Origin of the sequence: Arthrobacter sp. Rue61a (genome assembly GCF_000294695.2) — a bacterium.
In the GTDB taxonomy this organism is placed as follows: domain Bacteria; phylum Actinomycetota; class Actinomycetes; order Actinomycetales; family Micrococcaceae; genus Arthrobacter; species Arthrobacter aurescens_A.
In genome coordinates this window covers 169,247-226,917 of sequence record NC_018532.1, presented here as the reverse complement: position 1 = coordinate 226,917, position 57,671 = coordinate 169,247, and the positions used below count along the sequence as shown (strand labels likewise).

Annotated in this window: 47 protein-coding genes (2 of these 47 running past the window's edge); 26 read left to right on the top strand and 21 right to left on the bottom strand. The window is 59.8% G+C overall.

All coding sequences use genetic code 11. The annotated features are described in order from the left end of the window. Together ARUE_RS22760 and ARUE_RS24345 are read left to right on the top strand one after the other, a co-directional pair. Nucleotides 1–739 carry the 3' portion of a hypothetical protein gene (locus tag ARUE_RS22760; RefSeq protein WP_014923560.1) on the top strand. Its footprint begins 257 nt before the window's first position, so 739 of the gene's 996 nt are visible here — the last part of the coding sequence; the start codon falls outside the window, past its left edge; it ends in the stop codon at nucleotides 737–739. 537 nt (nucleotides 740–1,276) lie between these two features. Continuing rightward, a complete protein-coding gene (locus ARUE_RS24345; RefSeq protein WP_051025145.1) occupies nucleotides 1,277–1,708 on the top strand; it encodes a hypothetical protein in 432 nt (143 codons plus the stop codon). Between the two features lie 201 nt (nucleotides 1,709–1,909). Here ARUE_RS24345 and ARUE_RS24340 read toward each other — a convergent pair whose 3' ends face one another. Continuing rightward, nucleotides 1,910–2,239 (bottom strand): hypothetical protein, encoded by a 330-nt coding sequence (locus ARUE_RS24340; RefSeq protein ID WP_162486271.1) that lies wholly within the window; start codon nucleotides 2,237–2,239, stop codon nucleotides 1,910–1,912. Nucleotides 2,240–2,597: 358 nt separating this feature from the next. Between ARUE_RS24340 and ARUE_RS22740 the strand changes: the two genes are divergently transcribed. Genes ARUE_RS22740 through ARUE_RS22695 form a run of 10 tightly spaced genes read left to right on the top strand, consistent with a single transcriptional unit; the run spans nucleotide 2,598 to nucleotide 13,994 of the window. Next, nucleotides 2,598–3,668, top strand: a complete 1,071-nt coding sequence (locus tag ARUE_RS22740; RefSeq protein ID WP_162486270.1) for a M23 family metallopeptidase — start codon at nucleotides 2,598–2,600, stop codon at nucleotides 3,666–3,668. After that, nucleotides 3,668–4,201, top strand: a complete 534-nt coding sequence (locus ARUE_RS22735; RefSeq protein WP_014923557.1) for a hypothetical protein — start codon at nucleotides 3,668–3,670, stop codon at nucleotides 4,199–4,201. The genes ARUE_RS22740 and ARUE_RS22735 overlap by 1 nt, the downstream gene beginning before the upstream one ends. 40 nt (nucleotides 4,202–4,241) lie before the next feature. After that, a complete protein-coding gene (locus ARUE_RS22730) occupies nucleotides 4,242–5,423 on the top strand; it encodes a MinD/ParA family ATP-binding protein (protein ID WP_014923556.1) in 1,182 nt (393 codons plus the stop codon). 14 nt (nucleotides 5,424–5,437) lie between these two features. Further along, the gene (locus ARUE_RS22725; protein ID WP_014923555.1) at nucleotides 5,438–5,782 is read left to right on the top strand and encodes a hypothetical protein; all 345 of its coding nucleotides are present in this window, start codon (nucleotides 5,438–5,440) and stop codon (nucleotides 5,780–5,782) included. Nucleotides 5,783–5,785: 3 nt separating this feature from the next. Further along, a complete protein-coding gene (locus tag ARUE_RS22720) occupies nucleotides 5,786–6,568 on the top strand; it encodes a hypothetical protein (protein ID WP_014923554.1) in 783 nt (260 codons plus the stop codon). Nucleotides 6,569–6,602: 34 nt separating this feature from the next. After that, entirely contained in the window at nucleotides 6,603–8,453 is a 1,851-nt protein-coding gene (locus ARUE_RS22715; protein WP_014923553.1) for a hypothetical protein, read from the top strand. 24 nt (nucleotides 8,454–8,477) lie between these two features. After that, on the top strand, nucleotides 8,478–10,040 hold the full coding sequence (locus ARUE_RS22710) for a hypothetical protein (RefSeq protein ID WP_014923552.1): 1,563 nt from the start codon (nucleotides 8,478–8,480) through the stop codon (nucleotides 10,038–10,040). Continuing rightward, complete coding sequence (locus ARUE_RS22705) at nucleotides 10,037–11,677, top strand: putative type IV secretion/conjugal transfer ATPase (protein WP_014923551.1); 1,641 nt, start codon at nucleotides 10,037–10,039, stop codon at nucleotides 11,675–11,677. Before ARUE_RS22710 ends, ARUE_RS22705 begins: the two co-directional genes overlap by 4 nt. Then, nucleotides 11,674–13,365, top strand: coding sequence for a type IV secretory system conjugative DNA transfer family protein (locus tag ARUE_RS22700; protein ID WP_014923550.1), 1,692 nt, complete (start codon nucleotides 11,674–11,676; stop codon nucleotides 13,363–13,365). Before ARUE_RS22705 ends, ARUE_RS22700 begins: the two co-directional genes overlap by 4 nt. Next, entirely contained in the window at nucleotides 13,362–13,994 is a 633-nt protein-coding gene (locus ARUE_RS22695; protein ID WP_014923549.1) for a hypothetical protein, read from the top strand. The genes ARUE_RS22700 and ARUE_RS22695 overlap by 4 nt, the downstream gene beginning before the upstream one ends. A 351-nt stretch (nucleotides 13,995–14,345) precedes the next feature. Here the strand turns inward: ARUE_RS22695 and ARUE_RS23490 are convergent, their stop codons facing one another. The 4 genes from ARUE_RS23490 to ARUE_RS22665 form a co-directional block, all read right to left on the bottom strand. After that, the gene (locus ARUE_RS23490) at nucleotides 14,346–15,560 is read right to left on the bottom strand and encodes a 3'-5' exonuclease (protein WP_051025143.1); all 1,215 of its coding nucleotides are present in this window, start codon (nucleotides 15,558–15,560) and stop codon (nucleotides 14,346–14,348) included. Between the two features lie 750 nt (nucleotides 15,561–16,310). Next, nucleotides 16,311–17,099 (bottom strand): GmrSD restriction endonuclease domain-containing protein, encoded by a 789-nt coding sequence (locus ARUE_RS22675; RefSeq protein ID WP_014923547.1) that lies wholly within the window; start codon nucleotides 17,097–17,099, stop codon nucleotides 16,311–16,313. A gap of 341 nt (nucleotides 17,100–17,440) precedes the next feature. Beyond that, nucleotides 17,441–18,223, bottom strand: coding sequence for a hypothetical protein (locus ARUE_RS23935; RefSeq protein WP_014923546.1), 783 nt, complete (start codon nucleotides 18,221–18,223; stop codon nucleotides 17,441–17,443). Between the two features lie 271 nt (nucleotides 18,224–18,494). Next, nucleotides 18,495–19,268 carry a hypothetical protein gene (locus tag ARUE_RS22665; protein ID WP_162486269.1) on the bottom strand — a complete coding sequence of 258 codons (774 nt, stop codon included), beginning with the start codon at nucleotides 19,266–19,268 and terminating at the stop codon, nucleotides 18,495–18,497. A gap of 488 nt (nucleotides 19,269–19,756) precedes the next feature. Here ARUE_RS22665 and ARUE_RS22660 point away from each other — a divergent pair, with 488 nt between their 5' ends. From ARUE_RS22660 to ARUE_RS22655, 3 genes are all read left to right on the top strand, one after another. Further along, nucleotides 19,757–21,652 carry a hypothetical protein gene (locus ARUE_RS22660; RefSeq protein ID WP_014923544.1) on the top strand — a complete coding sequence of 632 codons (1,896 nt, stop codon included), beginning with the start codon at nucleotides 19,757–19,759 and terminating at the stop codon, nucleotides 21,650–21,652. Nucleotides 21,653–21,962: 310 nt separating this feature from the next. After that, entirely contained in the window at nucleotides 21,963–22,238 is a 276-nt protein-coding gene (locus tag ARUE_RS24335) for a hypothetical protein (protein ID WP_162486268.1), read from the top strand. Between the two features lie 58 nt (nucleotides 22,239–22,296). Beyond that, a complete protein-coding gene (locus tag ARUE_RS22655; RefSeq protein ID WP_014923543.1) occupies nucleotides 22,297–22,962 on the top strand; it encodes a hypothetical protein in 666 nt (221 codons plus the stop codon). Nucleotides 22,963–23,043: 81 nt separating this feature from the next. On the opposite strand, the gene ARUE_RS22650 is transcribed toward ARUE_RS22655, so the two are convergent. Then, the gene (locus ARUE_RS22650) at nucleotides 23,044–23,325 is read right to left on the bottom strand and encodes a hypothetical protein (RefSeq protein WP_043471916.1); all 282 of its coding nucleotides are present in this window, start codon (nucleotides 23,323–23,325) and stop codon (nucleotides 23,044–23,046) included. Between the two features lie 766 nt (nucleotides 23,326–24,091). After that, nucleotides 24,092–24,544 (bottom strand): tyrosine-type recombinase/integrase, encoded by a 453-nt coding sequence (locus ARUE_RS22640; protein ID WP_014923540.1) that lies wholly within the window; start codon nucleotides 24,542–24,544, stop codon nucleotides 24,092–24,094. Between the two features lie 435 nt (nucleotides 24,545–24,979). Here ARUE_RS22640 and ARUE_RS22635 point away from each other — a divergent pair, with 435 nt between their 5' ends. Beyond that, complete coding sequence (locus ARUE_RS22635; protein ID WP_014923539.1) at nucleotides 24,980–26,056, top strand: Abi family protein; 1,077 nt, start codon at nucleotides 24,980–24,982, stop codon at nucleotides 26,054–26,056. Nucleotides 26,057–26,081: 25 nt separating this feature from the next. On the opposite strand, the gene ARUE_RS22630 is transcribed toward ARUE_RS22635, so the two are convergent. From ARUE_RS22630 to ARUE_RS22620, 3 genes are all read right to left on the bottom strand, one after another. Continuing rightward, the gene (locus tag ARUE_RS22630) at nucleotides 26,082–29,444 is read right to left on the bottom strand and encodes a DUF499 family protein (RefSeq protein ID WP_014923538.1); all 3,363 of its coding nucleotides are present in this window, start codon (nucleotides 29,442–29,444) and stop codon (nucleotides 26,082–26,084) included. Nucleotide 29,445: 1 nt separating this feature from the next. Then, nucleotides 29,446–32,202 carry a DUF1156 domain-containing protein gene (locus ARUE_RS22625; RefSeq protein WP_014923537.1) on the bottom strand — a complete coding sequence of 919 codons (2,757 nt, stop codon included), beginning with the start codon at nucleotides 32,200–32,202 and terminating at the stop codon, nucleotides 29,446–29,448. Between the two features lie 189 nt (nucleotides 32,203–32,391). Further along, entirely contained in the window at nucleotides 32,392–35,802 is a 3,411-nt protein-coding gene (locus ARUE_RS22620) for a helicase-related protein (protein ID WP_014923536.1), read from the bottom strand. Nucleotides 35,803–35,919: 117 nt separating this feature from the next. Between ARUE_RS22620 and ARUE_RS22615 the strand changes: the two genes are divergently transcribed. Beyond that, entirely contained in the window at nucleotides 35,920–38,592 is a 2,673-nt protein-coding gene (locus tag ARUE_RS22615) for a DEAD/DEAH box helicase (RefSeq protein WP_051025141.1), read from the top strand. Between the two features lie 635 nt (nucleotides 38,593–39,227). Next, nucleotides 39,228–39,392: a hypothetical protein gene (locus ARUE_RS24330; protein WP_014923533.1), complete on the top strand. Its 165-nt coding sequence runs from the start codon at nucleotides 39,228–39,230 to the stop codon at nucleotides 39,390–39,392. 626 nt (nucleotides 39,393–40,018) lie between these two features. Here ARUE_RS24330 and ARUE_RS22605 read toward each other — a convergent pair. The 4 genes from ARUE_RS22605 to ARUE_RS22590 all read right to left on the bottom strand — a co-directional run bounded on the left by ARUE_RS22605 (nucleotide 40,019) and on the right by ARUE_RS22590 (nucleotide 43,543). Then, the gene (locus ARUE_RS22605) at nucleotides 40,019–40,432 is read right to left on the bottom strand and encodes a hypothetical protein (protein WP_043471913.1); all 414 of its coding nucleotides are present in this window, start codon (nucleotides 40,430–40,432) and stop codon (nucleotides 40,019–40,021) included. A gap of 183 nt (nucleotides 40,433–40,615) precedes the next feature. Then, nucleotides 40,616–42,037 (bottom strand): site-specific integrase, encoded by a 1,422-nt coding sequence (locus tag ARUE_RS22600; protein ID WP_014923530.1) that lies wholly within the window; start codon nucleotides 42,035–42,037, stop codon nucleotides 40,616–40,618. Nucleotides 42,038–42,098: 61 nt separating this feature from the next. Then, nucleotides 42,099–42,440 (bottom strand): helix-turn-helix domain-containing protein, encoded by a 342-nt coding sequence (locus ARUE_RS22595; protein ID WP_014923529.1) that lies wholly within the window; start codon nucleotides 42,438–42,440, stop codon nucleotides 42,099–42,101. Beyond that, nucleotides 42,437–43,543, bottom strand: a complete 1,107-nt coding sequence (locus ARUE_RS22590) for a tyrosine-type recombinase/integrase (protein WP_014923528.1) — start codon at nucleotides 43,541–43,543, stop codon at nucleotides 42,437–42,439. Before ARUE_RS22590 ends, ARUE_RS22595 begins: the two co-directional genes overlap by 4 nt. Before the next feature lie 477 nt (nucleotides 43,544–44,020). On the opposite strand from ARUE_RS22590, the gene ARUE_RS22585 reads away from it, so the two are divergent. Genes ARUE_RS22585 through ARUE_RS22575 form a run of 3 tightly spaced genes read left to right on the top strand, consistent with a single transcriptional unit; the run spans nucleotide 44,021 to nucleotide 46,944 of the window. Then, complete coding sequence (locus ARUE_RS22585) at nucleotides 44,021–45,151, top strand: tyrosine-type recombinase/integrase (protein WP_014923527.1); 1,131 nt, start codon at nucleotides 44,021–44,023, stop codon at nucleotides 45,149–45,151. Further along, nucleotides 45,144–45,497: a helix-turn-helix domain-containing protein gene (locus tag ARUE_RS22580; protein ID WP_014923526.1), complete on the top strand. Its 354-nt coding sequence runs from the start codon at nucleotides 45,144–45,146 to the stop codon at nucleotides 45,495–45,497. The genes ARUE_RS22585 and ARUE_RS22580 overlap by 8 nt, the downstream gene beginning before the upstream one ends. Continuing rightward, nucleotides 45,490–46,944, top strand: a complete 1,455-nt coding sequence (locus ARUE_RS22575) for a site-specific integrase (RefSeq protein WP_014923525.1) — start codon at nucleotides 45,490–45,492, stop codon at nucleotides 46,942–46,944. Before ARUE_RS22580 ends, ARUE_RS22575 begins: the two co-directional genes overlap by 8 nt. A gap of 6 nt (nucleotides 46,945–46,950) precedes the next feature. On the opposite strand, the gene ARUE_RS22570 is transcribed toward ARUE_RS22575, so the two are convergent. After that, nucleotides 46,951–47,271, bottom strand: coding sequence for a hypothetical protein (locus ARUE_RS22570; protein WP_157693461.1), 321 nt, complete (start codon nucleotides 47,269–47,271; stop codon nucleotides 46,951–46,953). Between the two features lie 359 nt (nucleotides 47,272–47,630). On the opposite strand from ARUE_RS22570, the gene ARUE_RS22565 reads away from it, so the two are divergent. Further along, entirely contained in the window at nucleotides 47,631–48,728 is a 1,098-nt protein-coding gene (locus tag ARUE_RS22565; RefSeq protein ID WP_014923523.1) for an ATP-binding protein, read from the top strand. An 870-nt stretch (nucleotides 48,729–49,598) separates the two neighbouring features. After that, a complete protein-coding gene (locus ARUE_RS22560; protein WP_043471907.1) occupies nucleotides 49,599–50,045 on the top strand; it encodes a MepB family protein in 447 nt (148 codons plus the stop codon). 26 nt (nucleotides 50,046–50,071) lie between these two features. Here ARUE_RS22560 and ARUE_RS22555 read toward each other — a convergent pair whose 3' ends face one another. Then, nucleotides 50,072–50,866 carry a PaaX family transcriptional regulator gene (locus ARUE_RS22555; RefSeq protein WP_014923521.1) on the bottom strand — a complete coding sequence of 265 codons (795 nt, stop codon included), beginning with the start codon at nucleotides 50,864–50,866 and terminating at the stop codon, nucleotides 50,072–50,074. Beyond that, complete coding sequence (locus tag ARUE_RS22550; RefSeq protein ID WP_043471904.1) at nucleotides 50,863–51,453, bottom strand: GNAT family N-acetyltransferase; 591 nt, start codon at nucleotides 51,451–51,453, stop codon at nucleotides 50,863–50,865. The genes ARUE_RS22555 and ARUE_RS22550 overlap by 4 nt, the downstream gene beginning before the upstream one ends. Nucleotides 51,454–51,481: 28 nt before the next feature. Between ARUE_RS22550 and ARUE_RS22545 the strand changes: the two genes are divergently transcribed. Beyond that, nucleotides 51,482–52,510: an alpha/beta hydrolase family protein gene (locus ARUE_RS22545; RefSeq protein WP_286140400.1), complete on the top strand. Its 1,029-nt coding sequence runs from the start codon at nucleotides 51,482–51,484 to the stop codon at nucleotides 52,508–52,510. Here the strand turns inward: ARUE_RS22545 and ARUE_RS23930 are convergent. Further along, the gene (locus tag ARUE_RS23930) at nucleotides 52,491–53,132 is read right to left on the bottom strand and encodes a M9 family metallopeptidase N-terminal domain-containing protein (protein ID WP_014923519.1); all 642 of its coding nucleotides are present in this window, start codon (nucleotides 53,130–53,132) and stop codon (nucleotides 52,491–52,493) included. The two genes, ARUE_RS22545 and ARUE_RS23930, sit on opposite strands and share 20 nt — an antisense overlap. Nucleotides 53,133–53,978: 846 nt before the next feature. Between ARUE_RS23930 and ARUE_RS24325 the strand changes: the two genes are divergently transcribed. After that, nucleotides 53,979–54,077 carry a potassium-transporting ATPase subunit F gene (locus tag ARUE_RS24325; protein WP_162486267.1) on the top strand — a complete coding sequence of 33 codons (99 nt, stop codon included), beginning with the start codon at nucleotides 53,979–53,981 and terminating at the stop codon, nucleotides 54,075–54,077. A 94-nt stretch (nucleotides 54,078–54,171) separates the two neighbouring features. After that, entirely contained in the window at nucleotides 54,172–54,984 is an 813-nt protein-coding gene (locus tag ARUE_RS24875; protein WP_286140414.1) for a potassium-transporting ATPase subunit KdpA, read from the top strand. On the opposite strand, the gene ARUE_RS22530 is transcribed toward ARUE_RS24875, so the two are convergent. The 3 genes in view from ARUE_RS22530 to ARUE_RS22520 are tightly spaced (at most 60 nt apart) and all read right to left on the bottom strand, a layout consistent with a single transcriptional unit that may run on beyond the window. Next, nucleotides 54,923–56,176 carry a metal-dependent hydrolase family protein gene (locus ARUE_RS22530; protein ID WP_014923517.1) on the bottom strand — a complete coding sequence of 418 codons (1,254 nt, stop codon included), beginning with the start codon at nucleotides 56,174–56,176 and terminating at the stop codon, nucleotides 54,923–54,925. The two genes, ARUE_RS24875 and ARUE_RS22530, sit on opposite strands and share 62 nt — an antisense overlap. A 60-nt stretch (nucleotides 56,177–56,236) precedes the next feature. Continuing rightward, nucleotides 56,237–56,692 carry a GAF domain-containing protein gene (locus tag ARUE_RS22525; protein ID WP_014923516.1) on the bottom strand — a complete coding sequence of 152 codons (456 nt, stop codon included), beginning with the start codon at nucleotides 56,690–56,692 and terminating at the stop codon, nucleotides 56,237–56,239. A 43-nt stretch (nucleotides 56,693–56,735) separates the two neighbouring features. Beyond that, nucleotides 56,736–57,671 carry the 3' portion of a hydantoinase B/oxoprolinase family protein gene (locus ARUE_RS22520; RefSeq protein WP_014923515.1) on the bottom strand. Its footprint extends 738 nt past the window's final position, so only the last 936 of its 1,674 coding nucleotides appear in the window; its start codon lies beyond the right edge, outside the window; the stop codon is at nucleotides 56,736–56,738.

Genomic DNA, 57,671 nt, shown 5'->3' with positions numbered 1-57,671 from the left:
AGGCGCTCCTCGCACAAGGTGGCAAGCCTTGCTGGTAGCAGGGATCGCGTTGGTTGCCGTTCAGGCGGTACTGCTACTGACCGCGGATACCCCTAACTCTGCTACCAACTTTACTGATGTCTTTGCCGGGGACCTCTCGATCGCCTGGTATCAGGGTCTGTTTTTCACTTGGATTGGCCTCATTACCGCCTACACGGGAGTCGAGTGTCACCGCAGAAACCGGTCGGGAGAGACAACGTCCTTCCGGGTCGGGTTTGACGTCATTGCTGCGTCATGTTTTGTCGGAGTTTTGGCAGTGGCTACGAAGCTCATGCTTGTGGCGCAGGAGGCAACCGGAGTTGAGAACGGCCTTGCGGATGCTCTATATGTTGGATATAGGGCGCTAATTGCCCTGACGCTGGTTGGCTTCGCCGTTGGGCTTGCTCTTCCTGCATATCAGCGCGTTAGGGAGCAGTCTGCCAGCCGATCGCGACAGCGTACGGCGTTAGCACGGCTCCAGCCGATCGTAGGCAGGCTCCTGGCTACGGAAGCAGGAACCCGTGCGGGGGAGGCGGCAGCCCTGAGCATGCATCACCGGTCCACAAAAGACCAGCTTTACCGCTGGATCATTTTCATTGACGACATAAGGGTTGAAAACCCAGGCCTTCTATCACCTGAAGAATTGAAGTTACTAGACGATATTGAGGCATCAATTGCAGAATCAGGTCCAGCTGGTATCCCCGTCCCCCTTGGCAGCTAATTTCTCCAAAATCTTCACACCAGCCGCTGTGCTGCTAGCCGTCATACTCCTGGCGGGCGCAAAATCGGACATCGGCATAGTGGCGACATTGATCCTGGCACTAGGAGTCGTCGCGGTCCCCGGGTTTGTGTACAAGAAGTTTCCAACTCTGGCGAAGATGCTCGGATTGCCGACAGCTTGGCGGACGGCGCTGGTGACGGCGCTTACTCTTTCGTCCGCCCTGATTTGCGTTCTTGTCGACGTTCCTGCCCCCGTCCCAGCAACAGTCGTCGGACTCGTAGCAGGCAACGCCGGGCTTGCACTAGTGCGCCGAAGGTTGAACGCCTCGGCGCACGTGTCCGTGCTGACCTTTGCAGCATTATGGGCTACGCAGGTATTTGGGCCTTCGTTTGCGTGGCTGTTGGTACTATCACCGATGATGCTGTTCAGTCGAACCGCCCTTCGCGAGCATTCTTGGGGCGAGGCCCTGATCGGTGCGGTTATAGGTTTGGTCACCTTCGGCTGTTTCGCCGGAGCTAACAATTGGAGCTTGATCACTTGAGCGATTTTGATCTGTCGCCGCAACGAGCGGCTGGGATTCAACGGGCCGAGGCGCTCGCTCGGAAGATCAATCTCCTCTTGGACGTCATCGTGTCTGATTCCGGTAAACCCTTCGATTACCCAGCCATCCGCGAAGGCGCTCAGAAGGCCGGGTATTACATCTCTCGAACGCGATGGTCACTGCTGAAGTCCGGGAAGGAACAGGTGGTCCCCGATGACGCGTTACGAGCTATAGCCGCAGTGTTCGATGTCGACCCCGAATATCTACTCCAGGAAGGCGGCAGGCTCCCTGAACGAGTCGAAGCCGAGCTGGAACTTATCCGCAGCATGAGGCGCGCAGAGGTTAGAAATTTCGCCGCTCGTGCGCTTGGCCCTGTCGATCCAGAAGCTCTCAAGGCTATCGCCAAAATCTTGGACGAAGGCGTTTAAGCGCCACGCCCTAAAACCCAAAAAGTTGGCCCCCGTTAGTTGCACTGCTATCGTCTAACCAGCACTCACACATGCGTGACACATGCATGAAAGACTATCGATGGGCGGAAAATGAACCACCTTCTTCCAACCACTGGTTTCGACCTCGATTTCATGCCGTTTAAGAGTGCAGCCCGCCTGGCTTTGGGGGACAGGCGGGCTTCAAAAATCGCGAGCGTGGACATACTTCGCCACGAGACTCAGGAGGTAGTCCGCCCTTTCGCGATCGAGGGCATAGGTAAGCGCCCGCGTCGAGCGCTCTGCTGGTGGGAGGTTGACCAAAACAACTCCGGTCGCCTCCAGTCGATTGAGGCTCTGCACCAAGAGTGCATGCTTAATTCCTGTTGCCTGCTCGAGCTGATAGCGCATTGACGGTCCAGCAAGACGCAGGTGTCGCATAATCTGCAGCCGCACGGGGGTTCCATATGCGACCGCGGCCGCATCAAGATCGTCAGACCAGGCCGGATCCTGTGGGCGCACAGTCTTTGGCATGCAACCCATTGTGCCCAAACATTCACTCGGTTACGAATCTTCCATCACAACTTAATATTTTAAGTATTATAGCATCGACTATAAGTATATAAATTATTAGGACAGTTCAAGGTAACCCTGACGTTCACCCGCAGGCCTAGTGGATTGCCGGCGGCTCCGGAAGCGGGAACCTCTCAACGCTCGGAAGTGGGATGTCGAAGCGACGCCCTAGGGGAGGGACACAAGTGGATGTACTTCTGCCATACGGCGCCCCGAATCCGCTGACCGGCTTATCGCTGGTTCAGTCAAACTGCCAGCATCTAGATCTGCCCCCTCGGTCCGCCAGCTCCGAGCCGAAAATCTTCAAGGGAGTCCTTAGTTGAGTGCCCGGCGTATCGTCAGCGTAGGGGCCTCGGTCGTGGCGCTGCTGACCGTTGGTCTTGTCACTGTTGTCCTGGACGACAGTGATCCGGCGCAGGCAGCATCATCGTGTGCTGCACCTGCCGGGGTTTCCGCTGGCACTGTCCCTGCCGGGGGAGTAGCCGGGTTTGATGCCGAGCAGATGAAGAACGCCCAGTCGATCATGAACGCGGCCAAGTCCCTCAAGTTGCCGGTCGCCGCGCAGCTGATAGGTATTCAGGCTGCGATCGGCGAGTCAACGCTCCGCGTCATCGACTACGGTGACGCGGCCGGGCCGGACTCCCGTGGCCTGTTCCAGCAAAGGGACTCTTGGGGGCCCTACGCCGACAGGATGGACCCTGCCAAATCTTCAACACTGTTCTTCAAGGCTCTCCAGCGTGTGGAGGGCTGGGAAACGCTCGAACCGACCATTGCCATTCACCGGACGCAGCGGAACGCGGACCCGAACCACTACACGAAGTTCCGCACCCAAGCCACGGAAGTCTTCAAAGCCCTGGGCGGGGAATCCGCCGCAGCCGTGGACCCGTCCGGGGTGTGCCCGGCTGAAGGCAACCAGGTTGTCGGGGACTTGGCCGGTAAGTGGGTCGCTCCCATGGAAGGGGCGATCAACAGCAGCGGCTACGGTCCACGCCCGGCACCTCCCGGCACCGCCGGGGGAGTGCTGGCCAACTTCCACTACGGCATCGACTTCGTGCACCCAGGCGGCCCGGGAACGATCGTGGCCCTGACGGACATGAAAATCGTCAAGGTCCGCAACATGGATGGCCTGTTCGGCACGGGCGTGACCGGCCAGACCGTGGACGGAAAGCTCACGATCGGCATGTACCACATGGAGGCCGGCTCAGTGAAGGTCAAGGAAGGTGACACCGTGGCCGCCGGAACCCCCCTTGGTACTGAGGGCGCAACGGGCAACGTCACCGGCCGTCACCTGCACATGGAGTTCTTCGCCGGCGTCCTGCCCAACCCCATGGTCCCGATCAATCCCACCATCGACCCGACCCCGATCATGAAAGAGAAAGGCATTCTCTGATGCGCAAGCACCTCGCGCTCACCGCCGCACTGGCCGTTGCGCTCTCGCTGAGTGCCTGCGCCGGAAACGCGGGCACCGAACCCGCCACCAATTCCACCCCAACCGTGAATACCGGACAGCCCGGCCAGGAGAGCCACGGTGCCGGCGACGGCCACGACCACGGCGCCGATGAGCATTACGGCGTCCCGGAGGTGACGTGGGACGCCTCCGCTGAGAAGTCGGTCAAGGACACCGCGTCCAAGGTTATGGGCCTGTTCGCCCGTCCTGATGTCCCGGAGACAACCTGGTCCGCTGACCTCGCCCAGCATCTGGCACCTGAGTACGCCGAGGATGCGAAGTACATCGACCCGGCCAGGGTGCCCATCCGGAAAGTCACGGACGGGCCCGTTATCAGCAGCGACGCCGGCAACCCGCTGACCGTCACGGCAACGTTTTCCACCGATGCGGGCCGCTGGACGATGCTCCTGCACCGGTCCGGGCAGCAGGAGCCCTGGCTGGTCACAGCCATATCCCCGCAAGACCCGGCGTCCTGAACCCAAGACCAAACCTGAACCGAGCGAGAGGAACCATCCGATGAGCACGAACTGGCAAGGAAGCGAACGGAAGAGCCGCGCACCCATTAGCCTGACCGACACTGAACCCGAATCAATCGCAGCGGATCCGGCCACGATCATCCACGCCGTACCGGATGCTGAACCGTCCGCGGCAGAAGAGAAGGCCGAGACGGTTGTGGATCACCGCGAGGCGCCGCTGGTCAGTGGCCGCCGCAGCGCCGCTGTGCTGCGTAAGGAGAACGTGAATGACCAGCTGCCGCCGGCCACCGGCTGGCAGGCGTTCCTGCGGGCGGTCAGCTTCGGTCTGATCAGCCCCAAGGTGGGCGCGGCCGAGCTGGCACGCCGGGCGGATCTGTCTGCAATCCAGCGGGTCTACTCCCGGCCGATGCAGATCATGGTCGCTCAGCCCCTGGGAGGGGTGGGTAAGACGATGTGCAGCGTCGGTTTGGGTTCGACGTTCGGGATCCACTCCGGGCAGCAGACGCTGGTGTGGGACAACAACGAGATGATGGGCACCGCCGGGGTCCGGACCAACGCGAACGACTCCACCCGCACCGTGTGGGACCTGTTGAACGTTCTGGAGTCCTTCGAGACCGTCACCGCCCGCAAGGGCGAGCTGTCCTACTACACCCGGCACCAAGGGAACAACCAGTTCTCGGTCCTGGTCGCGGACGAGGACGCGGACCGGATGAAGTCCATTGGTGCCGATGAGTTCAACCGGATCCACACGGTGGTCAGCCGTTTCTACGACACCATCATCGTGGACACCGGGAACAACACCCGCTCGGCGAACTGGCTCGCCTCCATCGAGGTCACCGACCAGCTGGTAATCCCCACGACACTCAAGCGCAACGCTGTCGTCTCCGCTTTGCGGATGATCGAACAGCTCGAATCCATGTCCGAGCGCACCGGCAACCCGCACTACAAAGACCTGATATCCAATGCCGTTGTCCTGGTCACCCAGGGCGGCGGGGCGAAAGTCTCCGCAGCAGAGCAGGCGGAGCTTCGCGAGAACCTGTCCTCCGCGGTGCGGGTGATGATCGACATCCCGTATGACGGGGCGCTGGATACCGGCTCGATCATCGACTGGCAGCTCGTCGGGGACCCGGCCCGCCGCGCCTTCGAACGTGCTGCAGCGGAAATCGCTGAAGGCCTCCTGGCCGTTGACCGTGCCACCGCCACCAAAACCACCAACCGATAAGGAAACCAAAAACGATGTTCAGCACCATCAGCAACGAAATCATCATCCGATCCGCCGTGCCCCTGATCGATAACCCGCTGGACGGCGTGACCCCCAGCATCGACGTTCTCGGCGTGAAATTTACCGGAGCTGTCCAGATGATCCTCGGCGCACTCTGGGCTCTGGTACTTGTCCTCCTCGCCGGCGCTTTCCTGTGGAACCTCATGAAATGGGGCGTTGCCCGCAACCGCGGCCACTCCGATGACATCGAAGAAGGCGCGTCGGGGGCCAAGAAAACCGGTATCGCCTTCGGCGCCGCAGCAGGAGCCAGTGTCATCATCGGCGGCATCCTGGCACTCGCCACGGCAGCAGGAGCCTAGCCCATGCGGAAGCACTGGAAACTCCTCACAGCCTTGGGGGCGGTGATCCTGGTGATCGCTGTTGCCGTCGTACTGCTGAACCCGCCGGCACCGGCGGCCAAGCAGGATGACCCCAGCCCCCTGCAGGCGTCCGGGAAGTTCGGATTCCCAGTCTCCGGGATCAAAATCGCAGAAGGCGGCACCAAAACCGCCAGCGACGGCAAAACCATCACCGGCTACGACGGCAGCTGCGACTCAGCCGCCCAAGCAGCCGCCAACTACACACCCCTCATCGAAGACGTAAACACTTCCACTTGGGCGCAGCAGAAAAAGACCTTGGCTGAAGTTGGTAAGGCTGGGACCTGGACGGAGAAGATCACCTCAAAAGGGGATCTACTGACCACTTCAAAAGATCTGTCCAGTCTGTCCTTCGACGAAGGCTGGCTTTACCGCTCTGACGTTGCCGCTGGCGGTCTGTACCGGATGGCCAGCTGCGAACCTAAGAAGAGCGCTGTGGTTCAGGTCTTCTTCGGAGCTGTCGGCGCCAAGGTAAAGACGGCCCCGAGTGCGTTCTTCCAGACTGTCACCTTGGAACTCGTCTGGGACGGTGACTGGAAGATTTCTGATGCCGCGATTGTCGCAAATGGCCAGGATTTCGGCGGCAGGGTCAAAGACTCCGGCCCGATGAGCGTGGGAACCAATATGGATGACGAAGCCACGCCGGTTCTGCGGGACGAGCTGGTCAACGCCTTCTTCCAGGACAAGACCCGTGAGGGGTGGGTTGAGTATGCAAACGCTAAGCGTTAGCAGAACAGTCCGCCTGGTCGCCATAGTCCTGGCGATGTTCCTCAGTTTCGGAATAATTTCCGCAGGTCCCGCCCACGCAGCGGATGACGTGAGTAAGTCCGAGAAATTGAACGCAGACCAGCTCAAGCGCCTTGCCGGACTCCCAGCAGACCAGCGCGACAAGATCCGGGACCGTATGAACCAGGAACTGGGTAAATCAGTCTGCGCCGATGCTTGGTTCTTCGGACTCATGGGCGGAAACGATTGTGAGAACGTCTCTGCCAAAGCCTTCGGAACATTCTTGACCACACCCGGAAAAGTTCTGGATTACGACGGAAAAAACACCGTCCCGTTCTGCGCCGCGCTTCCAAACGTTGGTGCACCGGCAAGCGGTTCTGCCTGGTGCGCCCAAGGGGCTGTGTTCAACAACTTTCTCCCGATTGCTGGCGTGGTGATGCGGACGGTCATCTCCACGATGCCGGGCGGCCAGGTCGTCCTGGGCACGGTGGATACTGTGGCGTTCATCGCTAACGCGAAGGACGGGTTTGAGAAGTTCGCCAACACGGTCAAAGCCGAGGGCGTGAAGTCCACCAACGAGGTGCTGAACAACCTGTTGAAGGTCTCCGTATTCGAGATTGATGACGGCTTCCGTGCCACGTGGGCTCTGTTTGCCGGGATCGGGATCATCGTCATGGGCTTGATGTACTTCAAGCTCTGGAAGGACGTCTCAAACGAAGAGATCGATATGGACTCCGCGCGGACGTCTTTGCTTTGGTATGGGCCGTTGTCCATGATCCTGGTGCTGTTCGGACCAGCTATCGGCTATGTGTTCAACGGATGGATGAGCGGTGTCACCGAAGGGGTCACGTTCTGGACCTCCAGCAGGGTGACTGACTTCGGCGTCGCTATCTCCCGGTTCGCGTCCTATGAATCCAGCGGCGCGTTCGGTCCCTTGGCGGCGGTGCTGCTGTTCGGTTTATTGTTCCTTGCTGCGTGGGCCATGCTCGGGTTGCTCGCGTTGCAGCCGTTGGCCCTGTACCTGCTCGGTTTGGGTATCGCACTGATGGTCGGGTTCATGATCCACCCGAAGTACCGCGAACGCGTGGGCAAAGTCGGAGCTCTGTGGCTCGGGATTTCCCTGTCAAAGCCGTTGCTGCTGCTGCTCATGGGGGCTGTGTTCAGCTACATCGCCTCCCGTCCGGCGTTTAGCGGCGAGGGCGTGGACGATGGCATGGTGAACGCCACGTCGGTGTTCCTGGCCGCGGCCGCGATGTGCGTTCTGGCCTTCGCCCTGCCGCTGCTCTACAAGTACGTCCCCATCCTCACTGCTTCTTCGACCAGCCTTGGAGAGGGCCGGCAGTCCGTCGTCGGACCGGCCATGGTCGCCGGCGCGGGCGCTGCGATCTCCTCGGCGATCCGGCAGAAGCGGACCGCGCAAGTACAGTCCGGCGCTACGGGCGGACGGAGCGGAAGTCCTTACGGCGGCGGGGCCGCCACGAAGGGCCCTTCTTCGACGGCCACTCAATCAGAGGGCCAAGCCGCTTCAGGGTTGGGATCGAACGGTTCGGGAATCTCAGGACGCCGGAGTGCAGCCTCCAGGATTCCGAACGAGCAGTCCGCACCTTCGGGGCAGGACCGTGAAGGAGCCCAGACACAGGGACAGCCGGAAACCCGCACGATCGGGGAGCTGCAAAAAGCCGACCGCGCCGGAACCGGCGGAGCGAAGGCAGCACAAGCTTTCAAGACCGGTGCCGGGGCAGTGGGCCGGGGATCGGTGAAGGTCGCAGCCGGTGGCGCGACGGCGTTCCTGCTCGCGGGCCGGGAAGCGGCACGTCAGGCCTCCATGCGCGGCCAGCGCTCAGCGCGTTCGATGGCACCGGATACCGACCACATCAGTGGCCGGTAAGAGAAGTACAAGGAGTAGGTAGTCATGGGAAGAATGGTTGTTGTCGGCGGTGAGGTCCAAAGCCGCGGCCTGTTCGGGGGAAACCGGACAGCACCGGAATGGATCGGCCTGGCTACCTCCATCGGTGCCGCACTGCTGATCGTCCTGGCAGGCGGCAGCCAGCTCGTTGCCCTGATCATCGCCGCGGTACTGGTCCTCGCAGGGGTCATCCTCACCACACCCAACAAACTCTCCGGCCACCGCTCCCTGGGTGCCATTTTCGTGGAGCTCCGGCACAAGAAAGTCCGCGCCAAGAACAAGTCCCTGGTCTACGTGCCGGTCAAGGACCGCCCGCAGACACGGATGATCAAGGCCGGGAAGAAGGACCGGGAACGGGCCGACGAGAACGGCATGATCGAAGTTCCCGTACGGCACAAGGACAACGCACCTCTCATGGTGGGCACCGTCCGCCATTTCTCCATCGACACCCCGGAAGGGCCGCTGGTCATCTTCCGGCACCAGGGCAAGGTCAAGAAGTCCTACTACACGGCCACGATGGAAGTCATGGGCTCTTCCTCCGGGATCCGGGAGGAATACCGGAAGGAATCCGGCCACGTCGCACGCGGCCAGTACCTTGCCCGGCTGGCACGCCGGCAATCCCTCGTCACCCATGTCCAGACCCTGGCCCGGGCTGTGCCAATGGATTCGGCCGATCACCTGCTGTGGGTCAAACGGCGGGTCGCGCAGAACGTTCCGCGGATCCTGTTGGAGTCCTACGGCGAGTTGTGCGAGACAACCCGTTCACGCTCCGAACAGCACCGCACCTATGAGACGTTCCGGATCCCCGGCTCAGCAGCCCTGTACCGGCGGGCGGAAGCTTACGGGTCAGGGGACGAAGGCATTGGTCAGGCGATTTATCAGGAAATCCGCTCCGCCATGGCCCAGGCCTCCATGATGGGTTCGATCACCAATTCCCGGCCCCTCGGCCCGCAGGCCATGGCCGCGCTCCTGCGTCACCTGCAGGATCCGGACTTCGACATCGACGACTACGACGGCGCCAACCTGATGGACTGCTGGCAGCACCTGGACGGCGCATCCTCTCCCATCTCCCTGGTGGTCAATGATCGCTGGCACATCCGTACCGGCTACGTGCCGGCCTCGGCGTTCAGCCCCGCCCCGATCCCGGTCGAGGCCTTGGAAGCGATCATCAGCGGCATCCAGCCCGCTGTGGTGCATTCGGTGTCCATGGTCGTGGAACTTGAAGATGCCCGCAGCGCACGGTCCAAAGCCCGCTCCGATGCCGCAGAGGACAGGGCCACGAGCAACAAGGTGGCCAAGTCCGGTGTCGTGACCGACGGCACCGAAGAAGTGTTGTTGGGGGCCTCCCACCAGCGGCTCCTGGACCTGAAGCCCGGCTCGGGCCATCACGGCGCGGCCTACGGGCTGTATATCTCCTTCGCGGTGGAGGACGCGAACGAGATCCTGTCCACCACCGACATTGTTGAGGCAGCTGCCTCCGATGCCGGTATCGAGTTCATTGACTGGCTGGACCACCGCAACGACCTTGCCCTGATCACCACCATGCCGTTTACGAGGGGAATCCGATGAGGACCACTAACGACGTCAAGCGTCTGAGCCTGCCGTGGACTCTGGCCAGCAAATCCAAACGGACCCTCAGGGCACAAGCCCGCGACGGGAAGCTGGACCTCGAAGCAGCTGCAGCCGATACCGCGGCCGAAGGCTTGCGACGGAACAAACCGTTGAGCAAGCGTGCGGTGAAGAAGGCTGAGAAGAAGGAAGCCAGGGACCGTGATCTGGTAGAGGCAAAAGCGAACGCCAAGACCCGCTGGCACCACGAACGGAAATGGGCTTTCGCGTCGAAGTTGGGGTTCTATGACCCGGCCGCTCCGGGTATCGCGTCCTCCACGCGGCAGATGGAGTTCTCCCATATGGCGATTGCTTCCCCGCCGACCTCGCACCGCGGCCTGGTGTTCGGCGTCGATGCCGGGTCCGGGTGGATGATCGTCCATGACCCGTTCACCGCCTACGGTGACACCCTCGAATCCCCGAACGTCTGCTACATCGGTGACCTCGGCCAAGGGAAGTCCTCGGCCATGAAAACCTGGGGCGTGCTCCGGCAACTGATCCTCGGCCGCCGCGTCGTGGTCATCGATAAGAAGTACCAAAAGGACGTCGGCGGCGGCGAATACACACCCCTTGCCCGGAAGCTCGGCGTCGCCCCGGTCCGGTTCAGCATCGGTGGCGGCGGATCCCGGATCAACATCCTCGACCCCCGTATCGCTGCTCGCCTGAACGAGGAAACCCACGACAGCGCAGAAGCGTTCCGCACCCCGGCCGGCCAGTCCATGCTGGTCCGTGCCGTCATGGAAGAAGCCCTCCGCCGGCCCATGACGCCCAAGGAAGGCAAAGCCGTCCGCATGGCCCACCGCCAGGCATTGACGGACGCGAAGAAGGCCGGGGAGGTCGCGCACATCGGACATGTCCTCCGCGCCCTGTACGCGCCCAGTGAGGACGCCGCGAAGGCCACGAACCTGACCGTGGAAGAGCTGCGCGAATGGGGCCAGGACCCGGCGTTCGAGCTGGAACGTATGATCGAGGACGACCTGGCCGGCCTGATCGACGGGGAAACCAGCGCTGACATCCAGCTCAACGCCGGCCTCACGGTGTTTGATGTGTCGCTGCTTCCCGAAGACGGTCCGGCGCTGCCGATCGTCATGACGATCATCAACACCTGGCTGGCCAACACCCTCTACCGCCAGGAAGAAGCAGTCCCCACCGTGCTGCTCATTGAAGAGGCATGGCACACCGTTCAGGGATCGGTGGCCACGGTCACCCGCCGCAACACCAAACTCTCCCGCGCCCTGTCTCTGTCGTGCCAGTTCGCGTTCCACCACATCTCCGACATCCCGGCCGACAGCCCGGCGATCTCCATGCTCAAAGAATGCGGCACGGTCCTGCTCTACAAGCAGCAAAAGAGTGCTGACGCGTTGGCGTGTGAAGAGATGTTCACCCTCCCGGTCGGGTCGGCCGAGGTCATCACGAAACTGGTCAAGGGCACCTGCCTGTTCAAGATCGACCAATATGATCCCTTCGAGGCCATCCACGTCCGCAGCCCCCTGGAAGTCGAGCTGACCGACACGGACGGCGCCATGAAGTCCACCTCCACCATCGCGTTCACCGAAGAACCCATCACCGACGACGCCACGGAGGTCATCCCGGCATGAGCAAGCAAACCTCAACAGACACCCTGATGAAGCTCGGCCTCGCCGGCTTCGTTGTCGTGCTGACGGGTCTCGCCTGGGTCTCCGCATTCCTCGGTGAGATGCTGACGCCCACGGGAATGCCATGGACCAACTTCACCGAATTGGTGGCCCGGTTCAAGGAAGGCACCTTCGCCTGGCCAGGATCCGCGACATGGATACTGATCGTGCTCGCAATACTCGCTTTCCTGGGGATTGCGTTCATCACCATCGTGCTCGGGGGCAGCAAGCCGAAGGACGACGGCCTGCCCAGGTACAAGGACCTCGAGCCCCGGATGGGCAAGAAGGCAGCCTTGGCCAAAGCCCGGCAGTCACTCCACCTGCCCGAAGACGCGGCCGAAGCGGACATCATCGTCCCCGCGTTCAAACTCGACGGCAAGGTCCTCTACGTCCAGCACGAAGACTCCATGTGGGTCTACGCGCCGCAGCGCTCGGGAAAGACGCTCTATATCGCCGTCGGAATCGTGTTGGATGCCCCCGGCCCGGTGCTGGCGACGTCCACGAAAAACGACCTGTTGATGTACACCGCGGTGACGCGCAAGCGGCGCGGCCGCGCGCAGGTCTTTGACTTGCAGGACATTTCCGGTTGGCCCGACACGATCAGCTGGAGCCCTGTGGCCGGCTGCGAAGACCCTGACGAAGCCCTCGCCCGTGGCAAAGCCTGGGCCGGCGCCCAGCCGATGGGGAACGTGAAGAACGGGGACTGGTTCAACTCCAAGGCCGCAGCCATTCTTGGCCGGTTCCTGCACGCCGCGGCGCTCGATGGTGGAACCATCGAGGACGTCGTGCGCTGGTCCAACAACTTCGCGGATCCCGAACCTTTGGAAATTCTCCGCGAACATGGGGCACCGGCCGCGTTCGCTGAACGCCTGCAGGCGCTGACTTCCTCCCGCGCGGGCGAAACGGTGGACTCGATCCAGGAAACCCTTGCCGGGCTGCTGGAGCCCCTGTCCTCGCCTAACGCCCTGAAATTCCTCACCCCGGGCGAAGGCCAGGGCTTCAACGTGGACAACTTCCTGACGGGGGCAAATACCCTATACCTGCTCACAGACGGAGAAGATTCCCCGGTTGCTCCGTTGGTAACGATGTTCGCGGACCACGTCTTCCGTAAAGCCCAGAAGATCTCCCAAACCCGCGCCGGCGGCCGTTTGTGGCCGGTGTTCACGATGGTTCTGGACGAAGCTCCCAACGTTGCGGCCTTCCCGAAGATGGCCGCCGCCCTTTCGGACTCCGGCGGCCGCGGTATCCGCATCATCGGGTTCAGCCAGTCGTTCGCCCAGAACCGCGCCCGTTGGGGAGACGACGGGGCCAAAGCGATCCGCGGAACATCGTCCCTTCGCCTCTTCCTCCCCGGCCTGGAAGAGATGGCCGAACTCGAAACCGTCGCCAAAGCCGCCGGGCCGACCACGCATCAGCGCGTTTCGACATCCCGGGGCAAGGGCGGCTCCTCGAAGACCACCAGCGAAGAGGAACGCCCTGCAATCCGCGCCCACCAAATCCAGCAACTGGAACAGGGCAAGGCCTTCATGCACTACACCAACGTCCGCCCGGCCGTCGTGGAACTGACCCCGTACTGGGAACGCGATGACGTTGAGCAGATCAAGAAGGACAAGCAGGCCGCCGAGGACCTGACACGACGGATCACCGCATGAGCGAAGACCCCTACGCCGACATCCCGCTGCCGGACGAGGAACCTGCACCGGAAGACGCCGGTGCAGGCAGCGAGGCAGCTGCTCCCGGCATAGCACCGGCCGGCATTGACGGCGACGGCGTATTGCCCTCCGTCGAGGAACTGGTACTGGACCATGACGGCCAACTGGGCCAGCTGCGCGCAGACGTTGACGGGTTGGTGGGACTGGTCGGGGATCTTCTCCGGAAGCCGCCCGCCGAGAAGCCTGCGCCCTGGAACTGGAAGGAACTGGACGGCCCCGGCAGGGCAGCCCTTCTCACGGAACTGCGTCAGTGGGTTGACTGGTACAACGGCCGCTACGGTGTCACAGCCGATTCCAGGATCCTAGGCTGCTGGTACCGCCACGGCCCGGTCGTGGAAGAACTTATCGGCGTGTGGATCGCCTGGCGGGCCGCCTACTACGGCCACAAGACCCCGAACGATGCCCCCGCGTACTGGCACGAACGGATACTATGGCCCGCCCTGGCGAGAATCACCAAGAGCAACTGGGGTCTTTCGGCGTGCATCCCCACACACAAAGAGCGCCGGCCCAAATCGGAGCCTTCCACTGACGACGGGTTCACGTCCTTCCTCGCCACCTTGGATGGCTAAGCGGGTGATTAACCGATGACGAACCGGACAGGCGGCGGGAACTGGCACTCGAGTGGGGCACTTCAACTACTGAACTCCGGACTTTGACTGATCCAGACATCGGCGCCCAGACGTTAGTCGAACGCGTCAAGGAAAGGCTGAGTGCCCGGCGACCAGAGGCCCCCGGGGGGGGCTGCGCCGTGGTCTGCATTCCACCAGCCAACATATGTACCGGGAAGGACAAATGTTCATACCGTCCGCCAGGAAGAACAGTTAGTCGATCCCATTCACACCTGTCGAGACAGCTGATGTTCGTTGTGTGGCTCGTCTCACTGACTGCCCCGTACCGGCATAGCCCCAACCATTGCAGCTTTAGTGGTGGTCCCAGCGGGCCATTGGAAAGTCTGCGGCATATTGACTGGGCTCCAGCGCAGACGGGCGCCAATCGACGGCGTAATATCTCCTATTTTCGTAGTCTTCCCTGTGTGCTTCTCGAAGACGCTCGGTTGCTTTTTGCATCCTCTCACGCACTGCAGTTACTTCTTGGTCGATCCACTCAAGCATCCATTCTGCGGTGCTCCACCGTACACCTTCAGGTAGGCCCTCCAGTGGAAGATCTTCGTGATTTCCGATGAAGTATCTGGTGGTTGAAGTCAGCCTTTTTGCTTCAATCGCACCGTGTTGGACGAGCAAGTTCATGACCTCTCGCGTCCGAGGGGCGGCGTTGCCTGCGTAGAACCGACTTCGACGAATGTCACTGCGAACCCACACGTCGCTTGGCGGAACAAACTTGGGAGCGCGAATCTTTACATTCTTGCCAACCCTCGGCGCGAGGGCCGGGATCTGTCTTGGTCTTGATTCCGACCAGCGGCCAGGGCCTCCATACGGCGTCGGGGGGGAGAATTTTCCCGAGGGCAGTGGTCCATGCCAGAACAGAGGCTGAGGATGTCCGAGGAGTGCAAGTAGCAGTTCGGCCTCACAGCGTGCGTCGGCGTGTGCCTGGTGCAGGCCTCTGGGCCATGCGCCGCGCAGGTTTCTCAGAAGGTGTTCGAGCCTATATGTCCGCGCTGTAAGAAGGCATCGGTATGCATAAAGCAGATCTAATATCGGGTATTGCAGCTGCGCTGCGGGGTCCATGTCCCGCCCAAGAAACGCTACGTCGAAGGGAGCGTTGTGGGCAACGACTATGGCTCCGGCCAGGTGTGGCTCCACAACCTTCCAGGTTTCCGCGAAGCCTGGAGCTGACTGCAGATCATTGTCGTCGAGCCCATGGACATCACGGGCACTTTGAGAGATGGACCGTTTTAGGGGCCGGACCAGGGCAGAGAATTCAGATAAAACCTCTCCCGATGCCGACATGCGGACCACGGCAATTTCAACGACTCGGTCAGCCTTTCCTAGGCCGGTCGTTTCAACGTCGACAACGGCGAAGTCGAAGTCCGCTAATTTATGCCTGGAGGGAACAGTAGAGACGTAGCCTTCAACGAAGACGTTTCGAAGTCTTTGAGGCTGCTCTATGGTGCGGCGGGATTTCTGGTTGAGGTGGGCGAGGAATCCGGCTGATCCCGAACCGTTCTCTGAATGCAATTGTCCTCGCTCATATGCTCTCGGGCCTGTTGCCACCACTCAGGACCTAATCTGGTCAAGATACCATCTCATTTTCATCCGCAGTCGTCGCAAGTCCGCATCTGAGGCGGTCGACCGGAAATGAGCTGCCTGGAATGATCCGCACCTCCTGGACACGTCGCGGCCACGGACTTACCTGGTCAGAAATCCGCGCCGCCATGGACTGGGACCGAGCCCAAACCCGACACGCACTTACCAAGCTCCGCGCCGACGGCCTCATTTCCTTTAGCACCGACAGACCGCACTGCCACAGTGATCGGTCGAAGACACTGCTTATCCAGTACCTGGTTAGCCGCAAAGCCGATCCTTGGCGCCGCGTTCCCCAGGTTTTCGTACCAATTGTCCAAAGTTCTTTGGACAATTGGCGGCCGTGGCCTGCGCTGGAGAACTTGCGATCGTCGTTGACAGCCACCAGCTTTTGACAGCTACCAGCTGAAACTTAGTCGTCATACTTCCATGGTCTCCCACGGTTCCTTGCTCCAGTGCAGCGGTGATGGCTGCGGGAGGGGAGTGCTTCACGTTCCCGGGCCGGGAGCGTTTCATAGGTGTAAGTGGTGACGGCGATCGGCTGGGAGGAACCATCCAGGGCGTAATAGACCGTTGGCCCGCGCTTCGACCCGCACACCAGAATCCCAACGGAACCATATTTATGACGATCGCCGAGGGGCTTTGCATGCCCGGCGGCTAACCCCTCGAGTCCGTTCTGTGGGCCTACTTGTACCAGACGGCTACTCCGCCGTGCCGGGAACATGTCCCTCGGTGGTTTGCGGAGTAGGAGAGTGTCCCGTCGTTGCACAAGGCTGTTGCTCCCCCGCCAGGAGCAGGAGCAGCGGGGGCCGGTGCAGGCGCTGCAGGAGCCGGTGCGGGAACGGCGGGCGCCGGTGCGGGAACGGCCGGCGCCGGCGCAGGGACGACAACCTGAGCGGGCACGGGATCGGCCGGAGCAGGGACGGCTGCTTTCACTGGAGCCGACTCAACCGCGGTAGGTGTCGTTGCAGCCGGGGTAGGCGTTACCGGGGCCTTTTCGTTCGTGGGCGCGGTTTGGTCCCGGCAGCCGCCGAGTACCGAGGCCATGGCGTCGTGTTCGGCTTGGGTAATCCAGAGGCTGTAGGTGGCCTTGATGGAGATCTGCCGGGCGACGTATTCGCAGCGGAAGCTCTTGTTCGGCGGCAACCAGGTGGCGGCGTCGCCGTCGCCTTTCTGGGTGTTGGTCGGCCCGTCGGTGGACTGCAGGTTGAGCGGGTCGTTCGCGAAGGCGGTGCGTTGTTCGATGCTGAGCTGCTGGGCACCTTTCTGCCAAGCATCGCTGAGAGCAACCATGTGGTCGATCTGAACCGCGGCACTGCTCGCGGATCCGCGGACGAAACTGATGCTCTTGGCCGTGTACGGGTCGGCGAGTGAACCGGTCTGGATCTTGCATTGGACACTGTTCGTGAACGTGATCTGGGTCAGGTCACGTTTGAGGATGTCGTTACGGGTGTCGCAACCATTCCGGTCCACATCGGCCCAAGCCTGCCCGAACTGGTCCCGGTCGTAATCTGTCTTCGGTGCCCTGCCCTTGATCGGGAGCGTCTTGAGCAGATCTAGTGCTTTGGTGGCATAGGCCGGCTGGGAATGGGGTGCCGTGTAGGCGGCAGTCTTTGCAAGCTCGGTTATCGTCTCAGGATCCAGCGGTGCGCCAGTGTCCGAAGGTGTCGGGGTAGGGCTCGCACTGGGGCTATTGTTGGTCGTTGCGAGCTTTTGCGCTTCTACAGCGGCCGGTGAGGCCTCCAGTGGGACGTTCGGCTCGGCGGCGCCGAGGACCAGGTCATCAACAACTCATATCCGAGACAGGCACCTGATTATTTGGCCGGATCGACAGGCCTACTGCTACGGAAGATGTCATGAACGTCGCAAGAGCTCACCTGGGCTGTTGGGTTGGGAATGACGTTGCATTTCAGGAGACCGTCCTCAACGGTCACGAGGATGGTTCTTGGGCTGACCACACCAGGGACGGCGACTTCGTTCACACCTGTAAGCGGCACCTTCAGGTCGCTGGTTTGGTCGCCGACCGAAACACTGGTGACGACCTGACCCTTGAAGTCCGACTTGGCAGTGAGAGAAAGAACAACCTGGCCGGTTTCTCCAGGCCGGAGGTTGTAAGCAAGAGGGGTATTTGGTTGGCCGGAGCCTGCTGGCCCGAAGGCCGTTTTATCGAAGAAGGCACCTTCGCCCGAGTCTAGGAGGAGCCGTCCGGGTTCGGCGACTACCCCTCCATCCCCGGATTTGTCGCACTCAACTATGTATGCAGCATCTACGGGAGACGTTGCATCAGGAACGCCACGAATGTTTCCTACCGCGAGCGAGCTGCCACCACCGGCTGAATTCCTAAGATCCAAAATGTAGTCCCGTTGGAACCGAACACCATACTCGCTGAGCCACGCCTCTTGACCGGGTGTGCAGAGCGGCCCGCCTCCTGGAAAGGAATCAATAGGGGCCCCTACTGGAAGGGCGAAATGGGACACTGCGTCTGGTCGGAAGGGCTTCATCGATATTTTGAGCGATTGAGTGTTGGATTCGTCCTTAAACAAGACGGGGAAAACCGAAATAACACCGGTAATGAGGGTTACAAGAGTTACAGCCAATGCCCAAATGCGAGCGGTTCGAGATTTCAACGCCGACCCTGTGGGTAAGGCTGCGGTTGCATCCTTGGGCGCGGCTTCGGCGACGCCCTCTGCAGAGGCAAGTCGCGGCTTCCCTTGGGAGGCCGGCTCCCCTAATTCCGTTGTCCTACCATTTTGCTCGAGTAACGGAGCCGCCGTCCTTGCGGATGGAGGTTGTTTCTCCCTCGTTATTTCAGCAATGCGTGTTTGGTCTTGGGTTGCAGGTGTCAGCGGGGGCCCTTCTTTGCCCGTCTCAGCCAAGGTGATTCTCCGACTTCAGTTGCTGAATCGAGCAGATGGTACGAGATGCATATTTCGCGCTGCCTTTGGGGCAAGTCGCCCCTCCATCGACGGAAAGAATGGGCATAGGCACGGTGATGAATACAGCCTGCCCGCCATCCAATATTGGCAATGGGATCTGGACTTCCTTCTCACCGTCGGATGCACTTACCGTGGCGAGTACGCGCCCGGTGATTGTCGCTACCTTGTGCGTGACTTTGAGGTCCAACCCGGCGCGGGAAGTCTCACCGGCCGCCAGATTGAAAACTGCGGGGCTCCCAGCAGGAATGTTCCGAGTTAGATCTTCGCCGTACAGTGAGGGCCCCCCGAAAATTCCAGTCCCTGACCCCGAAGGCAGGAGGACTTCCCGAGAGGTTGCAGACCCTGCTGTTGCCCCTCCGGCCCAATCGTTGAAGTTTGAACACATGATGCCGTAACCGGCGTCATCGACAGGGACGATGGCACCCTCCCAGCGGAGATCCTTGAACGCCAGAGATTGACTTGATTTCGATGTGTTCGACAGTGTTACCTGCCCTATTCCCAGCTTGCCGTCTACCGCGAAAAAGTTCTCTGTCGCTAGTACCGCGTTCTTCTCCAGCCAGGCTCGTTGGACAGGAGTGCAGCCCTTGCGAGACCCCAGACAGTCTTCGTGGGCCTTGATCGTCGGAAAGTCCTTTCGCATGCAGCTCAGGGACGTCACCGGCGCTGCCTCTATTGGAAACTCTTCAGCATTCGCACCTGTTCTCACGACCCATGTCTCACTCGTGATGATCATTTCTGTCCGCGGGATGACCTCAATTGAAAGACCGTCTGCAGACGCGGGTGCCCCAAGCGTTGCCACAGCAGCCTGAGTCTCCCGGACAGGCGACGGCCCCGTCGAATAAGAAGCAGACGGGGACTGTTGTACCACCCTCCCGGAGTCAACTGTGGCTTTCTGCGTCGTGAACCACGTAATGCCCCCAGCGCCCGCGGCGACGACCGCGAGTGTCGCGCCTAGTCCGCCAAGAATCTTTGTAACTCGTCCAACCATCGATATGCCTCAAATCAATAGCCTGCAACCATTAATTTTGGGTCGAGCTGATGCGAAGTTAAGGAAGTCTTCGTGACCGGAGCCTACAGTGTAAAAAACAGGGAGCACCATACGTTTGCCAAGAATTATTCCTAATCGAATCGTCGACGCATCGTATATCCTGAGCGCAATTCACCCTCGCTATCGGGTGCGCGACAGGGGAGACAGTGAGTAAAGTTGACGGGACCGCACAGCATCATCAGAGGATAGTTGGGGTGGCGCTGCTCATCCTGTGTCTTTTCCTGGCTTCATGCTCCTGGCCGTGGGATAACCCCAAGCCCCGAAACCCCAACGGTGCTCCGCATGTGAGTGTCACCTTTCCGAATTCCCCGCCGGGGTTGAGCGCCAAAGTTGAGGCCCTCGAAATTACTGAGACTATGCGGGAAGCTCTGCCGTCAGGGGCCACTCTCCATGAGGGGGTGACGTTGACGATGGTCGAGGGGTCCCTTCCTGCAAATGGAGCTTTGATAGCCTTCGAACTTGACGTGCCAGTGGCAGAAGATCGCGAAGCGAACATTGGCTACTGGAACACCAATACGGAGGAATGGGAGATCAGTCCCTCTGAGCTTTCGTCGGACCGGCGAGTAGTTTCGGCAACAGTCAGCCACTTTTCCCCATATAGCCTGATCGAAAAGGCCTTCAACGGGATCGGTAAAGTGCTAGGTGACAAGACTAATCCACCAAACTGTTCGGGGGGCATTCCTTCTTGGGCGGATCCACAGTTCTCAGAGGACAACATCAACGCCCCTGTGCTGTGGTGTGTGGGAACGGACGGAAACGACCCGGACATTATGGAAGTCCGGGTTGTCATGAATCGGCCAAACGCCGGCTCAATAGCCACGGCGATCAAGCCCGCATGGGCGTGGAGTGATATGTGGGAGGAGGCCGCGCCGGCGACGTGGACGCAAGTAGCCGTCGGAGCAGTGCTGAACGGAGGGTGGGGGGATAAGTACCTCATTCAGCCGCTTGGAGAGTATCGCTTCGGCTTCAAGCGTGCAGAATTGCTGGATTTGTGGGGGAGTAACACTAACCAACCACTCGTAGAAGTCGACTCCCAGCTCCCCTTTGTGATTGGAGGTCTCATGTACCAAGCAGTCGAAGGAAACGCGGGTGGCGGCTTGGCTGGTGCCTTCATCATGATGTCCTTAATCGAATGCGGCGGGAAGCTCAACTCAGCAAAGGATCAGTCAGTAGGGGCCGCCTTCAAGGAACTCCTGCCTTGCCTGAATGATCGAAAAGATGCAATAGCGGTCGCTACTGCCAAGGCATGGTTGAAGATGAAGCCTGGAGCAAACTGGGAGCAGTCGATCAGTGCGGGGAAGACCATCGGAAAAGCAATAAGGGCAGCGGGCCAAACCTATGCGGTTGCGAAACTGACGCTGACGGCGGGAACCATTATCGGGGACAGCCTGCTTGATCCCATCCTGCGCCAATTCTTCTTCCTTCCCGCAAACGAAGAACTGAAGAAGTACCTGAAGGCGAAGTACGCCACTAAGACCGAAATCATTGACCTGACTCCTTGGTCTGATTCGGGGACTCTCCAGAAATCCAAAACAGAAAATGGTGGTTCTACAGCCGCTAACAAGGGCATGTGCCTGGGATCCAGCGTCTCCTCTCGGGCCGACGCCTTCAGGTGTTTCCCTGCCGGCGCAGGCGTCTATGACCCTTGCCTGGCCAAACCCGGGGACACCACTGTGCTGGCTTGCATGGACGGTGAACCGTCGACTTGGAGGATCTTCACGGGGATGAAGGTGACACAACGACCTGACGGCGTCAGTGAGGTTGCCGGGCCCTTCTACCTGGAGTTGGCCAACGGCATGGCGTGCCGCCTTAGCTCCGGAGCGGGTCCAACCCCGCCTCCCGGATATGACGGATGGGCAGGCACCTGCAAGTCGATGTCGGGCTCTGGGGAGGTCGAAGTGTTGTGGGCAAAGTTCGAGTCGACGACGTTATACGGGAGCGCTGTCTACGCCGGAAAGAGCCCCCAAGGCTACCTGCAGACGGCCGTTGGTCCCGAGGGTTCCCAACCGGCCCTGGTAGATGCGTTACGCATTTACAGGTAGCAGCTGACGTCCTTTGCGGGTTTCGAACGACGAATGGTAGCTGGATGTCGAACGCTAGCCAGCCACCTCTAAACCCCGAAGCTTTTTGCGCAACGGGTTCGTCCTCAGCACGTTACTGGACGAAGGGGAGTCCCTGCGTTGTTTCGGTCCGGTGGACTTCGTCTGCAGTGTCAGGTTGCCATCTATGGCCTACACCCAGCAATGCCAAGTAACGGCTTTATTAGACTCATAGATGACATATTCCTAGCGAAAATTTGACGTCAGGTTGGGGTGTGGCCTATCTGGCGGAATTGCCGCTGCCAGGCGATCCGTGAGTGCTTCTGACAAGCTCCTTCAGCTGCAGAGTGAAATTATCGATTTTGCAAGAACGGCAAGCTTGCAAAACAATCCTCCATCGGAAGTGGGAAGATTCGATTGTGCCGTTTTTGAGCGCGGTATCTCGATCCTCCACGCAGTTCACCTGCTGGCGACAGCAGGCCACTGGGAGACGGCCAACGCTCCAGTACGGCAGCTCTTTGAACTGCTAGTCAACATGGAGTATCTGAAGATTCGTCCAGGTCGGTTCTCTCCAGGAAGCGCGGGCTAATCTTGCTGAGCTGGAGATAGCGCAGAGTCGCGGAAGACAAATACCTTTAGCGCAGCTCGTGCAGGCGAAGTCCGCTCTGAACAATCCCGACTACGCTCAATTCAAGGGACTCGATAAGACCGGAAAAGAGCAATGGGCTCAGTCGTGGAGCGGGAAGAACATCCGCGAACTTTGTGCTTTGTCTTCAAACGAACTCCGGTTGATCAACTACAGGACCTTGTTCTCCACCTGGTCCGAGCAGGCACACGGGGCTCCTGGCGCCTTGGTGCGCGGCATCATTTCTAGTGTCTTTCCTGACCGTCCCTATCTGCATGACGAAGAAGCTGAAACGGAAGCTGTCATTGCCATGAGCATCGTTCAGTTCCTGGAGCTCTGGAAGCTTCTTCCCCAGGCACCAAACCTGGACGAACCGGTCCGTAGTGAATGGCTCATCCGGCTACAGATGTTGACCGGTCATTCGCCGGGCCGGCCAAGGTCCGCTGATGTTCGAGATGAGGCTCTGAAGTCGAACAGCGTTCACCGACCTAGCCAAGGTTCTCCCGGCTCACGACGGTCTGGTAACCGCAGCTACCGGCTCGTAAGTTGGCGTCAGCTTTGGGTGGAAGTCTCATTTTTATTGACGAAGGCTCATAATGCTCTCAGATCTCACCCTGACACTCGCAATGAAGGAATCCGCGCAATGGGAAAGCTCCAAAACAGCGAATATCCGAGAAGGAAACTGTAGCTGGTGAAGTCCCGGCGGGCCGATGGTGACAATCGTCTGGTGTGACCACGGGGGTAGGAGTGGTATGCAAAGTCTCGATGACTAGATCCGCTGCTGCGTCAAAGACTTTCCTGTGGCCAGCACCGCTGATATGCGGTGGCCTTGCGCCGCAATTTCAGGACGTACCTCATGCATTTGTGGCCCGGCGAATGAGGGCGCAGGCTCGGCAGTTGGCGTTCGGGCGAAATGGGACAAAGGTGCGGCGAAGCTACGAAAGACCCCTACAGGAGCCTCAAGGGGGTTCAGCGCTGCTATGGCCAAGATTCCCAAGGCGGAGAGCATCATGTACCAAAACAGAATCTCGTCAGCTGGCACGCTCCTCATTCATCCAGCGGGAATCTGGCTACTAGACGCTCGATTTCTTTGATCACCCACAGTGCGTCGTCGTGAGATATAGCGTCAAACCACCCGTGGGCGGCGGTGTCGCGGTAGCCCTGTAGTCGGGCGACTAATTGGCTCTCGGAGGGGCTGAAGATTTTTCGCTGAGTTAGGCTCGCCGAATACGAGCCCAACTTCGGATTGCTGGTAAGTACAGAAACATCCTTTAGCTTGCATAAAGCCCTTAGATGGTGTTCCAGTATCGCCCCCGCATGCCCTACAGCAGCGGCCGGTGGGCAATCACTTTCCAATAGCAACACTCGCGCGTGCATCAGTAGATTTTGCGTTTCAGTCGGCCTCCCGATAACAAGGCGTGCCATCCTCAATGCAGCGTGGTCCATAACCGAGGTGGGTGCTCTGTGGACCCACTTAACAAGTCTCCGGGTCTCAACGTCGCCTGCTGCTCGAACAACCCCTGTGTAGCTGAAGCCCTTCTGAATGGCTATAGCCCGCATAGAGAAAGAAAGAGTCAGTGGACTTACCTTAAAACCTATTCCGGCGCGACGCGCGACAGAGGCGGTCACCCAGGCAAGTGACTTCCTGGAGACTTTCTCGCCATCACGGCTGACAAGGGCGCCACTCTTTCGCCCATCGGCTACTTCCAGAAGTGCTTCCATAACTTGAGGTGCGAGAACCGTGTATGGCAGACCATGCGCATCAGTCCGCTTGGGGAGGCGAAGAATGTCATGTCCCTCAAGGCGACCGATGTCTGTCACAAGCGCATTCGTAACATCATCGGGCTGAGAGCGTTGATGCCGAGCAGTCCGACGATACTTCTCTCGTAGGACGACGCGGTTGCACTCCAGAGCGCTTTGAGTTCCTCTACTGAGAACGTATCACGCACGTTCATCGAGACCTTTGGAGACGGAAAATCAGCAGTTGGATCCACGACTACAAGTTCCTGACCGACTAGCCACCTGTAGTATCTGCTTAGAGTGCCGAAGTGGTGGACCACCGTGTTTGGTGATCTGCCCATCTGCTCAAGTTCCTGCAGATATCGGAGGATCTGGGGTGGCGTGATGCTGTCAGGCTCTAGCCCTTGTTGCGACACCCAACGGAGGTGGGCATGCAAGATGTACTCGATGACTGATACAGAGTTTTTTCCGTAGCGTTTTGTAAGTAGGAAATGAGAGATCGTGTCTTCCCAGCGGTCCGCATCTTGCATAACTCAACACTAGTCATTTCGGAGGTCTGGTGCCCGGACCATGGGCGTGGCGAACACGTTCCGGCGGAGTCCGCGGCGACAAGGAGGGTGGTCGCGCATCGGATGCACGCAACTATTCTCCTGGCATCCCAGCGGATTCATTTTGGGCGCACCCGCTGAAGCTCTGCGGAGAAGAATGTGGGACTATCGACTTCATCTCGTCTGCCCCTCGAGGGCCAGAGGTTTCGATCTACACCGGTGAAGGTTTCGTGAGCAAGCGTTGCGGAAGCTAGGCCAGGATCGGCTGACCCGCCAAGGGCGGTCCCAGCAGACTGGCCCGCCACGGGCTGAAACCACTCGCACCCAGACAACATATAAGCCCCAGGGGCATGTCGAGCAATCACAAGGATGCCGATAGAGGCCGGTCTGGGGCTATAAGTAGCTTATCATCATCTAATGTCAATCCGCATCGATCCTGCGTGGGTCTCTCCGAAACGCTTTGATGAGTACCTACAGGCAGCTGGGGGTGACATCGATGTAGCCACTGAGCTCTATGAGTGGAACGCCCGGGTATCCTCTGCTCTTTTTGAGTTGATTCATCACTTTGAGGTTCTTCTGCGAAATGCCATCATCGAACAACTCAGAGACAAAGGCCCTGGACCCAATATGGCACCAGGATCACCTTGGTTGCAAGGAGCTCGAAAGATTGCCGAGGTTGAAGGTCGTCTGAAGCAAAGAAACCGGTCCGTAACTGAGGCCCGAGTGTACGCTGGACTGACTTTCGGTTTTTGGCAAACCATGTTTGGTGCTGAATATGAGGAGCTTTGGATCCACACCCTGCAGTACGTCTTCCCGCGAACCAAGACAACTCGCAAAGTCATTGCCGTCTATCTGGAGTCGGTGAATGATCTCCGCAACCGCATCGCTCATCACGGTAGTTTGATTGATCGTGACACTAAGGTCGAGGCGCAAAAGATAATCCGGCTCGCTGGATGGATTGACCCTAAAGCCGCTGAATGGATGAGTAAAGTTGAGCAAGTATCTAAGATTTCTGATTTGCGGTCAGTCCAACCACAAAGGAATGTTCTTGTGGTAGCCAATGCTGACGCATGGAAACTTTACTATGAACGGCATAAGCATGCGTACATACATGCAGCGGGACGGCCACTCCGGCTCGTGGAGTATGTCGCTTTCTATGCGGACCAAGAGATCAAGCCAAAAATTGCTAAGATAACTAACTATTTTGTTTCTGTCGATTGGAATTTAAAGAATGGGAAACGCTTAGAAAGGTCTTCGGACTCCGACGAAAAGATACTAGGAAGTCTTATTCCGGCCGCGAAGAATTTATCTTGGAATGAATCGGCCTACCAAGTGTATATTCTTTCCGAACCCAAGGCGACAGAAACGTTAACTCTGTCCTCTCCAATTAAACACAGCAAACGAGGAAGAGGCAGCGCTTTCGTTAGATCTCATCGCTACCTTTCGCTCACTGAAATTCAGAGTGCATCGGACACGGCTGATCTGGACCGGTAGCAAGGTTTTTATAGATGTAACTGAATCAGAGGTCCTCGAAACCCGACTGGTCAAACTTCAGAGTCTTGGCGTTTTCGGATACAGTCCTGATCTTGGCATCGCTGAAGCCGGCTAGGTCGGTTGCTTCAATCTCGATGCGAACCGTTAGCTTGCTCGCATCTACGCGGAGGTGGGCTATGACCTCTTCAGCGATGTTTTTGAAGTCCGACGCAATTCTGTCGGGGCTCAGCGTCTTGACCCCGAAGAACCTGGTCTTGGTAGCAGAAGGTAAAGCGACCTCTCCCTGGGGCTGAGGATCCGTGTTCTGTTTAGCAGGCTCCGTTGCGACCGGCTGGTCTCCTGTTGGAGTCGGGGAAAGTATTCTAGCGTCCGCATTTCTCTGCGCCACCGCGATGTCAGGGCGCACCAGCAACATGGAGTCAGTGGCTGCCGGTGCTGGACCACTGTCTTGAGGCGTCCAGAGTCCGATGTAGCGAGCAGCATCTTCGTCATAGGCTGCAGCGACAGCAAACGCATCAGTTTCCCAAATCATCGGGAGATCAACGATACCTGCGTCTAGGACGCTCCTATCGCGAAGACGAGGCATGTAGGGGTATTGACTATAGAGACCCCAGAGCGTGCCCAAAGTGACATGGCCCTTCTGCCAGATTTGTGGCACCTTGCTGATCGCAAGTCGAATCGTAGCTGCAGCTTGGCGAGTAGAAAGATCACCGTCGTTTGCGAGCCGACGCGACACGCGGTCGGGGAGGGACTCGGACTGTCCCTCGACCTTGGTCTCGCGGATCAGGAAAGGTGAACCCGGCTCAGGCTGAGCCGGGATCAAGGCCCAAGTAAAGGTCTGCAATAGACGTAGAGTGACAGTCTGGTTGGCCTGTGCCTGCCGCTGAGCGGCCTGATTCTTCTGGTTCTGCGTGAGGTCTAGGTCCGCCTCATTTGCCAGGACGTGCGTCCAGCCAAGGTAATCGCGGGTAGCAGCTTCAAGTTCCTCAAGTCGTGCCTCGTCGGCTGCAAGGTAGACGAGCATGTTCCTATGTGTGCGATTAGCGCTTCCACGCTGCTCCGTGGCCTTCTGAGCAAAATCTTTTGCCACGGAATCAGTTCCCCGCTTATGGGCCACCTTTGGGTGAAGAATAACCAGTCTCGCCTCAGCGACGTCAGGGATGTCGGCGTTAGTCTCTGGGCAGACGTGGATCCCAGCGAAGTCGCCGCGAGCCCGCGCCTGCCCCTGGAGACGCTTGACGATCTCGGCCCAGATGTCTTCTTTGTGCAGTCTTTCGGCTTGATCCTTAGCTGTACGGGTGATGTTTGGTTGGAGGTCATACCAGTACTTGCCCGAGCCGGAGTAGAAATAGGTCGCACGGTCGGCGAGTTGAGTAAGCGCAGAGTGGAAGTTTCCGGGAACGTCTCCCGGAATCGCTGTGCCGAGGAAGACACGCTGAGTCCCAATGCCCTTGTGCACGGAGCCAGGGGCAACAGTTGGCGCTGCGCCGAAGAACACTGTCCGAGCGAGGCGCCTGGTCAAGGCGCGCTGCCCAAAAAGGGGTTTCTCGACATCGATGCGCGCTGGCTCGGAATTTTGGCCGTCGACGTCGGCGTCAATGGTGGCCTTCCATGAATCCTGGAGGTACTGGGTGAGCTCAGCGTTCACGTTTGCGGTCGCAAGTGGGATCGATCCGGGCATGATCAGCGGCGATGCGTCCTCACCAATCCACAGGGCGTGGATGACAGTACTCATGAGTCGGAGGACACCGCGCGTTCGCTGGAACCGCTCAAGTGAGGACCATTCCTCATATAGCGTGTCGAAAAGCTCGGGGTGGACCGGATAGGTCTGTCTAACTCGGTCCTCGTACGCCGGCTCCCGAGCTTCCCGGGGGAAGTCGTCAGTGTACTTCCGGTACATCTCGACGTACGCCTTCGCAGTCGCTCCAATGGACGCCAAAGCTTTAGCGTCGGGTTGTTTGAAGAGGCGCTGCTTCACGATGTGGTAGGCCTCGTCCGATGACGCGGGACGCCATTGATCTGCGACCCGGCGCACCACATTCTGGAGTCGCTTAAGTGCCTCCAGGCCGTTGGCGCCTCCTACCTCCTCCGCATTCCCAGTTGCGCGCTTCTCAGACTCGTCACCGTTTTCTGAAGCTGGGATCGAGATGGCGAGCAGAACACCGGAGGTGCCTTTGCATGCCTCGGTCAGAGACTGCGCAAAAGTGAACTGGTCGTCAAAAGTGCCCCCAGCTAAGTCATCCCGCCCGATCAACGAGCGGGCGTAAGCGACCCATTCGTCTATCAAAATGACCGCTGGGGCGTGTGCGGCCAGAAGCTCGTGGAGGGCAGTGCCGGGGTGAGTCCGGTCGGCGTCCGATTTGGCAACTAAAGCGAATGCTTTAGCCCCGCCGAGCTGCCAGGCCAGTTCCCCCCAGATTGTGTTGATCTGTGTGCCGTCGTCTTTGATCACGCCAGATGGGCTGAAGTGGTTGCCCACAATAGCGACACGGTTCACTTTCGCGCCAGTATAACCGTTGGGCACCAGTAGTTCCTGGGTCTCTTGCGGAAAATCTCCGACAGGCAGACCGGCTGCTATGTGCCACAGCGAAAGCATGGAATGGGTCTTGCCGCCGCCGAAATTTGTTTGGAGGTTGATGACAGGTGAGACGTTGTCATCTCCGGAAAGACGACGAACCGTTCGTCCGATAAGGTCGCGCAGGCCCTCAGTTAGGTAAGTACGTTTGAAGAACTCGACCGGGTCAGCATAGTCAAAGTCGGCCTCTCCGCCAGTTGCGACTTTGTAGAGGTCGGCTGCGAATTCGGAAGCATGGAAATTGCCCGTTGCAACGTCGTCATGCGGTTGAAGCACCTCGCGCCATGGTTTCAACCCCGGGGCCTCCGGGTTAGCAACTGCCGCTTTTAGTATTTTCCTGTCGTCTTTGTCAGCCGTTACCCGCCGAAGATTTAGCCTGATGCTGCGGACTTCGTCCGCTTCAGCGGTTGCTCCAACCAGCTTCAGTAATCGTTCCCCGGTATCGAGCGAGCGATAGGCGTCGTCATCTGTGAACGTGCCGTTATGGGCCCACATGTTGCGCACTTCGCGGAGCTCGATGGCAAACGATTCACCGGCTTTTCCAAGGGCGTGGCTAAACGGATACCAGCCTTGCTTGTGGCCCCCAGTGATGTTCGCTTCGGTTAAAATCCGGAACTGTACTTGTGGATCAAGCGGATCGTAGGTTCTCCCGGCGGGGACACCGTTCTTCAAGTCTTTGGCCTGGACAAGTTTGGTCCAGTCAGTCCCAGATTGCTGATCGGTCTGGCCCGCAACTGTGGAGATGAAGTCGTCCAATGCCGGCGCGATCAATTGGAACATTCTGTCGATCCGGTCGCGATTGCTCAGCGCCATCTCAGTCCTCCTGGTCGAATTGGAAAGTGCCCTGGGCGGCTGTGGGCTTCTTCTGCGTGCTGGCGGCATCGAGGATCTCGGGCCAACTGGTCACAAGGTTGTTGAAAGACAGCGCGTCCTTGGTCCAGCCGTTTGCCTCTGCGATACGGAACAAGAGGTGGGCCAGCTCCTTCAGCAGATCCGTATCGACAGACGCGTCAGATCGAGTTAGCGCAGTTTGGAGAAAATTGCCCGCTGGAGCGATGCCATACTCCTCAAGCACTCTGACAATATGATGCAGCACTTCCCAGTTGCTCGTGCGGATGTCCTTCAGAACGTCATAATCCGTTGGAAGGTCGCCGGGCTTGATGAGTTGGACATTGCCGGCGCGACTGGTGAGTATGTCAGCGCGGCCCATAATATCGACGCTCGTGTTGCGGGCACGAGCGAGATTATCGGCGTCGCCGAAGCTTCCTGTACCGTACCCGTGCTGTCGATACCAGGCGATGGCGAACCGAGAAGGCGGGTCGAAATCACCTTCTTGCTCGTTCAACACTTGGTCAAGAATCTCGTTAATCCGCACCAGCGCAGATCGGACAGTCATCTTTTTCCCATCGGCCTCGACCACGCCGCTGTAGCGGCTGAATACAGCCATTCCTGGCCCGATTGCCGCCTGCGGCAGATCCACGGGAGCGATCTGACCCTGCTGAAGCTTTCGCAGAGCATCCGGGAGTTCGTGTTTCAGCGCGGCGATGAACTCGCGCCGGTCGATCGTCTGCGCACTCTCGGACCTAGGCCGCAGCGAGAGCACAATGGAGGAGGCAAGCGCATTTGTACCAATGCTGATCGATCTTGCCCCTCGTTCGCTGCGCACTGGCCACGTCGAGGTGATCTCCCAGCCCGATCGAACCATACCTTCAAGAAGCGTCTCCCAACCCGTCGATGCCTCACCTGCGCCATCTGACTCGCTCTGCTTAAACGCGTAATACACGGTGATAGGCAGCTCCGCGGAAGCCGACTTGCGGGCATTGGCGAACACCTGTCGGAAGCCGTCTTCAAAGAAGCGCTCGGCACCCGAAGTTCCCCCATGACGATATGGGTTGGCTACCAGCTCTTCCGCTTTCGGAACGAGCATCGTCGAAAGCAACTCGGGATACACCGGGCGTAGGGAGCGGCGCAGCCAGACATAGAAGAAGTCAGAGAGGTCTGAGTAACCGATGTTGTCGTAATACGGCGGGTCTGTGCTGATCAGCGCTGTGGTATTCACGGCGCTGATCGCATCAGCCTGGCGAGCAATCCCGCCAACCTGTCCAACACTGTCGATGACCTTTGTCAGCCCATTGATACTCGTGACAATGGATCCCGCGGCCTTGCCAAAGGGTTGCGTTTCGGCGTAGTGCCAATTCATAGGGATGGCTTGCCTAGTGAACAGATGGGTTGCTTGGTCCATCGGCGGCGACCAATTGACCAAAGCGTTGCCGATGTCTGCGAGCTTGCTCGTAGCGATGCCGAGATAGGTTGCCACCGCGTCGGCGTATGCCTCGTCTCCGGAGTTCGCGCGGACCTTCTGCCGGGCTTCGCTAACAAGGTCGCTGAATGTGGTCAGCGCTACCAGCTGTCGGTTTGTAAAGAGGTCCGAGAACCTTGTAAGCCCGTACTGTGGAGTCCAAAGATTCCGCGGATCGTACCCGAGCTCTTGGTCCGGGGCGTCGTGCGGGCGATCGATGTTTGCCGCGGCCGCATGCTCGGGTGTCGGCGCCAAGTAGAGTCGCTGCCGCGGACCTTCAGCAACGGTTGCCATCAAGCTCGCTCCCATTCGGCCCGCGAGACCTTCGTCCTTGATGTAGTCCTTCTCGACCACAGCTTCGCACACAATGCAGACGCCGCCTTGGCGGCCGGACATCGTACCGTCCGCTTCCTTCGTGGGCGCCCCGGCTGAATCATGACCGATCTCGAACGTGACCCTCTGCCCCGAGGGGTGACTCAAGTCCGGAACCACTCTGGGGATTACGTAGGCCTCCTTGCCTTTCTTCTTGCCCAACCACCAGGAACGAACAAGGGGCATCTCAATACCGCAGGCGGGGTTGGGGCAGGTGACAGTACGAGCCCAGATCCAAGCAATGACGGTGGCTTTGGAGCCGTCGGCGAGAGTGGCCTTGGGATATAGGTGGCCGATTCGTTTTTCCGCCTCATCCCGCATCCAAGTGCCATAAGCGCGGACGTCGGCGGCCAAACCTTTGGCACCCCTCCAGTCGGGGATCTCGGATTCCGCCAAGCCGGGCCAAGTTGGAGGTTGATTTCGGAACATTGGCGGGATCTCGATGAGGGCCTTGTTGATTAGTACAGCAACCGGGTTGAGATCGGAGGCATGCGCCTCTAGGCCGAGCCGCTGAGCCTCAAGTGGGATGGTCCCACCACCAGCAAAGGGGTCCAGGATCGCCGGCGGGTTGTTGTCAGTCGATCTAAGGATCTCAGCATGGGCTTCCGCGAACAGCTTCTCGTCGCGGGTGTTCTCCCAAACAACCAACCGCTCGATCAAAGCGTGGAGGCGTTCCCGCTCCTTCCTCTGCAACTCTTCAGTTGGGAATTCCTCAGGGTGCGCGCTGGGATCATCGACAAGCTGCGCAAATAGCACAGCGCGGGCCGCGGCCAGCGGGCGGCGTGCCCACCAGAGGTGCAGCGTCGAGGGGTGTCCATGCCGGATCGACTTCTCGCGCGCCGACTCTCGGTTGATTGCCTCCAAAGGCAACGCCACCTCGATCAATTTCCGTTTCTGCACTTACTCCGTGAGTCCTCTCTGAGTCCAAAGAGGACTCACCTACGCATCTGCCAGTTGCCGACGCGATTCCCGTCTAACTCTAGTGGGGTCCTAGGAAGGATCTGTCCACATCGAAATCAAGCTGGCACGACTCAACACTGGGCGAGTACTGACGGCCGGGATCAACAGGCGCTGGCCGCCGCATTGCTCTCAGAAGGGCTCCGTCCCCTTTGCCCACATCTTGGCCCAGTCACCACGAATTCCGGTGGCGTCGAAGTCACCAAGGTCGGTCGTTGCAAAAGGGTTGTCGAGGTAACGGACCTCGTCGTATTGCGCTCCGCGCTGGTCTACCCGGACAAGAGCGAGTCGATAACGGGGCACAGCGTTCTTGGCGGTCATAACTTCGTTGTGGGTAACGAAGAAGTCGTCGGCCCCGTCGATGCGTGCCTTCACTTCGATGCGGTAGGTGTCGCCGCTTGCTTCAGTGGAGAGGATATCGAAACCTGGATTGTTAAATGCTTGCTCAACTGGGTGCCGCCCAAGGGCCCGTTCTCGGGCTAGCACGAGGTCGACACCACGACGTTCAACTTCCTTGGTCTCTGTGGCGTGGATGGGAGCGTTGGATGGAAGGTCATTCTCAAGCATGGCGATGGGTAGCACGAGCGCCGCGGTGAGGATGTGCGGGGGTTTGGTGGACATAAGGGCTTGCTGTTCGAGCAGCGCCAGGCGTTGGCGCAGACGGAGATCGAGTTCGACGGCCTTTCTGTTGAGGCTTTCGGACGATTCTTTTGCTTTCTGGCCTGCCCTTTCGTTCTCGGCCGCGACGGCAGCGTCCAGGAGCAAACGGTCGCGTTCACTTTCAAGACGTTTGGTTACAAGTAGCCGGGTTTTATGGAGCTCGGCGTGGCGACGCGGCTGAGTTTCGGCGAGGTAGTCGGGAAGGCGGTTGGAGATGATCCAACTTTTGGCCTTGTCCTCGGCGTCAGGAAGCCAGTTGAACAGCCGTGCTGCCATTGTCATAGGGGAGTCAGGGGCTGCAACGCAGTCAAGGTAAGGTGCGGGGCCAGCCGGTGTGACGGTGCCGTAGCTGTCGACGTAGGCGTAGCCGAAGCGCCTTGCAACGCTTGTGCCAGAAGCGTCGGCGACTTCTTCGACGACTCCCACCAACAGATGGGGTTCCTCTAGCGTTGAGGAAACCAGCAGGGTACCCCGGTTCAGGGTGCCGCCGAACTGGCGAACTGCTTCGTCCATGACGGCATCGTGCAAGGGGTGGCCGGGAGCGAGGAGATCCGCACGGGCGAGTTCGTCAGGCTGGACATAGGGCAGGTCGAAAGTAACCCTGTCGTATTTGGTCGCGATGGGCCCGTGCTTGCTGGCCCGGATGTGGGCTGGCACGTTGGCGATCTCGTAGCGCCCCTTCTCCCGCCTTGCAATCCGGCCACCCAGTCTCGCGAAGGCGGCCTTGAACGCCAGCTCGATGTAGTGCGGTTGGAGTCGCCGCGCGCGTGCTTCGTCCATCGCGGCACGGAGCGCAGCGAGATCGCTCTCTGCGAGGTGTTCAGAGGCGAGTGAGCGTTCATCGAGGAGGTCTTTCAGACCATCCCCGACACTGGCATCGATGACATCGTGCATTTTTGCCTTCACTTCCGGCCGTTCGCCGTACTGGATGGCGTCCAGGAGCAGGCTGCGAAGGGGCGTCTCATTGAACGCTTCGCCGAGAACGTCGAAGACCTTGCCCCCGTATGCTTTGCGCTGCTCTTCGATCTTGTCCAGCAGTCGAGTGAAAACCTCCCCCTCCCGGGTATTGGCGGCGACGAGGTTCCAAAGCCGGCAAACCTCTTCCTGGCCGATACGGTGGACGCGGCCGAAGCGCTGCTCGATTCGATTCGGGTTCCAGGGCAGGTCGTAGTTCACCATTAGGTGCGCGGCCTGAAGGTTCAGGCCTTCGCCAGCCGCGTCAGTGGCAAGCAGGATCTGGCAATAATGGTTCTTGGTGAACTCTTCGGTGATCTGGCGCCTCTCGGAGCGCCGCACACCGCCATGGATAGCTCTCACGGCGTCTGGTTTGCCCAGGAGCGAGCCGATGCGGGCCTGAAGGTAACTGAGCGTGTCCCGGTGCTCGGTGAAAATTATCAACTTTCGCGGCCAGCCGTTGTTGTCCGTAATCAGGGCGTTGTCTTGGAGGATCGTGGACAGTTCGGCCCACTTGCGGTCCGTGCCGGAGTCGCGGACATGCTTCGCTGTGTTCACGAGGCCGCTGAGTTCGACGAGTTCGGCGTTGAGTTCTTCGACTGTTTGGGCAGCGGTCGCAGCGTCGACAAGTTCCTCTTCCAGGACCTCGGTTTCTTCAGCGTTGAAGTCGTCGGTGTCCAGGCCCTCGAGATCTATGTTGGGCTCGGACTCGACGTACGTTCCGTTGAGGAGTTCCTGCTTCTTGCGTTCGAGTCGTTCCGAGCGGCGTACCAGGCTCCTGTAGATCGCCTCGGGACTTGAAGCCAAGCGCCGTTGGAGAACGGTGAGGGCAAAGCCGACGGTATTTTTTCGCTTGCCACCGACCCTGTCGGCTCGGTTCATGCCTTCCCGGACGTAGCTCGTGACCTGTTCGTACAGCTCGTACTCCAATGAGGTGAGCTGATAAGGGACGGTTTCGGCGATGCGCTCGGGGAAGAGCTTCTTGCCTTCGAAGGTGAGCAGGTCTTCTTTGACCATTCGGCGCATGAGGCCGCTGGTGTCAGCGGTGACCTTGTTTTTGCCTTCGAACCGGTCGCGGTCAAGCAGTGTCAGGAAGAGTTGGAAGTCTTCTTCCTTGCCGGAGTGGGGAGTAGCGGTCATCAGCAGGAGATGCCGGGTGATTTCCCCGAGCAATTCACCGAGCTGGAATCGTTTGGTTTTTTCCAGCTTGCCGCCGAAGTAGTGCGCGCCCATGCGGTGCGCTTCGTCAATAATGATGAGGTCCCACTCAGTTTCCTTGAGCTGGGCTTGGAGCTGCTCGTTGCGGGAAAGCTGGTCCATCCGGGCGATGAGCAACGGGTTGGATTCGAAGACGTTGAAGTTGACGTTGGCATCGATCAGCTGGTTTGTCAGCAGATCGAAGCGCAGTCCGAACTTGAAGAACAGTTCATCCTGCCACTGCTCCACCAGGCCGCCAGGGGCAACGATGAGGCACTGTTTCACGTCGTCGCGCAAGATCAGTTCCTTGATGTAGAGCCCGGCCATGATGGTCTTGCCGGCTCCCGGGTCATCAGCCAGCAGGAAGCGAAGCGGGGTTCGGGGTAGCAGTTCTCCGTATACGGCACGGATCTGGTGCGGCAGAGGCTGCACGTCGCTGGTGGCCACGGCCAGCATTGGGTCGAACAAGCCAGCCAAGGAAATTCGTTGGGCCTCGGCCACGAGTTTGAAGTCTGCGGCATTGGCATCGAAGGCACGGCTGCCGGTCTGGGCGACGGTCAAGGCGTCCTGATCTTTGCGGAACACGACTTGTTGGCCAAGGCTGCCGGCCGACGTTTTATACGTCAGCTCCAGGGCGTCTGTGCCGTGCCATTGAGCGGCGAGCACAGTGATGACCTCAGCAGGAATCAGTCCTGCGATTCGTAAGCCGGTCTTAAGCTCTTCCAGCAGCATGGGTGACCTTTCAGTCGACAGTCGATTCACCATATAGGACAGGCAAGACAAACAATGCGGGTTCGTCGGTGGTCTGCACTAATCTTTGCAACAAAAGCTGATCATTGAAGGGCTGCCATGGACCGGGACGAACGCCAACGACTAAGTGCGACCTCACAGGAGGTCAGCCAATGGCTTGGCCAAGCTCGTTCGGTGCTGGCGGGCCGCTCCAAGGTGGAAAAGTCAGGTGACAAAGCTGTCGGCGCTCTCCGCCACAGTGCTGCCGAAGTTTGGTGTGACGGACGGCTTGCCTGGAGAGTCATGCCGCTGCGTCCCGTCGACAGTAGCCGCCTGGCCAAAGCTGCTCGCCAGGCTCGCCTCCCGACAATCAGCTTGGAGGAGCAGAACGCCATCGAAGGCCTTCTCACTAACGTCGCCGCTGCATTAGACGATGCGAAAGCCATGATGGGGGTGCGCCGGTTCTTCCTGAGCAGCAAGACCCGTGAAACCGGCGCAGCTGCGACTAAGTACCTGGACGACTACCGACAGTGGGCGTTGAACGCTGGTGTCCCAATGCTGCTGGAACGCCTGAGCCGCTCCGATGACGACCTTTCAGAAGTTCCGCTCTCTGCTGCCTTGCAAGACTGGGTCGGCCTGAGTCCTCGGATCGCGGACCTCGGCAAAAGCCAGGACATCCTCTCGGGCGCGGCCGTTGCATCCTTGCCGAAGGCAATTGAGGCCATCAATGGGGCGTTGCGCGAAGAGGAAGTCTTCCGTGCCGATGCCACTGCTGCCGGTGAAGCGGTTCGGAAGCAGGAGGTCCGGCGACTGTTGGTTGAGATGCCCGTGGAACGACTTAAGGAGGCGACGCGGGACCGTTTGCGCATCGGGTCGCTTCTGGAGAACGGTATTGCTACCGTACAGGCAGTCCTCGACTACGGTGCCAGGTTGTCACATCTTCCGGGGATCGGGGCCACCACAGCTACCCGGATGCATGGTGCAGCACGGACACTTTGGCAGACGACGTATGATGAGACGCCTGTCCGGATCGACATTAAGAACCGCACTCCTTTAACCGGCGAATTGCTGCGGCGACTTGCTGTGTGGGATGACGTCCGGCAGATCAAGGGTGCTGCCCGCGACTTGGCCCTAAAAGACTCCCTGACGCCACTGGCACGGACCCTTGATCACAGCGTCACGCACCTCGTCATTCTCGCTTGTGACCAGCAAGCCTCAGAGTTCACCGGAGCAACAGAAGCCGTCATCCAACGTGCCCGGCAGGTTGGTGCCATGATTCCTGCTGTCGCGGCGGACGATTCTTGGGACGACTTCCTCCTTCGCCCGGCGGATTACTTCGCGCTGCTGGATGAACTTGGCTTCACTACCGAAGACGAGCAGAAGGCCCACGGTGACCTTTCAGAGGAGATTGTTGAGGCTGTCCGCAAAATCGAACTCGACACACAACACCTGTCAGCGTCGCTACGCGGCTATCAGAGTTTCGGTGCCAGATTTGCCCTCGCCCAGCGCAAAGTGATCATCGGCGATGAGATGGGTCTAGGTAAGACCGTTGAAGCGCTAGCCGTCCTGGCTCATCTTCGCTCCAGGGGAGATCACCATTCGGTGGTGGTCTGCCCAGCTGCAGTCGTGACCAACTGGGTCCGCGAGATCCAGGGAAAGTCCAAACTCCGACCACACCGCGTGCATGGCCCCGGACGAGCGGCAGCGGCGCGGAGCTGGCTCCGCCACGGTGGCATCGCAGTGACTACCTTCGAAACATTGGCCTGGTTCGAAGCGTTTGGGGTTGAGCCGGTGACCATCGGATGCGTCGTGGTTGACGAGGCACATTACATCAAGAATCCTGCCGCCCAACGCTCCCAACGGGCGGCGAGGATGATCAGTCAGACCGACCGAGCCATTCTCCTCACTGGAACGCCCTTGGAAAACCGTATCGGTGAGTTTCGTAATTTGGTCGGCTATCTCCGCCCCGATCTCGTCGTTGATGACAGCGAACTGGCACCGCATCGTTTCAGAAGGCAGGTCGCACCAGCTTATCTCCGCCGTAACCAGGAAGATGTCCTCACCGAGCTGCCGGAGTTGGTCGAGGTTGACGAATGGCTGCCCTTTTCGAAAGAGGACACGGCCGTCTACACAGACGCCGTCGCCGCCGGGAACTTTATGGCAATGCGGCGGTCCGCTATGGCAAGTGGCACCAAGTCCGAGAAGATGCAGCGTCTTATTGAGATCGTCCAGGAGGCCGAAGACAACGGTCGCCGCGTGATCGTGTTCTCGCAATTTCGCGATGTCCTCGACCGCGTCACTCAAGTACTGCCCGGCAGGGTTTTCGGACCTTTGACCGGATCGGTGCCGGCTGCTGCGCGACAGGTCATGGTGGACCAGTTTTCAGAGGCTGGACACGGTGCCGTGCTCGTTTCCCAGATCGTCGCCGGTGGTGTCGGTCTCAATATTCAGGCCGCATCAGTTGTCGTAATCTGCGAGCCTCAGTTGAAACCAACTACCGAGTGGCAGGCGATTGCCCGAGCTCGGCGCATGGGTCAACTTAAGTCCGTCCAGGTCCACCGTCTGCTCTCCGAGGAGGGTGTTGACCGCAGACTGACAGAGATTCTGGCACGCAAGCAGGAACTGTTTGAGGAATTCGCCCGCGTCAGTGAAACAGCCGGCAGCGCGCCTGAGGCCGTTGATGTCTCGGAGGCAGAGTTAGCAAGGGACATCATCGCCAGCGAACGCGAACGCCTCTTTGGCTCAAAGCCAGCAGCTTCAACAGACACACAGGCTGCGCCAGTGGACCGTTAACCCAGGTTGCGCGAGCCGGGATTAGATCCCTTTCGTGTTTGTCACGTCCCACCGGTGGCCTGCAGCTGGGCAATGGATGCCGCGACATCGCTTATGGGGCCCTGGTCTCCGCAAGCCGTCGAAGCAGGGAGGAAGAACGTATACCCAGTCCCGGAGGGCCCACAAACGACGAGATTGGGACCGCCGGCTGATCCATTCCAGGGTGCGCAGGGCCCCGCCCTCCGAGCTGCTGGAACGTGCCGGGCAAATCGACATGGTGGCGCTGCAGTGGGTTGCCAGCGGTGGGGTGTGCCTGTACCTGGCCGTGCCGCTGGCAACGGGACCTGGAGAAACTCAGGGACAACTGGTCTGAGGAGCTGGACGCTCAACGCACCGCCCCCAGCAGAGCGCACCAAATCCGCGTCACACCTGGCCGAACAAATCGAACGGGCACCCGAGTTTTGTGCCGGGAACAGCCAGCCATCGGCAAAGTGCTCCTGGGCCCATGCTCCAGTCCAACGAGGGACGGGTTGTCTCCTTCTTCGTCCTCAGGAAGCGGGCCGCATGGTGAGAGAAAATGCGCAGGCGGAATACTCCAAGTTGCTGGGCTAGATGCACCAGCTCGCTGCCGAACTCCGTATGTTAAGGCACTGCTTATGGCCAGGCCTGCCAACGACAGGGCGGTTGCAGCCCGAGACTTCCTGATCAAGCGGCTGGACGGTTATGCCCCTACCGGAGCCATGGTCACTGAGTTGCGACGCTTCGCCGAGAAGTATTCTTGGCGTCGGCCCGTCTGCCTGTTGATTCCTTCCTTCTCTTAATGGTTGCCTCGTGGAGGGCTGCAGCTAGGCGAACGTCTGGCTCCACAGGTCGCCGCACCGCTGCCGACAGAAGTCGCCAGCTGATTAGCCACCGCAGTGTGCCTATAGAGTTATAGGCACACTGCAACCGACACTCGGGGGAAATCATGGCGACTGATGGGTCAAAACTTCTAGTGCAGGGAGTGAAGTCAGTAATCGCACGCCGGCGTCCCAGTGGCGACGCCGGCGGTCCTATGGTGGAACAGGTCAAGGCCGACATGTCGAGCATCGTTGACTTCCACCATCGCAAGCATCACAAAGACTGGCTCACGATAGTCGACGATTCCGGCCCGATGATTCACTGCGTCTGCCGTGGAGGGTACGGAGTCAACGTTCAACGCGAGAATGTCTTGAAGCGCCAGCAGGTGTCGAAGCCTAAGCCCAGGCCCCAAGCAGACCCTACGACGTGTGGAGACGAGAACCTGTTCGGACTCCAGTAGCGCCTGCGGCCAAGATGCCTCTGATGCTTCAGAGACAATATCAACCTCTATAAGCGGGAACTGCACATATCGCTCCGAGTCCTATGCGGGCGCTGCAGTTCCCGCTTCGCTGTCGGTTTCCCGTTCGTTCCTTGCTGCAGTCGGCTATTAGAAATACATACCGAATATGGACGCCACGTAAGCAAGGAGCAGGACGTATCCCAGTGCGAAGGCCGTTTGGTAGGGCCATCGAGTGCGGCGAAGTTCCGGTTCACCTACTGAGTGCTGAGCGGCTGTCCCGGGGCGGACCGCCCGAATTGGAGGCAGCTGGACTCGAAAGATGCTCACAGCGAAAACTTGGAGGATTGCGGCCGCGTAGGCCAGCAAGGGCTGGCCGAGGAAACCGGTGACGGCGGGAAGCAGGAGTTCCACTCCGATGGCTACCACGTTCCCTGCCAACTGGAGCCGTTCGAAGAAGTGATCCGCTCGGGATCCTTCCTTGATGGGGAATCGATAGCGTCCGGCTACGCAGACTGCCACTGAAGCAAGGACTATGGCCAGCAGTATCAGAAACCGTTCCATCTGGGTCACCTCCTGCTAGCCGTCGGGGCAGGGCGATCATGGACACGGGGATCGCAGTGCACTCCAAAGAGGTCCCCGCGCACTAGCAGCCACGTCCCCAGGGAGAAGCCTTGCAGATCACCCGTCACGAGACCGACCTTAGTTGTTCGCGGACCCACCGTGCTGCAACCGAGGTCAGACACGTCAGGATCTCAGAGGAGTCAAACGCGCACCACCTGCGTAGCCGGCCATTGGGACGCCGGCGTCAGCGGCGTGTTTGTGAATGACTTGGTAGCTGTAGCCCAGGGCATTTGCGACCAAGGTGGGTGGCAGTTCTTGGACGAGGCCGCGCAGAGCTGTGTTCCGGGTTCCGCTGAGGTGCATGCCCAAGGCGCGTAGCTGGCCCATCATCGCGTCGGCGTGGATGTGCTGGCCCGGCAGTGTGCCGGGGAAGAGCCACTGGCTCCCGCCGTTGCCGGTCTGCTGGTTGGGCCGGTCGTGCAGATAGTCCCAGAACATAGGGGCAATCTGCGCAGGAACCAGGACGGGGGTGTTGCCCAGGCCCAGGTGCAGTCCTTCGGGCAGGGCCTTCAGGTCCGAGCATTTCAACGCTGCGATCTTGCCAACTGGCTGGCCGAAGAGCAGCAGGACCAGGGCAGCGACCCGGAATCCCAACGGCGATGTCGTGGATTCGATGCAATGCCGAATGAGGTCGAGGCGTTGCTGTTGGGTGATGAGCGGCTTCGTCGCGGCGTAACGGTGCGGAATCTCCAGCCTGCCGATCTCCTTGTTCTTGATCAACCAGACGATGAAGGTGCGGATGGCGTATCGGGTTGATGGCCCGTCGCTTAGGTATTGATTCAGGTGCGCCTGCCTCAGACCGTGGATGGTGAGTCCGTGGTCCGTCAGGAGCCAAGTGAGGAACTTCCCGGTTTCGGTGATTTCCTGTTTTGCGGAGCGGACCGCCGTGTTTAGGGACTTTCCTGGGATTGCCATTGCGCGGAGGCGTTTGAGGTGGTGCCAGCGGGCGAACCGTTCGATTGACGCCTGGATGTGCGGTGTTTCGGCGAGGTCGTGGATGCGGGTCGCCAGCCATCCTTCGAAAGCGGCGAGTTGGCGGTCCCGGTCCGGGAGCATGCCGTGATGGACGAGCATTTCCCGGAGGTACTCCAGTGACCGTGACGCGGGAAGAGCGTCAAAAGCCTCGTGAGTGAGCGCGATGCTGCGTGTGCCGAGACTCGTGAGGAGTTCGTTGGCGTTGGCCCCGCGCATCCAGGTGTAGACGCTCTCGGGTCTCGCTGCGGCCGCGAGCACTCCGATCAGGCGTTTGAGGCTTAGGTCCGGGGGAGCGTGTGGGTGGAGCAGCCCATCAAGGTCGGTCCGGAGGACGCAGCGGATGCAGTTGCCAGCGCGGAATCTTTCGGTTTCGGTGGCGCAGCCCTCGCAGGTCATGTTGGTGGTGATGCCCGCGCAGTCCCTGCAGATGTCGGTGCCGTCGGTGGCTTTGCCGGGAAGGAGCCTTTCTTTACCGCAGCCGGAGCAGGATCCGTGGTTGCGCAGTGCGGTGGTGAAGCAGATCCCACAGATGGCGCCGTCGGGCCAGGTCACGCGGATCTTTGCGGCCATCCGCCCGCATCGGTCGCACCGGTGGTCGCCCTCGGACCGGGGCCGTCCGCGGCGGCCGGGCTTAGTCGTCGTCAAGGATCCGGGCCCTGACGGGTTTGTAGGCGTCAGCGAACCGGACGACGTTCTCCCCGGAGGCGGCGGCCTGCTTCTGGCGTTTGGACCTCGCATCGGCGGCCGTGAAGGTGAACAGCTCGTTCGCTTCGACGCCGAAGATGTCGCAGAGGGCGGCCAGGAGCTGGAAGGAGATCCGTTCGGGGTTTTGGCTGACCATGCGGTAGATCTGTGACTCGGAGAGGGTGATCCCGCGTTCGCGCAGCGGTTCGACGAGTTCGCGGGTGTTGCGAATGCCGTTCCGTGCCATGATTTCCCGGGCCCGCCACCGGTATTCGATGTCCCGTTTCACTCTCTTTCCTCCTTCGGCCTGACGGCCTTCTCAATCATGTCCTCGAGCACGCGGTTGAGTTCACTGGTCTGATAATCGCTGGAAACTGACGTGTAAAGAGATGTGGTCGAGGCGTGTTCGTGGCCGACTTGCCGCTGGACGAACGTGTGGTCGAAGCCGAAGTGTTCGAAGAGATGGGTCACATATGACCGGCGCAGCGAATGGATATCCAGGCCCGGCGGATAGCCGAGTTCATCGATATAGTCGCGGAAGCGGCGGTGCAAATTGGACTTGGGAACCGGCAGTCCGTTGGCAGTGGGGAAGATTTCCGACACGGCCGGGGCCAGCCAGGGCAGTCCGCTCCGGATCCAGGTGTCCAAGACAGCGGGAGACCAGTCAAAGACCGTCAGCACGGAGCGTCTCTTCGGCGGTGAGCCCCGCTGCGCCTTGCCGTATCGGACCTGCAGAACGCCGAACTCGCCGAATTGGGGCGCCCGTCGGTTTCGGGAAAAGTCCACGGTCTGCAAGTGCGTGACTTCGTTGGCCCGCAGACCCCAGGCATAGGCCGTTTTGAACACGGTGGCGTCCCGGTAGGCGGCGACCGCACCCTTACGCCCCGAGGACAGGCCCCGTTCAACTTCGAGGTCAGCCAGGTCGAAGAAGCCCTGCAGCTCCGCCCGGGTGAACGGCCTCTTCGTGGGTCCCTGTTCATTGTTCTGGACGTGGCGGGCCCGATTGAATTCGGTGATGATTTGGGCGGGGGAGCGGCCGAACCCCTGAACGCAGATCCGGTCCCACTCATAGACAGGATCGGTCAGGAAATCGCAAAACACCTTCAAATGAGTTTGGTAGGCACGCACGGTCGCGAACGCCAGATTCAGGATTGAGCGCTCATGGGCGAAAAACTCATCGGCATCGCCAACCGTCCAGTCCCAAGGAAAATGCCCCGTATGGTCCACGAACCGGCGGACCAGGCTCTCACGCCCACGGATCGTGCTGGACGTGAAGTTCCGTGCCAGCTGCTGCTGCTTCCAGCCCGTGAGCATGTCCTCAAACACCACATCCGCGGAAAATGCTCCCTGACGCAGCGGAAGCCTGATCACCTGACCCTCCAAGGGGTCCATCGTGCCTCCGATGCGTCTGCAAATAATGCTCTCAGACTGCATAAAATGCGAACCGATGTCAAAGAATCCCCGAAAATTGGCGGAATTATCGCCTGCGCGGCACCTCAAACGCCTCGCACTTTGCGCGTGCCTGCCTGATGCCCGACGCAGCCTGGAGCGGATCCGAATCCCTGTAACGGCGCGGCTTCAGCATCCGAATATCCCAAAACGGGGAGGCGGGTATCACCAGGTCCTAATCTGCATATTCTGCAATTGGATCACTTCGGGTTGACATAACGTCCGTTATCGGCTTTTGAGTGAGACGAGTAGAAGTAGATGAGAGAACTCGTCCTACATTGCTTTTTGGTGTTCATGCAGGTCAGACGGATGCAGTGAGGCCTCGAGGCCGATGGGCATGAACGAGTGGCCTCGCGTGATGGCGCGGGCTAGCGGCGTAATGTCTCATTAGATGAGAGATTTTTGCGTACAGTATGGTCTGTGAGTATCGAACCTGGGCGGATTCCGGCCTTTCTGACCAATGTGAATGTCGGGTTGCTGCGTGCCGAGGATCGTGTTTTCGAGGCGATGCTGGATGGCTGGCGTGCTCAGATGCTGGCACGCGGCCTGTCAACGTCGTACATCAAGAGCTCGTGCGGAACGATCCAGCGGTTCCAGGAGCACGCGAATGAGTATCCGTGGACGTGGTCGGCGCATCACTTGGACGAGTTCCTGGCTGACCGGCGAAGCTCCGAGAAGGGCTTGGCGCTATCAACCCTGAGGGCCAATTCCGGGGCCATCAGGGCGTTCTGTTCCTATCTGACGGACGGGCGCTATGGCTGGGCGTCATTCTGCGAACGGGTCTTTTCCGACATTCCGGTACAGGTGGTCTTCGAGTGGAACTCTCCCCGGCATACGACGGACGATGCCGTGCCGGCACGCCGCCGGGCGTTCACACGGACCGAACTGCAGTCGTTCTTTGACGCCGCGGACGACCTGGTCGACACCGAGTTCGCCAAGGGTTCAAAGCGCTGGCTGCCAGCGCTGAGGGACTCGACGGCGTTCAAGGTCGCCTATGCCTACGGGCTGCGTCGGCGTGAACTGGTGATGCTTGAGTACGTCGATTTCGGCCCCAACCCGCACGTTGAACAGTTCGGCCGCTTCGGAGCGCTCCAGGTGCGCTGGGCAAAGGGCACCAAGGGTTCAGGGCCCCGCCGCCGGACCGTGCTCACCGTCCCGGAGTTCGATTGGGTGGTGGGACTCCTTGGGTACTGGCTCTCCCCTGACGGCCGCAAAAGATTTCCTACCGCTGACAGGTCCGCCAGCCTGTGGCCATCGGAGCGCTCCGGCTCGACTGTTCACCGCAACTTCGACCGTTCATTCCAGCGGGTAAGGAAAATCGCGGGGCTCCCGGAAGAACTGACCCTTCACACGCTGAGGCACTCGTACGTGACGCATCTGATCGAAGCCGGCTACGACCCCCTGTTCATCCAGCAGCAGGTCGGGCACAGCTACTCCTCCACCACGGCCCTCTATACTTCCGTGTCGGCGGACTTCAAACAGAAGACCATCCAGAAAATGATCGCTCAGCGGCTACGCAAGGGCGACGGCGAGGGGAACAGCCATGGCTGAACAGCGACGGATCGGCTACCGCTGGAACCTCCGGCAGCTGATGGCCCAACGAAACCTCTGGAAGACCACCGAGCTGCTTCCCCTGCTCAAAGCCCGGGGCATCAACCTCTCCAACGCCCAGGTCCACCGTCTGGTCACCGGAACACCCGAACGCATTCCCGCCCAGACCTTCGCAGCACTCTGCGACATCCTCGAATGCACGCCCAACGACCTTTTTGAACCCTACGTGCAGATGCGCGCCGCCAAGACTGCCAACGCCCCAAAACGGCCAGAAGACCTGGGCATCACACCCGGGGCGCCGATCGCCCGACGGATCCGGGTACTGCCACCGGACGAAGATGACTAGGCCCCGCAAAGCCAGCGATCCCCAAAAATGCCCGGAAGCCTGCGCCCGCTGCGCCGAACACCACAAAATCGCGGTCCGTTGGCCCGACGGCGGAATCTGCGGCTACTGCTACCAGCAAGCCAAAAGAACCCGCGGCACCTGCGCCTGCGGCCACGAAGGGGTACTGCCTGGCCGCGTCGACACCCGGCCGGCATGCCGGAAATGCTCCGGCGTCCGCCTCAACATCGACTGCGCCGGATGCGGCAAAGAAGACGAACTCCACTCAGGCAACCGATGCTGGTCATGCATCCTTGCCATGACCGTTGACCGGATCCTCAACCCGCCGGACAACCAGCCGCCCTCCGCCGAACTCCAGGCAGCGGCCACCGCTCTGAAGTCCATGAAACGCGCTAACAGCGGCCTCACCTGGATCCAGCAGCCACACGTCGCCGAGTTCCTCCAACAACTCGCTGCCGAACCTGTGATCACCCACGCCCGCCTCGACGAACTACCGGCATCGCGCACCCGCGAATACGTCCGCGGCCTACTGGTCGAACACAACGCGCTGCCGCGCCGCGACGAACTCAGCACTAGGTTCAGCGACTGGGCCGAGCAGGCCCTCAACCGGATCACCAACCCGCGCCACCGCGACATCACCCGTCGCTATATCCGCTGGCACCACCAGCGCCGCATGAACCAGATGGACGCAGTCACCCGAGGAACGTTCCTGCGGGCCAAACAGGCAGTCACCGTCGCTATCGAACTGCTGAACTGGCTCACCGATCAAGGCGCCGAACTCGCGCAATTGAACGAGGCGCACCTGGACCGATGGCAGACAGAAGGCCCCACGACACGAGGCATCGCTTCACGCTTTCTTGACTGGGCAATCAAGACCAACCTCATCGACCCGTCCCTGAAACTGCAGCCTCACCGCCGCGGCACCAGCCCGCGGCTCGACGCCGCCGCCCAGACCGAACTCGTTACCAATCTCAGCCACACGACCGACATGAACCCTCGACACCGCGCCGCAGCCATCCTCATCCTGGTCTTCGGCCAACAAGTCTCAGACATCGTCCAACTAACCTGGGACAACGTCACCGTGACAGAGGAACTCGTCACCATCACGCTCGGAACCGTCGAAATCGCACTTACGCCACCGCTCGATGAACCCTGGCGAGAACTCGCAGCCACCCCAACCCACCATCAGACAGCAGCGCACCCCAACAGCAACTGGGTATTCCGAGGAGCCTTACCCGGCCAGCACCTCCAGGCCTCAACCCTCGCGGAGCAGCTCAGCGCTTCGTTCAGCAGCAGGGCGGCCAGACTAGGAACCCTCCACGAACTCACCAAACTCGCCCCAGTGGCCATCATCGCCGAAGCCCTCGGCTACTCCCCGACCACGATAGATCGCCACGCCCTCGCCTCATCAGCAAACTATGCGCAATACATCTCGACGCTTCACCGATGACCCCATCTATTGCAGGACCACCGTCAACACGACGAACAACAGGCTTACACCCACCAATGCAAAAATGAGGCCAAGTCCTTTGCCTGAGAGGGAGTAGCTGGTGTCATGCGCCCACTTTTTCCAGCTCGAGAAGAGAACGAAAAGGATCCCCGCCAGACAAGCCATCGCGCCAGCAAGTGTCACCAAAGACAGAGGTCGCATATGCCCGGCTAGGGTGACGGCGACAAAACTGACGGCAATGACCCCCCAACACACGAAGATCAGCACTTCCATGACCTTTGCAACCCGGGCACGGGCGAATTTTGGGGAATCCGCAGGTCTACTCATTGCCCGAGCCTAAGCGATTTCGAGCTGATTAGAACAGCAACTCGTCCCACATCAACACGTCCCGCTGCCAGTCAAAGCACGGGAGTAGAAGTAGTTGCGAGAACTCCCGTCCGTCAACGAATCCGACGTTTTTGCAGGTCAAAGAAGCTTTGTCGAAGGCGACATGCTCGCGGCCTGGGCTGGCCACGTGCCACCATACCTTGACTGGTGGTCAATCAGCGACGGGATGCAGGTACAGCATGCCCAGGTCTGGTCCCCGGGACATGGATCATAGGACGACGAGTGAGTCTCGGCTAGTGGCCTTGGAGGAGTAGACTCACAGGGACTCACAAGACTCACAAGGACTCACAGGAGCCGCGATGATGAACCCTTTCCGCCCTACAGCCGGCGCCACTCCCCCTGAACTCATTGGCCGCGAGGGGATGCTCGATGAGTTTGAGTACGGCCTGCAGCTTGGCTCTGGGGCGCCCGGGTTGCTGACCATCATCACAGGCGCCCGCGGCATCGGCAAGACCGCCCTGCTCAGTGCGGCCCAAGGTGCGGCCGCCGGGCAAGGGTGGGTTGTTGTTCCCGAGACGGCCACGCCCGGGTTCGTGGGACGGATCGGCGAGACCATGCGGCTGCACCTGGATGAACTCGGCTCCGGCCCGGCCGGGCGCAGGATCACAGCATTGGGCGTGGCAGGGTTCACCGTGACCACCCAGTTGCCGCCCGAGCGCCAGGTTGACTGGAGACGGTTGGGAAACCAGTTGCTGAACGTTCTCGCGGAGAAAAAGACCGGGCTGCTCTTCACCGTTGACGAAATACACTCGGCAGACCGTGCGGAACTGTCCCAGCTTGCCGCCGACGTCCAGCACTTCATCCGTGACGGGCTTCCGATAGGACTGATCTTCGCCGGGCTGCCGGCGGCAGTTTCGGACCTGCTCAACGAAGGGGTGGCAACGTTCCTGCGCCGGGCAGAGCGCATCGACCTGCACGCTGCGACCATTGCCGATGTCGAACGTTCCTACGCCAGCACTTTCCACGATGCCGGCATCAGCATCGGTAGTGGCTTGGTCCGGTATGCGGCTGAGTCGACCGGAGGGTACCCGTTCCTGATCCAGCTCATCGGCTACCAGCTATGGCGACAAGCCGAAATCAATAACATGGCACTGGAAAAGACAAACATTACCCAAGCCATCAATGCCGCGACCCGCCGCCACGAGGCGACAGTCATCGAGGCGGCCCTCTCCACCGCATCAGACAAAGACAAAGACTTCCTCCGTGCCATGGCCGAAGACGACGGCCCTGTTGTTGCCGGCGACATAGGAAAACGGCTCAACGCCAAGAGCAACGTCGTGGCCAACTACCGGGCCCGTCTCATAGCAGCAGGACTCATCGAAGCCCCCGCATACGGCAAGGTCGACTTCGCCATCCCAGGCCTGCGCGAATACCTCCGCAAAACAATCAGTCGATAGCCAACCTGCTGGGCGTCACTGACCTGCGGCACCTTCCCCGCCCCGACCGCAGACCTAGCTTATTTGTGCGCGGGACATCGTCGAGCACAGACGAGATGGCCTGATCGTATGCACTATCGGTGGAAACCCTGATTGGTGAACCTCTGACAGTAGGGGCGCAGTTGTTTTGACTCTGCTTCGAGAAGCTCCGGGGCGTTGCCGTTCTAGAACCAAGAATCCTTACGCCCCTCCTGCTTGACGGAACGTCCCATATCGGCTTTGAAGTAGGACGAATAGAAGTAGATGAGAGAACCCGCCTTACCCTGCCTTCAAGCGTTCTCGTAGTCAGAGAGACATCACGATCGGAAGATCTGGATTGACGCTTCAACTAGCGTTGGGGGCTGCCCTTTCGTCTTGGTTGGACCTGGCGCGGTTTCCTGTGCCGCACATCTTTCCATCCCAGGTGGTGCCTTCGGCGGGGGTGCTGCTTCTCCTGGACGGGCCCGGACACCGGATGCCGCAGGACCGGCAACACGCCTGGGGAAGTATCAGTCCCGGGAAGCGTCGTATTTACTGCCGCTCTATTACGGTGGGTCGCTGGGAGCGTTTCGATTTTCGCTGGACTGGCTCCCCACGCTACACCTCAACAGTCCCCACAGAAACCTGAGCGTCACTCCCCCTGGGGCAGTCCGACCGCCGCATAACGGAGAGCATGCCAACCTAGACCAATTGACTTTGCTGCCGTGCGGTTGCACCCATCCCTTTTCGAGCAGGATTGAAACATTTCCAGATTTCCATACAAGGCTGAAATCGCCCCGCACCGAGTTCCGCTGTGCCGTTGCAGCCGTCCACTGTGATTGGATCCATAGCTGTTCCGTCTAGAGTTACAAGGTGGAATTCACAGCGTTTGAACGCTACCTACAAGTTATTTCATCTCCGGGCGAATCGAGTCAGGTGCAACCGGAAGAACAGAACAGCGACTACGAGTCCGGCATCGTAACCTTGGGCTCAGAAGCCTGGCGGATACGCACAGCCCGCATAACTCCTAAAAAGCCGGGTGCCTTCACCGCGATCTGGCAGCGCAGCCACAACGGATCAACGATGCCGTTCACAGACAACGACCCCACAGAAGGGCTTCTAGTCTTCGTCGAGGAAGCCGGGCGCTTCGGATTGTTCCGGTTCGAATCAGCACACCTGGTTGCCCTCGGGATCCTCAAAACGTCGCGCTTTCCAGGTAAACGCGGCTTCCGTGTTTACCCTTCATGGTGCGGAGGCCTAAATTCGCAGGCGCTCCGCACCCAGGCTGCGCAAGCTCCGGCGTTCCGGGAACTGCAATAAATCGACCGTTGCGGTACCGCAGGTTACTAGCCGTCAGGCAGCCATCCACTGTAAATGGGGGTATCCGCCGCTTCCTGTAGAGCAATCCATCGCTGGGCCCATGCAGCGCGAATGCTAGTGGGCGCCCACGCGCCGCGGCGGAGCTCATTTGGTACCAGAGGATCATCACGCACCGCACGCTCCATTGCGTCAGCGAGCTCCAGTAGGCGCACTAAGTCTGGCGTACTCGTGTCTGCAGCGTCTTCCCAAAGAGTTTTGTTGATGACCTCGTAGGCGTCGACTATGGGGGCTTCTGGCCACAACATCTCGGCGATCGCCCGCGGGTCGTGTGTTCCACGAATGTTTAGGTCAGAGGTGCTGGCCGAGGAAAGGTACCCCTGGGAGGCGCAGGGCAACACGTCAAGAAGATGATGAGGAGTGACGTAGAGCCCCGTGGCGATAGCGCAGGCACCAAGACCGGATAGTTCGCGGCGAAGCGCGTCCCGAGTGCTTCGATCATGCTCGGGTACGGTCACGGCAATCAAGTGCCACTGGCCGTCCCACGGTGCAGCTCCGTGATCTTGCGCCATGGCCAGAACAAGGCCTTGTCGATCCCGTTCAAGGCGCTCGACGCCTTTGCTGGTCAAGGCTATGGTGCCGGCACGTCCGCGGCCGTGCTGCGTCACGTCGCCGGCACTGATTAGACGGCGTATCGCTAATCGAATCGGCTGGTCGGCGATGCCCGCAAGGTTGGCCGTGTCGTAGACAGCCTCCAGTGAGGCTTCTCGAGAGCCGGTCAGGAAAGCTTCGAGGACGGTCCTGGGTGAAATTGGACGGATCATGAACAAACGCCCCGTTCCATCGTTGTGTAGTGGTCAAATCCGTAGATCGGAGCCAGTATGCCCAAGTTGCCGCTATTTCGAGGCACGAAGCCCTGCCGCTCGTAGAGGCTGCGGGCACGGGGATTGGTATCGACGACCGAAAGTCTCACGGCAGAAGCACCGGCCGTGACGGCAAGATCGTAGGCTGCGTCCAATAGCGCCGTGCCAACCCCCGACCCACGAGCGGTGCGATCGACGCAGATTCCATCGAGCGTCAGAGTTCCGGCCTTCTCAGCCCTTCCGAGAGGAGACAACAGCAGCCATGCGCGTAAGGCCGCAGCAGTGGACAGCCTGCTGCGCAGCAGGGACCAGGAGAGGTCTAATGCGCCCGCGCCGGTGCTATGAAAGCCGCAAACGCCAACTATCCGACTAATGCTACGGGCAACCAGAAAACGGTCAGACCTTACCGCGGCCTGCAGCACGCCCACTCCATCTCTATTGTCGGAGAATCCAGGTCTTAGCTTCCGTTCAAATGCCTCCCAGTAGAGGAGAGCCACCACAAGGCGGTCAGTATCGTCGAAACCATGTGTAATCGAGAGAGACTCCATACTTGCAACTATCGCATATGATACGAACGTGAATAAAAAAAACGTAATATCTCGACGTGCGACTCTCCTCCTCATCGCAGCAGCACTGGCATTGACCCTGATCGGAACCGCCCTACTCGGGAATAGTTATCGCTTCACAACGGAAGCCGTGATGATCCCGGGTCCCAACGGAAACCTGACCGGCGTCCTGACAACCCCGCTAGAAAGTGAAATTAGGGGACTCGTCGTCATGGTCCACGGAGACGGGCCGGTCAACGCGACCCACGACGGCCTGTATTCACCGTGGTTCAAAGGAGCTGCAGCCGCGGGATTCGCGACCCTGTCATGGAGTAAACCCGGCTTGGACAACTCAGACGGAAACTGGTTAGGACAATCCATGGAGGACCGAACCGCTGAGGTAGATGCCGCCATCAACTGGGCCCGTCAAAGCGGCCGTACATCGACCGAACGCATCGTTCTTTGGGGTGCAAGTCAGGCCGGATGGGTGCTGCCCAAAGTAGTCAGCTCGCGCGAGGACGTACACGCCATCATTGCCGTGGGACCGGCCATCAACTGGCTCCGGCAAGGCCGCTACAACCTTCTTAGCGAACTCCGCCACGAAGCAAGAAACTCACAGGAGAGAGAACAAGCGATCACTCAAAGCGATCGAACCCGGCAGCTACTCGAACACGCCGCCTCCTACCAAGAATACTGCTCCTCGAGAGTGGACGCCGAACCCATGTCCGAGCAACGTTGGAACTTCGTTCTGAAGAATTTCCGCTCCGACGCCACCGAAGACCTTTTGAGGTCATCCGCCCGGAGCATCCCCGTTCACCTCGTGATCGGTTCTCACGATCGCAACGTCGATGTCGACGAAACCGAAAAGACCTACAAATCTATCTTCGGTCCTCTTCTGAGCGTTAAACGTGTCGAGGGGAACCACAGCCTTGCCCGACCTGTCGTAGAAGAAAATGCCGCCGTTGGACTTGTGACAGGCTTGGTGTGGCCACGCGCACTTTTAGCTCCTGGCGCTATCGATAGCTATACCGAGTTTCTTGCTAAAGTCGCGGCCGACTGAAGCCCCCTGAATGTCTTGACTTACTCGGGTCCGACTCAGCCCGAGACACGGCCAGATGCTCCCGAGTTACATTATTCGACTGAGGGGAATTGAAGAATGCATTGAGGGCATCCCCGACCTTCTGCTTCAGAGCGGGCGAGTACGTCCCGACGGTCGCGGACTGGTAGAACTGCACGTAGTAGCCGGCGCGGAGGAAGAGCACGAGTTGAACGGCACTGTCCCTGTTGTCACCCGTGTAGCTGCTAGCACTCGACAGGAAAGCTTGGGCAATGGTCGACATCTGCGCTTCTGAAAACAGCTTCGCAGCATCGGCACCCTTGGTATTGAAAAGGGTGTTGATGCACGAGGTGGTGCTTCCTTTGACCTTCGCTACGAGGGCGGCGCCGGAGAGGTTTGCGAACTCCGCTGATGCGCAGATCTCAGCAGCGTCAAATGCACGCTGCTTTTCCGTCGAAGCTGAGGGTCGCTGATGGTCAGATGCCTCGCCGTCGTCTTTTGTGAGTGCGGACTTGTCCGCAAAGATGGGGCGCCAGACCCGCTGTGAGAGGAATCCGCACAGACGTGGGATGCCACCACCATTAGGAGATGCTTTTCGCGTGTTGTCTCGCGGGCATGTTCGCACGCAGCACAGGCAGTCAGTCTTAGAGCCATCAAGGAAATTGCCGAAGGTGTCCGGTACCCGAAGTTGATAGACGTAACAAATAATCTGGTGAGCCGTCAGCCCAAGTCAGCTTTCAACACCGGGTGCCCTATTTCATGTATTGCACTACTTGCCTCGACCCGGTCAAGGGTCTCATTGCCAACTTTGACATGGCACGGCGGGCCCTCCATCCGGATCGTCAAGATGTTGGAATTTTTCCCGGAAATTAAAGGATTCAGAGGAGCGGGCCAGCGTCGGTGCTTTGAGTCAGGGTTGTTGAAGTCGAGTGAACTCCGGGATCCAAATCGGTGACAGATACCAGCGGCGCATTTGCTACTAACGATGAAGAGCTTCTTACCCACTAGCAATTGATCGTCTTTGAGGCTGGTTGGACAAAAGTGTTCCAAGCGCAAACATCAGGACTCGAAATTTGAAGGAACTCGGTACCGGTCAGGTCCGGCTGCAGGACAAGCGGCATCGGGGCGCCATTTCGCGAGGACAACGTGGTCCCGCGTAGGCTGCAGGACACGCTGATGACCGATACGGACCACCAATGAAACGGGGATTACTTGACGAATCTTTAACGCCTGCCCGTTAAGAGCGCGTCAAGATCTGCCGGGTCCACATTAAGGATTCGTAAGGAACGCCTTTCCATCACTTTTGCAGGAGTTGACTGACATCAGCCCCGCAAGAGGGGCACTGATGAAAGGACGTTCCAGTGGCCAACGTGGCTGTTGTGGTGATTCTTGTGGTGAGCATGGGAATCGTGATGTGGGTGGCCCACCTTTTGGGCAAGATGGTGGACGGCGATGGCCCGGTGAGCGGGCAATGAACGTGGACGCCATCATGTGGTTCAGCCTGTTCATCCTTGGCGTGGCCGTTGCAGGATACCTGCTGGCAGTGCTGCTCAACCCGGAACAGTGGTGACACAGAAGTGGTTCTCAGTACTGCATCCTTCATCACCCAAATAGCCGTGCTGGTGCTGGTGCTGGTTCTGCTGCACAAGCCTCTGGGCTTGTATATGGCGAGACCCTTTTCAAGAAACCAACACGCCAAAGTTGAAAGGGCCCTCTACCGCCTGGCGGGGGTGGACTCCGGGACCGAACAGAGCTTGCCTGTCTATCTACGCAGCGTTCTGCTCTTCTCGCTGATCTCCATCCTGGCGATTTTCGCTCTTCAGCGCCTGCAGGCCGTGTTGCCCGGCAGCAACTCCCTTCCCGGCGTGGGTCCCTGGGTTGCCATGAACACGGCCATCTCGTTCGTCACCAACACCAACTGGCAAACGTATGCGCCCGGGGCCACTGTGGGCATCTTCGTCCAGATGTGCCTGCTTGCCGTGCAGAATTTCCTGTCCGCCGCCGTCGGAATTGTGGTGGTGGTGGTTGCCCTGATCCGGGGCATCGTGCGGACCACAACTGACCGGCTGGGCAACTTCTGGGTGGACCTGACCCGCGCATCGTTCCGCATCCTGTTGCCAATCGCCACCGTAGCGGCTATCGCCTTGGCTACTAACCGGGTCATGATTCGACGTGGTATTACTCTTGGAGCTCTCCCAGCCGCCGTTTGGCTGCTTGGCGATCGTGATGAACGAGGCGTTGCTCGCCTTCAACGAGTCGCGAACCGCCGTCTGCATGTGCCAAGGGCAAGTAACCGCCCTAGGAGTGCATCGCGCCCAGTTCCTCCTGAGAAACAGTGCATCCCTTCCAGTGAAGCTTCTAAGCGGGTTCCGGGTGTGCCTGGCGGCCCGCGTACGGCAATCCAACCTCCCCCCGTTACTCAGCAACAGAAGCATTTTTGGGCAAGTCCAGGCCCCGGAGGGCAGCGGTGGAGATGACCTGCCCGTCCTTGATGACGATGCGCATTTTGCGTTCGTCCCAGAGGAGCGCGGGGTCAGAAAAGGGATTTCCGTTCAGCACCACCAGGTCCGCCAGGGACCCCTCGGTGATGCGTCCCAGGTCACCGCGCCGAAGCAGTGCGGCGTTGATCGACGTTGCAGACCGGAGCGCACCATACACACCAAGAGCCTCACACTGCAGGCGGAGTCCGGCCAGCTGCTCATCCTCCAGGTCACCCATGAGGTCTGTACCGAACCCGATCCGGACCCCGGCACCTCGGGCCAGTGCCACGGCATTCTTGCCAGCCGCCAGCACTTCCCGGTTCTTAGCCGCTCCCCCTTCGGTGAGGCCGACTTCCTTCCCGCGCCGCTCCATGGCTTCGTAGGTGACCAACGTTGGGACCAGATAGACGTCATTGTCAGCCATTAGCTGGGCAGTCTCTGCGTCCAGCAGGTTGCCGTGTTCGATGCAGCGAACCCCATTAAGGATTGAATGGCGTATGGCCTCGGGGGAATAGGCGTGAGCGGTGGCGTAGCTGCCGCGGCGGGAAGCCTCCTCCGTAACGGCACGGATTTCCCTGGCGCTGTACTGCGGAACACGAATGGGATCGACCGGTGAAACAACTCCTCCGGAGGTCATTAGTTTGATGGCAGAGGCGCCCGTGCGGAACCGGTGACGGACCGCCCGCACCAGATTCTCGACGCCGTCCACCACTTCGCACATGTGCCCGCCATGGAAGCATCCTCCTTGGTCCGCAGCCCGGATGTCGCCATGACCGCCAGTCTGGCTTAACGCGGGGCCGGTGAAGAAGTAGCGCGGGCCAGGGTAAAGACCCTCCTCCAGGGCGTTGGCAAGGCCAACGTCGCCACCGGCTACATCACGAACGGCGGTGAACCCGCGTAGCAGGGCAGCCTCAAGGCGTCTCGCCCCGACAAGAGCGGAATAGCTTAGCGGCCCCGTTTCGTTCTTGTCCGACGTCAGGCTGAGCGCGTAAGCATGGAAGTGTGCATCGATAAGTCCCGGAATCACGGTGCGGCCACCGATGTCAAGGGCGGAACCGACCTCTTCCACGTCCTGTCCTACGGCGATGATTCGGCCATCCCGGATGCTGATGGAGCCTTCAATCAAATCAGGTGATTCACCGTCGAAGATTAGGGCATTCCGGATTGTGAGGCTTCCCGGAGTTGTCACTGGCGGTTCCTTACTCTTGCTCCGCGGGCGGGCCCCACTGGATGCCCGCCCGCGGAGGCGTTAGTTAATGGTGGTAAGAGCTTCGTTGAACAGATGCACGGAACGCCGGGCGACGTCCATGGCTATCGAGACCGATTTCTGGTCGTAGCTGCCTTCGGGTGCGAGGAAGTTCATGGAGCCGATAGTTTGGCCGTCGCTCACGATCGGAACGTTGACGATGGCCCCGCAGCCCAATGACTCGATGGTGGCCGCATCAAAGAAGAATGCGCGGACCGCTTCCTTATCCACCCCCAGGAACGGCTGCTGTCCATGGAGCACCTGCGCCAGCCATGCGGGGTTGGTGTCCCCTGCGATCGTCTTCTTCCCGCCCACCGGATAGATATCGGGATGGGTGGTATAGATGCGGGCCATACTGGCACCATTATCGGCAATGACGGAGGCAGTAAAGAGCGTGACGCCCACTGTTTCCTGGGCGTTGGCGTACGCGTCCTCGAAGGATTCAAATTGGGAACTCATGGAGTCCTTTCTGTTCTTGATGGGAAGCCATCCGTTGACGTGCTCAGTAGCCGTAATGCGTCTTGGCGAAGTCCTCGGTGATGAAACCATTGACGATGTCGTAGGTTACGTCCTCGCGGGAGCGCTTGGAGACCTCTCCGAAGCCGCCGCCTCCTCCCACGGCGAGGCGGACGACGTCGCCGGCCTTGACCTTGTGGGCGTTCGCCTTCAGGGTGCGGACCTCATCACTGCGGCCGGGGTTGATCACAACCTCGGGGCCCTGGGCGTCGGATCCGCCGAACAGCCCCCACGCGGGGGTTTTTGACCGTTCGAACCAGAGTCCCACCACGCAGTCGGCCAGGAATTCGTATTCTCGAACCACGCCGTTGCCGCCGCGGTACTGCCCGGGCCCGCCGGAGTTGGGGCGGATGGAGTACTCGTTGATCCGGAACGGGTAGCGGGTCTCCAGCATCTCGATGGGCAGGTCCTTGAGGGAGCCGTTGACGTTGTTGATCATGGCTGATTCACCATCCGTGCCCTGCCAGGCACCCCAGCCGCCCAGAGTTGCTTCCATGGTGACGAAGTTCCGGCCGAAGCGTGTGTCGAAACCGGCGGCGGTGATGATCATTGAGTCACCGTGGCTGGCGCTGGCGACGCGTTCGGGCATGGCCGGGGCCATTGCCTTCGAAACGAGGTCTATCAGCAGCCCCAGGTGCGAGAAGTACCACTGGCACGGGGCCGGCGTCACGGCGCCCAGCACTGAACCGGACCGCACCTGGGTGGTCATTGGCCGGAAGGATCCGCCGTTGGAGTTGGACTCCGGGCTGACGAGGAGCTTGTAGCCCACGCGCAGTGCCGAGACGGCCTGGGCGGCGCCGCAGTTCACCGGACCCATGGTCTGGTCCGCCGAGCCGGTGACGTCGAAGTCAACCGTGTCGCCGGCTACGGTGATCCGCAGCTTGATCGCAATGGGAGTATCCAGATTGATGCCATCGTTGTC

What these genes read in the sequence shown, in the direction of transcription:
- ARUE_RS22525 (WP_014923516.1), bottom strand. Translation starts at nt 56,692, where the DNA reads ATGAGTTCCCAATTTGAATCCTTCGAGGACGCGTACGCCAACGCCCAG.
- ARUE_RS22710 (WP_014923552.1), top strand. Translation starts at nt 8,478, where the DNA reads ATGGGAAGAATGGTTGTTGTCGGCGGTGAGGTCCAAAGCCGCGGCCTG.
- ARUE_RS22640 (WP_014923540.1), bottom strand. Translation starts at nt 24,544, where the DNA reads ATGCAAGATGCGGACCGCTGGGAAGACACGATCTCTCATTTCCTACTT.
- ARUE_RS22600 (WP_014923530.1), bottom strand. Translation starts at nt 42,037, where the DNA reads ATGGCCGCAAAGATCCGCGTGACCTGGCCCGACGGCGCCATCTGTGGG.
- ARUE_RS22715 (WP_014923553.1), top strand. Translation starts at nt 6,603, where the DNA reads ATGTTCCTCAGTTTCGGAATAATTTCCGCAGGTCCCGCCCACGCAGCG.
- ARUE_RS22590 (WP_014923528.1), bottom strand. Translation starts at nt 43,543, where the DNA reads ATGGACCCCTTGGAGGGTCAGGTGATCAGGCTTCCGCTGCGTCAGGGA.
- ARUE_RS22580 (WP_014923526.1), top strand. Translation starts at nt 45,144, where the DNA reads ATGGCTGAACAGCGACGGATCGGCTACCGCTGGAACCTCCGGCAGCTG.
- ARUE_RS22570 (WP_157693461.1), bottom strand. Translation starts at nt 47,271, where the DNA reads ATGAGTAGACCTGCGGATTCCCCAAAATTCGCCCGTGCCCGGGTTGCA.
- ARUE_RS22705 (WP_014923551.1), top strand. Translation starts at nt 10,037, where the DNA reads ATGAGGACCACTAACGACGTCAAGCGTCTGAGCCTGCCGTGGACTCTG.
- ARUE_RS22735 (WP_014923557.1), top strand. Translation starts at nt 3,668, where the DNA reads ATGCGCAAGCACCTCGCGCTCACCGCCGCACTGGCCGTTGCGCTCTCG.
- ARUE_RS22730 (WP_014923556.1), top strand. Translation starts at nt 4,242, where the DNA reads ATGAGCACGAACTGGCAAGGAAGCGAACGGAAGAGCCGCGCACCCATT.
- ARUE_RS22615 (WP_051025141.1), top strand. Translation starts at nt 35,920, where the DNA reads ATGGACCGGGACGAACGCCAACGACTAAGTGCGACCTCACAGGAGGTC.
- ARUE_RS22605 (WP_043471913.1), bottom strand. Translation starts at nt 40,432, where the DNA reads ATGGAACGGTTTCTGATACTGCTGGCCATAGTCCTTGCTTCAGTGGCA.
- ARUE_RS22700 (WP_014923550.1), top strand. Translation starts at nt 11,674, where the DNA reads ATGAGCAAGCAAACCTCAACAGACACCCTGATGAAGCTCGGCCTCGCC.
- ARUE_RS22565 (WP_014923523.1), top strand. Translation starts at nt 47,631, where the DNA reads ATGATGAACCCTTTCCGCCCTACAGCCGGCGCCACTCCCCCTGAACTC.
- ARUE_RS22630 (WP_014923538.1), bottom strand. Translation starts at nt 29,444, where the DNA reads ATGGCGCTGAGCAATCGCGACCGGATCGACAGAATGTTCCAATTGATC.
- ARUE_RS22695 (WP_014923549.1), top strand. Translation starts at nt 13,362, where the DNA reads ATGAGCGAAGACCCCTACGCCGACATCCCGCTGCCGGACGAGGAACCT.
- ARUE_RS24330 (WP_014923533.1), top strand. Translation starts at nt 39,228, where the DNA reads ATGGCCAGGCCTGCCAACGACAGGGCGGTTGCAGCCCGAGACTTCCTG.
- ARUE_RS22620 (WP_014923536.1), bottom strand. Translation starts at nt 35,802, where the DNA reads ATGCTGCTGGAAGAGCTTAAGACCGGCTTACGAATCGCAGGACTGATT.
- ARUE_RS24325 (WP_162486267.1), top strand. Translation starts at nt 53,979, where the DNA reads ATGAACGTGGACGCCATCATGTGGTTCAGCCTGTTCATCCTTGGCGTG.
- ARUE_RS22725 (WP_014923555.1), top strand. Translation starts at nt 5,438, where the DNA reads ATGTTCAGCACCATCAGCAACGAAATCATCATCCGATCCGCCGTGCCC.
- ARUE_RS22555 (WP_014923521.1), bottom strand. Translation starts at nt 50,866, where the DNA reads ATGATCCGTCCAATTTCACCCAGGACCGTCCTCGAAGCTTTCCTGACC.
- ARUE_RS22720 (WP_014923554.1), top strand. Translation starts at nt 5,786, where the DNA reads ATGCGGAAGCACTGGAAACTCCTCACAGCCTTGGGGGCGGTGATCCTG.
- ARUE_RS22575 (WP_014923525.1), top strand. Translation starts at nt 45,490, where the DNA reads ATGACTAGGCCCCGCAAAGCCAGCGATCCCCAAAAATGCCCGGAAGCC.
- ARUE_RS24340 (WP_162486271.1), bottom strand. Translation starts at nt 2,239, where the DNA reads ATGCCAAAGACTGTGCGCCCACAGGATCCGGCCTGGTCTGACGATCTT.
- ARUE_RS22650 (WP_043471916.1), bottom strand. Translation starts at nt 23,325, where the DNA reads ATGAGGAGCGTGCCAGCTGACGAGATTCTGTTTTGGTACATGATGCTC.
- ARUE_RS22550 (WP_043471904.1), bottom strand. Translation starts at nt 51,453, where the DNA reads ATGGAGTCTCTCTCGATTACACATGGTTTCGACGATACTGACCGCCTT.
- ARUE_RS22635 (WP_014923539.1), top strand. Translation starts at nt 24,980, where the DNA reads ATGTCAATCCGCATCGATCCTGCGTGGGTCTCTCCGAAACGCTTTGAT.
- ARUE_RS24875 (WP_286140414.1), top strand. Translation starts at nt 54,172, where the DNA reads ATGGCGAGACCCTTTTCAAGAAACCAACACGCCAAAGTTGAAAGGGCC.